This window comes from Pseudomonas sp. R45(2017), assembly GCF_002112305.1.
Taxonomy (GTDB): domain Bacteria; phylum Pseudomonadota; class Gammaproteobacteria; order Pseudomonadales; family Pseudomonadaceae; genus Aquipseudomonas; species Aquipseudomonas paraglycinae.
Map to the genome: position 1 here is coordinate 341,266 of NZ_NEHH01000004.1, position 57,671 is coordinate 398,936.

The following is a 57,671-nucleotide window of genomic DNA, read 5'->3' on the forward strand; positions in this document are numbered from 1 at the left end:
AAGGATCAGCGTGCGCTGCGTCGTTTCTATCAGGATCTGGCCGGCACCGGTGCGCCGAAACTGCTGCGGGTCGAGCTGCTCGTGCATCCACTGGACACGCCGAACAGCCTGAACGGCTCTGGCCTGGCGATTGCCAATCCGCCGTGGGGGCTGGAGGAAGAATTGCGTGAGCTACTGCCGTGGCTGTCCAAAAAGCTTGGGCAAACCCAGGGTGGGTGGCAGATGGATTGGTTGATCGCCGAGAGCTGATCACTGACCGATCGTTCCCACGCGGAGCGTGGGAACGATCAGTGGTCGCGGTCAGTTCCCCGCCAGACTCGGCGGCATGCAAACGCCCGTGCCGCCAATCCCGCAATAGCCTTCCGGGTTTTTCGCCAGATACTGCTGGTGATAGGCCTCGGCGAAGTAAACGGTCGGCGCCTGTTCAATCTCGGTGCTGATTTCACCCAGACCCGCCTTCGACAGTTCGGCCTGATAAACAGCTTTGCTCTTCAACGCTGCCTCCAGTTGCTCCGGATGGGTCGCGTAGATCACCGAACGGTACTGGGTGCCGATGTCATTGCCCTGGCGCATGCCCTGCGTCGGGTTGTGCAATTCCCAGAACATCGCCAGCAGCTCTTCGTAGCTGACCTTGGCCTTGTCGAACACCACCAGCACCACTTCGGCGTGGCCGGTCAGGCCCGAGCAGACTTCTTCGTAGGTCGGGTTCGGCGTGTAACCGCCGGCGTAACCGACCACGGTGCTGACCACGCCTTCACGCTGCCAGAAGCGGCGCTCGGCACCCCAGAAGCAGCCCAGGCCGAAAATCGCGAAGTCGACGTCCTGAAAGAACGGGCCCAGCAACGGCGTTTCGGTGAAAACAAAGTGTTTTTCAGGCAGGGCCATCGGGGTTTCGCGGCCAGGCAGAGCTTGTTCTTTAGTCGGTAGCACGTTTTTGTTCACCAGAATTTCCGAGCGCAGAACCATGATCGTTCCTCTCAGTCAGGATGGGATGTAAAAAGTCTGACCGCCAGTGTGCCCAATGATGCCCCGTTAATCACTAGGCAAAATGTGCGGGTACTGTCTTGGGATTTACAGGCAGAGCGGGCCGCGCGGGTAGCGCTTGAGCGCCTGGATCAGCTCGGCGCCCGGAATCGGCCGGTCGAACAGGTAGCCCTGGCCGACGTCGCAGCGGTGGCGACGCAGGAACGCCAGTTGCTCGGCGGTCTCGATGCCTTCGGCGACGACCTTGAGTTTCAGGTTGTGGGCCATGGCGATCACGGCGGAGGTGATTTCCATGTCGTCCTGGTTGTCCGGGATCTCATGGATGAAGCTGCGATCGATCTTGATGATGTCGATCGGGAATTTTTTCAGGTAGCTGAGCGACGAGTAACCGGTGCCGAAGTCGTCCATCGCCAGGGTCAGGCCCAGGCGCTTGAGCTGGTCGAGCTGCAAGTGGGTGTCTTCGGTCGCTTCCAGCAGCAGGCCTTCGGTCAGTTCCAGTTCCAGCAGATTGGCCGGCAGCGCTTCCTCCTTGAGGATGTTGGCGATCGAGGCCACCAGGTCCGGGTCGGAGAACTGCTTGGGCGACAGGTTGATCGCCACCTGCAGATTGCCCATGCCGGCGGCGGTCAGCGCCTTGCTCATGCGGCAGGCCTGGCGGGCGATCCATTTGCCGATCGGAATGATCAGGCCGGTTTCCTCGGCGACGCTGATGAACTGGTCCGGGCGGATCATGCCGCGTTCCGGGTGGTTCCAGCGCAGCAGCGCTTCCATGCCCAGCAGACGACCGCTGCGCAGGCACAGCTTCGGCTGATAGAACACGTCCAGCTCGTTCTGGGTCAGGGCCCGGCGCAGGTTGTTCTCGACGAACAGTTTGTAGCTGGCCTCGGCGTTCAGTGCTTCAGTGAACACCTGGACCTGATGTTTGCCGTTGGCCTTGGCCTTGTGCAGAGCGAGGCCGGCGTTGCGCATCAGGGTCTGCGGGTCGCGACCGTGCAGCGGCGCGCAGGCCAGGCCCACGGAGCCGGTGACGCTGATCAACTGGTTGTCGACGAACATCGGTTTATCCAGAGTCGCCAGCAATTGGTTGGCGATCTGCTGCCCGGTGGCAAGGTCTGTGTCGTCGAGCAACACTGCGAACTCGTTACTGGCGAACCGCGCCAGACTGCCGCTCGGGCTCAGGCTGTTACGCAGGCGCCGGGCCAGGCTGATCAACAGTTTGTCGCCGGTCTGGTGGCCGAGGCTGTCGTTGATCCGCTTGAAGTTGTCGATGTCCACCAGCAGCAGGCTGATCGGGGTATCGCTATCCCGGGCGAAGCGTTCATCCAGATTGCGGATAAATGCAGGCCGGTTGCCGAGGTTGGTCAGGTTGTCGGTGTAGGCCAGGCGCTCGATGCGCTGCTGCGCCAGTTTGGTCTGGGTGATGTCTTCGTAGATGCCGATGTAGTGCGTCAGCTCACGGTTGTCGCCGTAGACCTTGGAGATCGACAACTGGCCCCAGTAGGGTTCGAGGTTCTTGCGGCGGCTCTTGAATTCGCCCTGCCAACTGTTGCTCTTGGCCAGTGCCGACGGCGCGTCGAACAGCAGCTCGCTGAGGTTTTCCAGGGCCGGCAGCTCCGACAGGCGCTGGCCGTGGACTTCCTCGGTGGTGTACTGGGTGATCGCGGTGAAGCTCGGGTTGACGTACTCGACCACGCCGTCGCAGTTGACCAGCAAAAAGGCGTTGGCGCTTTGCTCGACCGCACGCTGGAACAGGTGCAGCGCGCTGGTGGCGGTGCGGCGGTTGTGATTGTTGATGACCTGGGCGAACTGGTCGGCCAGTTCACCGGCAAAAGCGATTTCGTCGGACTGCCAGGCGCGGGTGACGCCGGTCTGCTCCAGGCACAGCACGCCGACCACTTGGCCGTCGACGCGGATGCTGGCGTCGAGCATGGCGTTGACGTCACGCGGGCGCAGGGCTTCGGCCATTTCCCGGGTACGCGGGTCGCGCATCGCGTTGTGCGCGTCGATGGCGCGGCTGCCGTGCAACGCGTCCATGTAATCGGGGAAGCCGCTGACGTCGATGACCTCCGGCAGGATGTATTCCTGGGTGGCGCGGTGGTACGCCGAGATCGGCACCAGCTTCTGGCCTTCAAGGTTCCACAGACTGGCGCAGTCGATTTCGTAGATATCGCAGGCGCAGCGGGTAATCAGTTCGGCGGCTTCTTGCAGGGAGTTCTGGCTGCTGTAACGCTGGCGGGCCAGCAGCAGGATCAGGTCCTGCTGGGCGCGCACCCGCTCCAGATGTTGCAGCTGTTCCTGCTGGGCACGCTGGTTGAGTTCAAGGGCGATTTGCAGGCGTGAATTCTGGGTTTCCAGGTCGACGGACGGCAGCGCTGGTGCTTCGTCGAACACATTGTCGACCGCCAGCAGGTAACCACGCAGCAAGTGGCGGTTGTGCTGTCTGTAGGCTTCGCCGAGTTCGAGAATGCTCAGCGCGCCGGCGGCGGTGTGCAGGGTGTAGCGCACCAGATAATGCGGGCTGTCGCCGAGTTGCTGCTGGATCGCATCGTGCAGTTGATAGCGCGCTTCGGGCTCCATCAGGCTGGCGTAGGGCGAGCCGACCAGGGCGCAGAGTTCAACGGCGGGCTGGCCGAACTGGCGTTCGCAGTTGGGATCGAGAAACAGCATCGCCCAGCTGGCTTCATTCAGGCGCTCGAAACGCAGCATGCCGAGCCGCGAGGGCACAGGCAACTGCGTCACTACCTCGGCCACCATACGGCTGGCGGCATCGGGTTGGCTCTTCATGAAGGGAACTCGCTTGGAAATTTGCTGAACGCGCCGGGCTCTCGCCCTCTTTACTGTTGCCTGCGGCAAGGTTGCATCATTGCGGCACCGACTGACAAGAGACATGAAGGCCAAGTGCTATAAGAATATGTCGGCTGCAGTGAACATTTCTCCAGCACTTGCCGGAAACTAATGCTATTAAGCGCGGAGATGGCCGTTCCAGAGCCTTCGGCCATCCGGAACGGTCGTGCCGCTGGATTTCATCGCAGCGGAATATCGATGGATTGCAGGTGCCTGCCATCCCGGTCGTGATAGTTGACCTGGATCCGTCCGGCCTCGACCACCATGTGCGCAAAGTTGTCCTGGCTGATGACTTGGCTGGTCAGTTCGTGCCGGTATTCGCCTGCCTCGGTCTGCGCCAGCGGCTGGTCGAGCATGAAGGTCGCGGCGGTGGCGTAGGGCAGCAATTTGCTGTTGCTCAGCGGCGAAGATACGACGGTGTGTACCTCGAAGTCCGGGTCTTCGCTGTGGCTCAGGCGACTGGTCAGCGAGCCATGCACATCGCCGGAAATGAACACGACGTTCCTGAGCCGATGCCAGCGGATGGTTTCCAGCAGGCGCAGGCGCTGTTCGGGGAAGCCTGCCCAGGCATCATCGCCGTTCATTTTGCGGTCGGGGTAGAACATGACACTGGTGACCACGAACTTGACCCTCGCCGGACTCTTCACCAGCCAATTGCACAAGGCTTGTTCCTGTTCTTCATCGAGGATGCGGCGGTTCTCGGCCGACAAGTTGCGGCGAGTTCGACTGTCCGTTACAAACCATTCGATATCGCCGTCGCTGAATTGATACCAGTAGTGTTTCAGTGAAGTACGGTCGATTGTGCCGTTAGTTGTTGCGGAGTAAGCCGGGCTATGACTGACTTGATAGAGTTCGTAAGCCTTCATCGCATTGCTGAACAGTATTTCATCGGACTCGTTGGCGTTCATTGGCCAGTTATCTTCTATTTCATGATCATCTAGAATCATGTAAGTCGAAGTCTCCGACATCAGTCGTCGAATATTGGGCAGGGAAAACGCCGTACGATACTTTGCGATGAACTCTTCATAGTCGCGATCCGGTGCGAACAGGTTCAAATCATCAGCGTAGATTTGATCGCCACACATCATGATGGCGCTGATCGCCGGTTGTGCGCCTTCGATCAATTGACTGATCGACGCGAAAATCCGGTCGCCCAGATGCGGAAGAACCGGGATGCCGGCGGTCATGCGCAAGTAGCGGCAGGAACCGAGGATATAAGCGCGCGGCTGCAAGGGCTGATGGCTGCGGGTGCGCAGGCGATACGTTTCCCGTGGCCATTGCAGCGGTAACTCCGCCACGCTATCCACACTGTGAACGGGACTCATCGGGCTGAACCAGCCGGTCTGGTATTCGTAGTCGGTGTCGGCCTGCAAATGATCGAGCACCAGCACTTCAGTCATGTCGCGGGTTGAATCCAGTTTTACAAACTGGCCCGTCTGCCATTGTTTCGAATCCAATATCCGATAGCGAATACCGGCAAATACGGCAGCGTTATGCTGCAGTCCGCCGCGAATAAAGATCCGCACCTGATTAGTTGTCGTGTAGCCAATGATCGGGCCGACAGTAGGTTTCAGCATGTTCGAGTCCATTCGAATAAATGTTGGTGATTGATAAAGTTACCCGGCTGGTTGGTGCAACTTTGATGCGCCAAGGTTAGTTGCCTGTTGCTGAAAAATATCGACAGGAAGTGGACTCGAGTCGTGGCTTATATCAGCGCAAGTTGTGGGAAAAGTTCGGGCGACAGTTATTTCAGGCAAAAAAAAGCCCCGCCAAACTGACGGGGTTGAGGTACGAGCGTGTGGCGCTCGAAAACGTGGAGCACGATCGGCCCTCCGTTGCCGGAGGGCCGAGCGCTTTACAGCAGGATGGTGCGGATGTCCGCCAGCAGGTCGCTCAGACGCTTGGTGAAGCGTGCAGCAGCGGCGCCGTTGATCACACGGTGATCGTAGGACAGCGACAGTGGCAGCATCAGTTTCGGCTGGAAGGCTTTGCCGTCCCAGACTGGCTGGATGGTTGCCTTGGAAACACCGAGGATCGCCACTTCCGGCGCGTTGACGATTGGCGTGAAGCCGGTGCCGCCAATGTGGCCGAGGCTGGAAATGGTGAAGCAGGCGCCTTGCATCTCGTCCGACGAGAGCTTCTTGGTCCGGGCTTTTTCAGCCAGGGAAGCGGCCTCGGCGGCCAGTTGCAGCAGGCTCTTCTGGTCGACGTTCTTGATGACCGGTACGAGCAGGCCATCCGGGGTGTCGACGGCGAAGCCGATGTTCACGTATTTCTTGCGGATGATCGCCTTGCCGCTTGGTGCCAGCGAGCTGTTGAAGTCCGGCAGTTCCTTGAGCAGGTGCGCGCAGGACTTGAGCAGCAGCGGCAGGATGGTCAGCTTGACGCCGGCCTTCTCTGCGACAGCTTTCTGTGCGGTGCGGAACGCTTCCAGCTCGGTGATATCCGCCGAGTCGAATTGCGTTACGTGCGGCACGTTCAGCCAGCTGCGGTGCAGGTTGGCAGCACCGACCTGCATCAGGCGGGTCATCGGCACTTCTTCGATTTCGCCGAAACGGCTGAAGTCGACGACCGGAATCGGCGGGATGCCCGCGCCACCGGTTGCGCCAGCGGCAGCGGCCGGTGCTTCCTTGGCCTTCTGCATCATGGCTTTGACGTAAACCTGCACGTCTTCTTTCAGGATGCGACCGTGCGGACCGCTGGCGCCGACAGCGCTCAGCTCGACGCCGAATTCGCGAGCCAATTGACGCACGGCAGGGCCGGCGTGAACTTTGGCGCCTGGCTTGGCTGGCGCAGCAACCGGAGCGGCAGCAGCAGGTGCAGCGGCAGCCGGAGCAGCAGCAGCGGCCGGCGCCGGAGCGCTCGGAGCAGCAGCGGCAGCTGGAGCCGGGGCAGGAGCAGGAGCAGGAGCAGCGCCTTTGACTTTCAGCTTGAGGATCAGGTCGCCGGTGCCGACTTCATCGTCCAGCTTGATGGAAACGCTTTCCACCACGCCAGCGGCAGGCGACGGGATTTCCATGCTCGCCTTGTCGGATTCCAGGGTGATCAGCGACTGGTCGGCTTCAACGCTGTCGCCAGCCTTGACCAGCACTTCGATGATCTTGGCCTTGCCGGCCGAACCGATGTCCGGAACGTGGATGTCCTGAACGCTGTCGGCAACCGGTGCAGCTGGCGCGGCGGCCGGTGCTGGTGCAGCCGCAGCGGCCGGAGCAGCAGCCTGGGCCGGAGCGGCAGCAGCAGGGGCCGCAGCACCCGCCACTTCCAGATCCAGGATCAGGTCGCCGGTGCCGACTTCGTCGTTCAACTTGACGCTGATGGCCTTGACCACGCCAGCGGCAGGCGACGGGATTTCCATGCTCGCCTTGTCGGATTCCAGGGTGATCAGCGACTGATCAGCCTCGACGGTGTCGCCGACCTTGACCTGGATCTCGATGATCTGGGCCTTGCCCGACGAACCGATGTCCGGCACGTGCACTTGCTGAACCGAAGCGGCAGCAGGGGCAGCAGCTGGAGCAGCCGGTGCAGGAGCGGCTGCCGGTGCAGCTTCAGCCTTGGCGGCAGGCGCAGCAGCCGGAGCAGGGGCCGCAGCTGCGGCACCCTCGACTTCCAGTTCCAGCAGTTCGTCGCCTTCTTTCAGGCGATCGCCCAGCTTCACTTTCAGGCTCTTGATGACGCCGGCTTTCGGGGCCGGCACTTCCATGCTGGCCTTGTCCGATTCCAGGGTCAGGATGCTCTGGTCGGCTTCGATACGGTCGCCGACCTTCACAAACAGTTCGATTACTTCACCTTCACCGCTGCCGATGTCAGGTACGCGAATGAGTTCGCTCACAGAGTTTCTCCTCAGCAGTCCAGTGGGTTGCGTTTTTCCGGGTCGATGCCGAACTTGGTAATGGCCTCGGCCACGACTTTAGGTTCGATATCACCACGGTCAGCCAGTGCTTCCAGGGCTGCCAACACCACGAAATGACGGTCGACTTCGAAGAAATGACGCAGTTTCTTGCGGCTGTCGCTGCGGCCGAAACCGTCGGTGCCCAGGACTTTGAATTCCTTGGACGGTACCCACTGACGGATCTGCTCGGCGAACAGTTTCATGTAGTCGGTAGACGCGATGACCGGACCCTTACGGCCGCTCAGGCATTCTTCGACGTAGCTGCGCTTAGGCTTCTGGCCAGGTTTCAGACGGTTGCTGCGCTCTACGGCCAGGCCGTCGCGACGCAGTTCGTTGAAGCTGGTGACGCTCCACACATCGGCGCCGATGTTGAACTCTTCACGCAGGATCTTCGCCGCTTCACGGACTTCACGCAGGATGGTGCCGGAGCCCATCAGCTGTACGTGGTGCGCCGCGTCGCGGGTGTCTTCTTCGAGCAGGTACATGCCTTTCTTGATGCCTTCTTCGGCACCGGCCGGCATGGCTGGCTGCTGGTAGGACTCGTTCATCACGGTGATGTAATAGAAGATGTCCTGTTGCTCTTCGGTCATCTTCTTCATGCCGTCCTGAATGATCACCGCCAGCTCGTAGCCGTAGGTCGGATCGTAGGTGCGGCAGTTCGGGATGGTGGCAGCCAGCAGGTGGCTGTGACCGTCTTCGTGCTGCAGGCCTTCACCGTTCAGGGTGGTACGGCCGGCGGTGCCGCCGATCAGGAAGCCACGGGTACGGCTGTCGCCAGCGGCCCATGCCAGATCGCCGATACGCTGGAAGCCGAACATCGAGTAGAAGATGTAGAACGGCAGCATTGGCTGGTTGTGGCTGGAGTACGAAGTACCGGCCGCGATGAAGGAGCTCATGGCGCCTGCTTCGTTGATGCCTTCTTCAAGGATCTGACCTTTCTGGTCTTCCTTGTAGAACATCACCTGGTCTTTATCGACTGGCTCGTAGAGCTGGCCGACGGACGAGTAGATGCCCAGCTGACGGAACATGCCTTCCATACCGAAGGTACGGGCTTCGTCCGGGATGATCGGAACGATGCGCGGGCCGATTTCCTTGTCCTTGACCAGTTGCGCGAGGATCCGCACGAACGCCATGGTGGTGGAAATTTCACGGTCGCCGGAACCGTCGAGGATCGCCTTGAGGGTGTCCAGATCCGGAGTCGGTACGCTGAAGCTCTGTGCACGACGCTGAGGCACGAAACCGCCCAGTGCGGCACGACGCTCGGCCAGGTAACGGGCTTCGGCGCTGTTTGGCTCCGGCTTGAAGAACGGCAGGTTTTCCAGCTCTTCGTCTTTCACCGGGATGTCGAAGCGGTCGCGGAACAGCTTCAGGCTGTCGACGTCGACTTTCTTGGTGTTGTGCGCGGTGTTCTTCGCTTCGCCCGCACCGGTACCGTAACCCTTGATGGTCTTGGCCAGGATGACGGTCGGTTGTTCTTTGTGGTTGACCGCTTCGTGGTACGCCGCGTAGACCTTGTACGGGTCGTGGCCGCCACGGTTGAGTTTCCAGATCTCGTCGTCGGACAGATCAGCAACCATCGCCTTGAGTTCTGGCGTGTTGAAGAAGTGTTCACGAACGAACGCGCCGTCTTTGGCTTTGTAGTTCTGGTACTCGCCGTCGATGACTTCGTCCATGCGACGTTGCAGGATGCCGTCGACGTCTTTTGCCAGCAGTGGATCCCAGAAACGGCCCCAGATAACTTTGGTCACGTTCCACTGAGCACCGCGGAACACGCCTTCGAGTTCCTGGATGATCTTGCCGTTGCCGCGAACCGGGCCGTCGAGGCGCTGCAGGTTGCAGTTGATGACGAAGATCAGGTTGTCCAGCTTCTCGCGGCCGGCCAGGGAAATGGCGCCCAGGGATTCCGGTTCGTCGCACTCGCCGTCGCCCAGGAAGCACCAGACTTTCTGTTTGCCCGGCTGGATGAAACCGCGGTGTTCCAGGTACTTCATGAAGCGAGCCTGGTAGATCGCCTGGATCGGGCCCAGACCCATCGAAACGGTCGGGAACTGCCAGAAGTCAGGCATCAGCCAAGGGTGCGGGTAGGACGACAGGCCCTGACCGTCGACTTCCTGGCGGAAGTTGTTCATCTGGTCTTCGGTGATGCGGCCTTCCATGAATGCACGGGCGTAAACGCCTGGCGAGGTGTGGCCCTGGAAGTAGATCAGGTCGCCGCCGTGTTCGTCGGTCGGGGCCTGGAAGAAGTAGTTGAAGCCGATATCGTAAAGGGTCGCACTGGAAGCGAAGCTGGAGATGTGACCACCCAGGTCAGAATCTTTCAGGTTCGTACGCATTACCATGGCCATCGCGTTCCAGCGTACCAGCGAGCGAATGCGGCGTTCCATGAACAGGTCGCCAGGCATGCGTGCTTCGTGGGTAACGGGGATCGTGTTGCGGTAAGGCGTGGTGATGGCGTAAGGGAGCTGCGAACCGCTGCGGGTCGCCAGTTCACCCATACGGGTCATCAGATAGTGAGCACGGTCTTCGCCTTCTTTGTCGAGAACCGATTCCAGGGCGTCCAGCCATTCCTGGGTTTCGACGGGATCGAGGTCTTGCATGGCTTGCTCCAGGGCGGAAAGGCTTCCAGAATCGGTTGCCTGAGTTTGCGACTGGCCTTGTGGGCAGACGATTTAAAATTCTTGGATTGCCGACAGGTTGTTCCGGCGGCGTGTAGTTTTACTACAAATCATCCGGCATTTCAGCCTTTCGAATGTATAGACGAGTAGTAAAACTACAGATGAAAGGCTTGTGGCCTCCGACTGCGTTGTGAGAATAATCGTTAAGGTTGGTCTTTAGCCATCCGAAAAAGGTGAAAGTTTGATGCTGGCTGCCAAAGAAAAAGAAATTTCAGCTATTTCTCACTTTTGTTCGACAGTCCTTCGCGTAGCGGTTTTTCAATCATCACTACAAGCGGCCATTTACACGCCGATCAAGGATAGACCATGACCCTGCCCGCGCTTGCCGAACTGCCCGCCATTCTCTTGCCGTTGGTCAGCCGATCGGAGCAGTCGTTCCGTGCGGCCGTCGCCGGACTTGAAGATGATCTTGGCTTCTCCACCTGGACGCCGGAACGCTGGGCGCAGTTCGCCCGCGTCAGCGCCGCCAGCGATTTCGTCATTGAACAGAGCGTTCGTGACCCTTTGATGTTGTTGTCGCTGGTGCAGTCCGGTGAGCTGGACCGGCCGTTCGCCAAAGGTGAGTTGTGCGCGCAGATCGCCGCCGCCGTCAGCCTCGCCCAGACCGAAGATGAACTGGGCCGAGCCCTGCGTCGCCAGCGCACCCGGCATCAGGTGCGGATCATCTGGCGCGACCTCAACCGCCAGGCCGATCTGGTGCAGACCTGCCGCGATCTCTCGGACATGGCCGACGCCAGCATCGATCAGGCCTATCAATGGTTGTACCGCCGCCATTGCGACCAGTTCGGCACACCGACCGGCCGGCGCAGCGGCGAACCGCAGCAGATGGTCATCCTCGGCATGGGCAAGCTCGGCGCGGTCGAGCTGAACCTGTCTTCGGACATCGACCTGATCTTCGCTTACCCCGAGGGCGGCGAAACCGTCGGCGTGAAGCGCCCGCTGGACAACCAGGAATTTTTCATCCGCCTCGGCCAGCGTCTGATCAAGGCACTCGACCCGATCACCGTCGACGGTTTTGTATTCCGCGTCGACATGCGCCTGCGCCCGTACGGCTCGTCCGGCGCGCTGGTGCTGAGCTTCAATGCGCTGGAGCAGTATTACCAGGATCAGGGCCGCGACTGGGAACGCTACGCGATGATCAAGTCGCGGGTGGTGGCCGGCGATCAGGTGGCGGGCGAGCAGTTGCAGGAAATGCTGCGACCGTTCGTTTACCGGCGCTATCTGGACTTCTCGGCGATCGAAGCGCTGCGCACCATGAAGCAACTGATCCAGCAGGAAGTGCGGCGCAAGGGCATGGCCGACAACATCAAGCTGGGCTCCGGCGGTATCCGCGAAGTCGAGTTCATCGCCCAGGCCTTTCAACTGATTCACGGCGGCCGCGACCTGAGTCTGCAGCAGCGCCCTCTATTAAAGGTGTTGAGCACGCTTGAAGGGCAGGGCTATCTGCCGCCAGCGGTGATCAGCGAACTGCGAGAAGGTTACGAATTCCTGCGTTACACCGAACACGCGATCCAGGCGATTGCTGACCGTCAGACCCAGATGCTGCCGGACAGCGCTCAGGATCAGGCGCGAATCGCGTTCATGCTCGGTTTCGCCGACTGGGAGGCGTTCCACGAGAAGCTGATGTTCTGGCGCGGCCGGGTGGCTTGGCACTTTGCGCAAGTGATCGCCGATCCGGATGAGGACGAAGGCGTCGAGAGCGAAGTGGTGGTCGGCGGTGAATGGCTGCCGCTGTGGGAGGAGGCTCAAGACGAAGAAGCGGCCTGTCGCCAGCTGGAGGAGGGCGGTTTCGCCGACGCGACCAAGGCCCTGAAGGCACTGGCGAGCCTGCGCGCCAGTCCGCAGTTGCGGGCGATGCAGCGTCTGGGGCGCGAGCGTCTCGATGCCTTTATTCCGCGCCTGCTCGCCCAGGCGGTGGAGCATGAAAATCCCGATCTGGTGCTCGAGCGGGTGTTGCCGCTGGTCGAAGCGGTAGCCCGGCGCTCGGCTTATTTGGTGCTGCTGACGGAAAACCCCGGCGCGCTGCGGCGTTTGCTGACGCTGTGCGCCGCCAGTCCGTGGATCGCCGAGCAGATCACCCGCTTCCCGTTGCTGCTTGATGAATTGCTCAACGAAGGCCGGCTGTTCAAGCCGCCGCTGGCGCCGGAACTGGCCGCCGAGTTGCGCGAGCGCCTGACGCGGATCCCGGAAGACGACCTCGAACAACAGATGGAAGCGCTGCGCCATTTCAAACTGGCGCACCGCTTGCGTGTTGCCGCCTCGGAAATCGCCGGCAGCCTGCCGTTGATGAAAGTCAGCGATTACCTGACCTGGCTGGCCGAAGCGATTCTTGAGCAAGTGCTGGCCCTGGCCTGGCGCCAGACCGTGGCCAAGTACGGCACGCCGCTGCGCACCGATGGCACGCTGTGCGATCCCGGCTTCATCATTGTCGGTTACGGGAAAGTCGGCGGGATCGAGTTGGGGCATGGTTCGGATCTGGATCTGGTGTTCATCCACGATGGCGATCAGCAGGCCGAAACCGATGGCCCGAAACCCATCGATGGCACGCAGTTCTTCACCCGGCTCGGCCAGCGGATCATTCACTTGCTGACGGCACAGACCAACTCCGGTCAGCTGTACGAAGTGGACATGCGCCTGCGTCCTTCCGGAGCATCCGGGCTGCTGGTCAGTTCGCTCGGCGCGTTTGCGCGCTATCAGGAAAATGAAGCCTGGACCTGGGAACATCAGGCGCTGGTGCGGGCGCGGGTGCTGGTGGGCAGCAAGGATGTCGGCCAGGCGTTCGAGAACGTCCGGGCCCAAGTGCTGGGCAAAGTGCGGGATCTGGCGAAACTGCAACAGGAAGTGAGCGAGATGCGCGCCAAGATGCGCGACAACCTCGGCAGCAAGAGCACTGCCGCCGGTACCGGGGCGAATGCCTTCGAGGCCACGGCGCCGTTCGACCTCAAGCAGGACGCCGGAGGTATCGTCGATATTGAATTTATGGTGCAATACGCGGCTCTGGCGTGGTCGCAGACCCACCCGCCGTTGCTGCGCTGGACGGACAATATCCGCATTCTGGAAGAGCTGGAGCACGAAGGGCTGATGCCGGCCGAAGACGCCAGCCTGTTGCGCGAGGCCTACAAGGCCTATCGTTCCGCCGCCCACCGGCAGGCCTTGCAGAAGGACGCCGGGGTGATACCGGGCGATCAGTTCGCAGACGAACGGCGGCAGGTGATGCGGATCTGGCGTGAGCTGGGGCTAAGCTGATTCTCGAGCGGGGAGGCGTAAAGCCTCCCCGGTTCGTTTATGGAAACCACATGAATATTCTGATCGTTGGGCCCAGTTGGGTCGGTGACATGGTGATGGCGCAGACACTGTTTCAGTGTCTCAAGCAGCGCCACCCGCAGTGCGAAATCGACGTGCTGGCCCCCGAGTGGAGCCGGCCGATCCTCGAACGCATGCCCGAAGTGCGCAAGGCCTTGAGCTTCCCGCTCGGCCACGGCGCGCTGGAGCTGGCGACCCGTCGGCGGATCGGCAAATCCCTGGCCGGCCAGTACGACCAGGCGATCCTGTTGCCGAACTCGCTGAAGTCGGCGCTGGTGCCGTTCTTCGCCGGCATCCCGAAACGCACCGGCTGGCGCGGCGAATTCCGCTACGGCCTGCTCAATGACGTGCGCACGCTGGATAAAGAACGTTATCCGCTGATGATCGAGCGTTTCATGGCGCTGGCCTACGAGCCGAACGCCGAGTTGCCGAAACCTTATCCGCGCCCGAGCCTGCAAATCGATCCGGTGACCCGCGAGGCCGCATTGGCCAAGTTCGGTCTGACCCTCGACCGCCCGGTGCTGGTGTTGTGCCCTGGCGCCGAATTCGGTGAAGCCAAACGCTGGCCGTCCGAGCATTACGCCAAGGTCGCCGAGGCGCGTATCCGCGAAGGCTGGCAGGTCTGGCTGTTCGGTTCGAAGAACGATCACGCGGTCGGCGAAGACATTCGTGCGCGGCTGATTCCGGGCCTGCGTGAAGAGTCGGTGAACCTCAGCGGCGGCACCTCGCTGGCCGAGGCCATCGACCTGATGTCCTGCGCCGACTCGGTGGTCTCCAACGATTCCGGCCTGATGCACGTGGCCGCTGCGCTGAATCGCCCGTTGGTGGCGGTCTACGGTTCGACCTCGCCGGGTTTCACCCCGCCGTTGGCCGAGCACGTGGAAATCGTCCGTCTGGGCCTCGATTGCAGCCCTTGCTTCGACCGCACCTGCCGTTTTGGCCATTACAACTGCCTGCGCCAGCTGATGCCGGACGCGGTCAACGATGCCTTGCAGCGCTTGCAGGGCTCTGTGGTCGAGGTTCATTAACTTGCGGGTATTGCTGATCAAGACTTCATCGCTGGGCGACGTGATTCACGCGTTGCCGGCGCTGACCGACGCCGCCCGGGCGATTCCCGGGATCAAGTTCGACTGGGTGGTGGAAGAAGGCTTCGCCGAGATTCCGACCTGGCACCCGGCCATAGGCAAAGTGATTCCGGTGGCGATCCGCCGCTGGCGCAAGAACATCTGGAAAACCATCACCAGCGGCGAGTGGAAACGCTTCAAGCAATCCGTTCGGGCGAACAAATATGACCTGGTGATCGACGCTCAAGGCCTGCTGAAAAGCGCCTGGCTGACCCGCTACGTCAAAGCGCCGGTGGCCGGTCTTGACAAGGGCTCGGCCCGCGAGCCGATCGCCGCGCGCTTTTATGACCGCAAACTGGCGGTGGCCCGTGGGCAGCACGCTGTCGAGCGTGTGCGCCAGTTGTTCGCTATCGCCTTGGGCTATGACTTGCCCAAAGGTCTGGGCGATTACGGCCTCAATGTCGAGCGTCTGGTCGAGTTGCCGCGCAAGAATGCCTACGTGGTGTTCCTCCACGGCACCACTTGGGACACCAAACACTGGCCGGAAGCCTACTGGCGCGAGCTGACCGAGCGGGTCGGTTACCTCGGCGTCGGGATCAAGCTGCCGTGGGGCAACCCGCTGGAGAAGGCCCGGGCCGAGCGCATCGCCGCCGGTTTCAAGCACGCCGAAGTGCTGCCGAAGCTGAACCTGGCCGGGGTCGGCAAGGTGCTCGCCGGCGCCCAGGCCTGCGTCGCGGTGGACACCGGTCTCGGCCATCTGGCTGCGGCACTGGATGTGCCGACGATTTCCCTGTTCGGCCCGACCAATCCGGGCCTGACCGGCGCCTACGGCAAGCTGCAGATTCACCTCGGCAGCGATTTCCCTTGCGCGCCGTGCCTGCAAAAGAAATGTACCTATCAACCGACCGCGCAGGATGCCCGTCAGTTTGACCTGAAACGCGAGTGGCCCCTGTGCTTCACGCGTCTGAATCCCGAGCGTGTTGCCAGCCGACTGAGCACGTTGTTGATGGCTGAGGAGCTGCGCTGATGCAATTGGCTTTTGTCCTGTACAAATATTTTCCGTTCGGCGGTTTGCAGCGCGACTTCATGCGCATCGCCCTCGAATGCCAGAAGCGCGGGCACCAGATCCGCGTCTACACCCTGATCTGGGAAGGCGACGTGCCGCCCGGTTTCGAAGTGCTGGTGGCGCCGGTCAAGGCGTTCTTCAATCACCGGCGCAACGAAAAGCTCAGCGCGTGGATGGAAGCGGACCTGGCCAGGCGCCCGGTGGATCGCCTGATCGGCTTCAACAAGATGCCGGGGCTGGACGTCTACTACGCCGCCGACGGTTGCTTCGAAGACAAGGCGCAGAACCTGCGCCATTCGCTGTATCGCCGCTGGGGCCGCTACCGCCACTTCGCCGAATACGAGCGTGCGGTGTTCGCCAAAGACGCGAAGACCGAAGTGCTGATGATTTCCGAAGTGCAGCAGCCGCTGTTCATCAAGTATTACGACACACCACTTGAGCGCTTCCACCTGCTGCCGCCTGGCATCGCCCAGGATCGCCGCCGTCCTGCGGATGCCGACCAGATTCGCGCCGGTTTCCGCGCCGAATTCAACCTCAAGGACGACGAACTGCTGCTGGTGCAGATCGGTTCCGGGTTCAAGACCAAGGGTGTCGATCGCAGCCTGAAAGCGCTGGCCGCATTGCCCGCCGAGCTGAAGAAACGCACCCGGCTGTTTGTAATCGGCCAGGATGACCCCAAATTGTTCCAGATGCAGAGTGCGACGCTGGGCCTGGGCGACAACGTGACGTTCCTCAAGGGGCGTAGCGATATCCCGCGTTTCCTGCTCGGCGCCGATCTGTTGATCCACCCGGCGTACAACGAAAACACCGGCACGGTGCTGCTTGAGGCGCTGGTCGCCGGGTTGCCGGTGCTGGTCAGCGCGGTCTGCGGTTACGCCCATTACATCGCCGAGGCGGACGCCGGGCGAGTGTTGGACGAACCGTTCGATCAGGCGCAACTGGCGCAATACCTGACTGACATGTTGAACGACGACGCTGCACGGGCGGCCTGGAGCCGCAACGGTCTGGCCTTCGCCGAGACGGCCGACCTCTACAGCATGCCGCAGCACGCGGCCGATGTGATTCTGGCGGAGCACGCTTAAATGAAGTTGATGCTGGCTGAACCGTTCAAGAGCCTGTGGGCTGGCCGCGATGCGTTCGTGGAAGTCGAAGGCTTGCAGGGCGAGGTGTACCGCGAGCTGGAAGCCCGCCGGACGTTGCGCACGGAAGTCGACGGCAATGGCTTTTTCGTCAAGATCCACCGGGGCATCGGTTGGGGCGAGATCTTCAAGAACCTGCTGACCGCCAAGCTGCCGGTGCTCGGCGCGGGTCAGGAATGGAAAGCCATCCAGCGCTTGCAGGAAGTCGGCGTGCCGACCATGACCGCCGTTGCGTACGGCGAGAAGGGCAGCAACCCGGCGGATCAGCATTCGTTCATCGTCACCGAAGAGCTGGCACCGACCATCAGTCTGGAAGACTTCAGCATCGACTGGGTCAAGCAACCGCCGCAGCCAAGACTCAAGCGGGCGCTGATCGCCGAGGTCGCGCGCATGACCGGCATGATGCACCGCGCCGGGGTCAATCACCGCGACTGCTACATCTGCCATTTCCTGCTGCACACCGACAAACCGGTCACTCCCGAAGATTTCAAACTTTCGGTGATCGACCTGCACCGTGCCCAGACTCGCCCGGCGATCACCCAGCGCTGGCGCAACAAGGATCTGGCGGCGCTGTACTTTTCCGCGCTGGATATCGGCCTGACCCGCCGCGACAAGCTGCGTTTCCTCAAAGGCTACTTCCAGCAACCGCTGCGCCAGATCCTGGCCGAAGAAGCGCCGTTGCTGAGCTGGCTCGAAGGCAAGGCCAACAAACTCTATGCGCGCAAACAGCGTTACGGGGATGCGCTCTGATGGCGGGTTGGAATCTGGAGCCTGAGTACAGTGAACTTGCGCAGCATTTCGGTAGCCTCGAAGCGGTATTTGCCCTTCAGGGCGAGCGCCTGACTCGCGATCCATTGTCCGAAGTCATTCGCGTGCAGCTCAATGGCGTCAACTATTACGTCAAGCGCTACAGCGGTGCCGGCAAGGGTCTGCGGCGTTATCTGGGCAAACCCCGGGTGAAGATGGAATGGCAGAACCTCAAGCGCTTCGCCAAGTGGGGCATTCCCACCGCTGAAGTGGTGGCGTGGGGTCTGGAGCGCAACGGCATGGCCTACGATCGCGGGGCGATGATTACCCGTGAACTGCCGCGCACCGAAGATCTGTCGGCACTGGCCGAGCGCAACGATCCCAAGCTCAAGGATCGTGCCTGGGTCGACGGCGTCAGCCGGCAACTGGCCGGTTACACGCGTGTCATGCACGACCACCGCTTCACTCATAACGATCTGAAGTGGCGCAACCTGCTGATCGACGATCAGGCGCAGCTGTTTCTGATCGATTGCCCGAACGGCGATTTCTGGCGCGGCTTCTGGCTCAAGTACCGGATCACCAAGGATCTGGCCTGTCTCGACAAGGTGGCCAAGTATCACCTGTCGAACACCCAGCGCCTGCGCTTTTACCTGCAATATCGCCGACGTGAACGGCTCAATGCCGCCGACAAGCAACGGATTCGCCACGTGGTGAGATTTTTCGAGGGACGCGAATGACTGATTTTCTGGCCGCTGAAGATCGTGCGCTGCTGGAGCGCCACGGTCTCGGCACGTTCGATGCGCTGTGGTCCAAGCAACTCGACGCCGTGGATGAGCCCAACACCGATGGCGGCGGCTGGAGCAGCGTGTTTCGTCTGGAGCTGGAAGGGCATGGCTATTACCTCAAGCGCCAGTGCAATTACCTGACTCGCACCTTGCATGCGCCATTCGGCGAGCCGACCTTCGCCCGGGAATTTCGCAATATCAGTCGTTACAACAAACTGGGCATTCCGGCGTTGCAGGCGGCGTTCTTCGGTGAGCGCAAGGTCAACGGTGAAGTCCGTGCGATCCTGCTGACCCGCGCGCTGGAGGGCTGGGACGATCTCGATTCGCTGTTGCAGCGCTGGTCGGATCTCGATGCCACGCAGCAGTCGGCGATTCTCAAGGCTTGCGGCCTGTTGGCGCGTCATCTGCACGGTATGCGTCAGGTGCACGGCTGCTTTTATCCAAAACACATTTTCCTGCGCGCCGAAAGCAATGGCTATCAGGCGCAGTTGATCGACCTGGAAAAGACCCGCCCGTTGCTGTTCGGCATGCGTGACCGGGTCAAGGATCTGGAACCGCTGCTGCGCCGTGCGCCGGAGTGGAGCGAGGCGCAATTGCGTGAGCTGCTGGCGGCGTATCTCGATCAATCGACGGAGAGTTCGCTGGTCGACAGCTGGATCACGCGGCTGACCGCGCGGCGCAGTCGCAAGGAGACCCGCTGATGCAGTTGTCCGACTTGAAAAATGCCGGGCGCACGCCGAGTCTGCCGTTGACGGTTTCGCTCGCGGATGCGGCGGGCGTTGCCGATTTGCAGTTGCTCAGTCTGCTGCGGGTGTTGCCGGGGCAGCGTTACGTCGGTGCCGGTGTGTGGCGCGGGCGTCCGGTGCTGGCCAAATTGCTGGTCGGCAACAAGGCTGCGCGGCATTTTCAGCGTGAACTGGAAGGTGTGAAACTGCTCGCCGCCCAGGGCATGACCACGCCGTTGCTGCTGGCCGATGGCTTGAGGGACGGCGAGGGCGGCTGGCTGCTGTTCGAGCTCCTCGAAGGCGCCGAAAGCCTCGGCGATGCCTGGAACAAGGTTGAATCCTTGCCGGTGCTGGCCGACGAACGATCGGCGGTGCTGGCCGAAGCGCTTGGCGCCATCGGTCAATTGCACGGCAAAGGCCTGTGGCAGGAAGACCTGCACCTGGACAACCTGCTGCGCCACGGCGGTCAGCTGTATCTGATCGATGGCGCAGGTATCTGTGCGGAAAACGCCGGCCAGCCGTTGTCCCGGCAGAAAGTGTTGGAAAACCTCGGAGTGTTCTTCGCCCAGTTGCCCAAGTCGCTCGAGCCGTTCACCGAAGAGTTGTTGGTGTATTACCTGCTGAGCAACAGCGAACACGCGCTGCCGCTGGAAGCCTTGCAAAAGCAGATCGACAAGGTGCGCGCCTGGCGCTTGAAGGATTACCTGATCAAGGTCGGTCGTGAGTGCACGCTGTTCAGCGTCAAGCGCGGCGCGTTCGGTCTGCGCTCGATTCGTCGTGAGGAAGAGCCCGCGATGTTGCCGGTGCTGGAGCAGGCCGATGCCTTGCTCGATCAGGGCCATCTGTACAAGACCGGCGGCGCGGCCAGTGTCGGCAAGGTCGAGGTTGCCGGGCGTGCGCTGGTGATCAAGCGTTACAACATCAAGAATTTTGCCCATTGGCTCAAGCGCTTCTGGCGTCCAAGCCGCGCCTGGCATTCCTGGCGCGAAGGCAATCGTCTGGCCTTCCTCGGCATCGCCACGCCAAAACCGTTGGCGGTGCTGGAAACCCGTTTTCTCTGGCTGCGCAGCAAGGCCTATCTGATCACCGAACATCTGGCCGGGCCGGACATCATCGAGCGCTTTGCGCCGTACGTTGAAAGCGGTGCGGCGCCGGAAAGCGAGTTGCAGGCGCTGGATCAGCTGTTTGCGCGGTTGATCGCCGAACGCATCAGCCATGGCGACTTCAAGGGGCATAACCTGTTCTGGCAGGAAGATCGCTGGGCGCTGATAGATCTGGATTCGATGTGTCAGCACGGCTCGTTGGGCAGCTTCGCTCCGGCCTATGCCCGGGATCGTGCGCGCTTCATGCGCAACTGGCCTGAGAGCAGCGCGCTGTATCAGGTGATTGATCAGCGGTTGCCCAAAGATGTAGCGGGCACCGCGTGATTGTTTTCGCCAGCGCGTAAGACATTTCTGCAGTTGGATCCGGGTGAGGCATGTGGCGACAAATCCTTGTGACTTGTCCTACGGCCTTCCCGGAACCCATGAACTGCCCCTCGCAAAACCCCGATGCTAGTTTGCCCCGACGTTCCCGGAGGGCAAATCTTGAGCATCAAAAACGCTATCACTATCGGCGCATTTTCCCTGGCACTGTCCGGCTGCGGCACCGCCGTTACGGTGCTGCAGGACGATGAAGACGCCACGCGCGGCCTGCGTAAACAGAAGACCTACTGTCAGTCGATTCCGCGTATCTACAGCGGACTCGCCCACGATTTCTGCCTGCTGCACGCGCCGCCCGATCCTACCGGCATTCTGGTGCCGGTTGTCCTGCTCGATCTGACCCTGTCCGGTGTGTTCGATACGGCTTTTCTGCCGTACACGATCTATCGCCAGACGGTGGACGGGAATATCAGTGTTTATTGGCGACCAGGCCGTGGATAGGCCGATGGACAAGGGTTCAGTAGGTTGAACGACATGGGGCAATTCGCACAGGGTCATTCCCGCCACGTTTACGCTATAATCCCGCCCTTTAGCTGTCTCTCGCCCGGTGCGAGGGCACATCATTTTTCAAGGCGCATCGCGCCTGAATGCAGACTAAAGAGGCTAGACCCCTGTGGCATTGACGATTCTTGGCCTGTCCGGCGCCCTTAGCCATGATCCTTCCGCAGCCCTGTACATCGACGGCAAGCTGGTCGCGGCGGCTGAGGAAGAGCGCTTCGTACGCGATAAACATGCAAAGAACCGCATGCCCTACGAATCGGCGAAGTTCTGCCTGGAGCAGGCAGGCATCAAGCCTTCCGACGTTGACGTGGTCGCGATTCCGTTCGCCCCGATCAGCATTTTCGGCAAGGCTCGCTGGCAGTACGCCAAGCGTTACTGGTACGCCCCGGACCGCGCACTCGACGCGATCCTGATGGGCAACCGTCGCTACAAGCGCTATCGCAACAAGATTGTCTGGTGCCTGGAGCAACTGGGCTTCGATCCGAAGAAAATCAAGATCGAACCGGTTGAACACCACCTGGCCCACGCTTCCAGCGCCTATCACTGCTCGGGTTTCAAAGAGAAAACCGCGATCCTCGGCATCGACGGCAAGGGCGAGTACGCCACGACCTTCTTCGGTTACGGCGAAAACGGCAAGATCCACAAGATCAAGGAATTCTTCGATCCGGACTCCCTCGGCGGCCTGTACGGTGCGATCACCGAGTTCCTCGGTTTCGACATGCTGGACGGCGAGTTCAAGGTCATGGGCATGGCGCCGTACGGCGACGCCAGCAAATACGATTTCTCGCGCCTGGCTTCGTTCGAGAACGGCGAGCTGGTGATCAACACCGACTACGCCAACGTGATCGGCTTGCGTCGCTATAAAGAGAAGGGCAAGGGTTACTACTTCTCGCCGAAGCTGATCGAGTGGCTGGGTCCGAAGCGCGAAGGCGACATCGCCGACGAGCCGTACATCCACTACGCCGCCAGCATCCAGGCACTGTTCGAAAAAATCGCGCTGCAGATGATCGACTACTACCTGGGCGACGTGCTCAAGGAAACCGGCAAGCTGGCCTACGCCGGCGGCTGTGCGTTGAACGTCAAGCTCAACCAGAAAATCATCGCCCGCGACGACGTCAAGGAACTGTTCGTACAGCCTGCCTCCGGCGATGCCGGCACTGCAGTCGGCGCAGCGGCCTATGTGTCCAACGCCCGTGGCGTGCCGGTCGAGAAGATGGAACACGTCTACCTCGGCCCGTCGTACAGCAATGAAGACGTGATCGCCGCGTGCGCCCGTCACGAGAACAAGCCGACCTGGCGCAAGCTCGACAACATGCCGGAGCAGATCGCCAAAATCATGGTCGATGGCAACCCGGTGGCCTGGTTCCAGGGCCGCATGGAGTTCGGTCCGCGCGCACTGGGTGGTCGTTCGATCATCGGTTGCCCGAGCGTGGCTGGCGTGGCTGACCGCATCAACCACCAGATCAAGTTCCGCGAGCGCTGGAGGCCTTTCTGCCCGTCGATGCTCGACACCGTTGCGCCACAGATGATCAAGATCGATCACCCGGCGCCGTTCATGACCTTCACCTTCGAAGTGGCTGAAGAGTGGAAGACACGCGTGCCGGAAGTCGTCCACGAAGACGGTACTTCCCGGGCCCAGGTGCTCAAGCGCGAATACAACCCGCGCTACTACGACATGATGAAGGCGCTGGAAGTGCTGACCGGCAACGGCGTGTCCCTGAACACTTCGCTCAACCGCCGTGGTGAACCGATGATCTGCTCGCCGACCGACGCCCTGAACATGTTCTTCGGCTCGGATCTGCAATACCTGATCATGGAAGACATCCTGGTGGTCAAAGAAGGCGCAAACGCTTATGACACGCTCGGCTGAACGCCATGTGCTGCAGTTCTGTCACGGCTATGACGGGCCGTTCCTCGACTGCGCACGGCAATACGCCAGCCTGTTTGCGGGCACCGGTTATCGGGTCACCACGGTCTTTCTGACCGGGGCCGCCGATAGCGAGGTGGCCGCAGCCTGCGCCTCCGATGAAGTGTTGTTCATGGAATACAGCTCCAAGGCCATTCGTGGCCTGAAGCTGGGCGCCATCGGCGATCTGCGCAAGATCGCCGCTTCACGCAATTTCAGTTTCTGCATCGCCCATCGCTTCAAGCCGATCTACATCGCCTTGCTCGGCACTTCGCTGCCGGTGATTGGCGTGCATCACGCGTTTGGCGATTACAAACGCGGCTCGCGCAAACTCTTTGCGCAGATTTTCCGCAAGCGTCTGAGCCTGCTCGGCGTGTCCGATGCAGTGCGCGACGACATGCGCCGTTGCCTGCCGAAATGGCCGGCGGCGCGCATCCAGACCCTCTACAACCGCATCGATGTCTCGGCGTTGCAGATGAGTCAGGTGTCGGCCCGTGAAGCCCGCGAGACCCTCGGTCTGTCAGCGGATGCGTTCATTGTCGGCAACGTCGGTCGTCTGCACCCGGACAAGGATCAGGCCACGCTGCTGCACGGTTTTGCTGCGGCATTGCCCGGTCTGCCGGCCAACAGCCAACTGGTGATTCTCGGCAAAGGGCGTCTGGAACAAGACCTCAAGGAACTGGCCCGTGAACTGGGCATCGGTGATCGCGTGTTGTTCCTCGGCCAGGTGCCGGACGCGCGCAATTATTTCCGCGCATTCGATGTGTTTGCCTTGAGCTCCGACCACGAACCGTTTGGCATGGTGCTGCTGGAGGCCATGGCCGCCGGCGTGCCGTTGCTGGCCACGGCGTGTGGCGGGGCGAAGGAAGTGGTCGAAGGCGTGGGCATTCTGTTCCCGCTGGGTGACGCCGAGCATCTGGCCCAGGGTCTGAAACATCTGGCCGGCATGGACGAGCAGCAGCGTCGTCAATGCGCCGAAATGATGGTCGATCGTCTGCGCGAGCGCTTCTCCGACCGAGCTGTACGCGACACCTTCTGGCATTTGCCGCAAGTTACCGATCTGGCACCGAGGGGCTGATGCTCAACCGATTTCAAGGCTGGCGCGAACGTGGCTGGTCGCCCGTTGACGCCTCAACTTATGCACAGGCCTGGCAGCGTTTCGGCGGCAGCGTCGCGACTCATCCCATGGTGGTCGAGCGTCTGGCGGATCTGGCCGGCATCCCGGTGCGTTATCTGGCCTGGGAGCAGCGGGGCGACGTCAAAGCCGCGATCCCGACCTGGGGCCGCGACTTGGCCTTGTCCAAGGACGTGCTCAAGCGCAGCGGCAAGAAAGGCTTGTTCGACCTCGGCAACGCCGAGCTGATCCTGCCGGCCGCCGTCGATGCCCAGGCCCCGCTGCGCCATCGCGGACGCTACTTGTCGGCGCTCAACGAAAACCGCTTCAGCGGCCTCAAGTTGCAGACCGAACAACTGGCCATGGCCCGTACCCCCGAAGAACTGTCGAAGAAGTTTCGCTACAACCAGCGCCGTGAACTGCGCCTGCTGGAAGAGGCGGGCGGTGTGGTGCGGCCGGTCAGCGACTTCTCGAGTGCGGAACTGGCAGCAATCTACTGCGACTTGTTTCAGCGTCGCTGGGGTTTTCCGGCCACTGGCGCGGCACGCATGGCCGAAGTCATCGAATTGCTGCGCGAATTGTTGATCGGCTCGGTGATCTTCCTCAACGACGCGCCGATTGCCATTCAACTGGTGTATCGCGTTGAAGCCCCGGAGTGGATCAGCGTCGAATACATCAACGGCGGCGTCGACCCTGAAACCCGCGAATTCAGCCCTGGCAGCGTCCTGAGTTTCCTCAATACGCACAGTGCCTGGGAGCATGCGCGGGCACTGGACAAGCCGCTGCGCTTTTCCTTCGGTCGTGCCGACCGTGAATACAAGGATCGCTGGTGCAATCCTGTGCCGGTCTTCACCGTATGAGTCAGCCCATGAGCCGCAAACAGCAATTGCTCAAGCGCCACCGGCGCAATAAACGCATCGGCCTGTTGATCGCACTGGTCGTGTTGATCGCTCTCGGTGTGCTGGTGGCCTGGTGGTTGCCGCTGGTGCTGGCAGTGGTTGGCTGGATCGCTCACGAAGCGTGGTTCGCCGATCACCTGTTCTATTCGCCGAAAGACGATTACCAATACAGCTTTCCGCCGTTTACCCCGCAGCCAAAAGTGCATTTGAACGGCGAGCAATTGCGCCTCGACGAAGGCGTGATGCTGATGGACGACGCTACGCTGATCCTCGCGGTGAATGTCAAAAGCAGCTTTCTGGGACGCTTCTTCGATCCTCGGGTCGAGTTGGCCGGGGGCACCCATCCCGATGCGCAGACGTTCGAACGTGGCGTCAACGGTCTGCGTTATCTGAACCTCAGCGGGCAGGCGCAGGCCTTGTCGCAAGGCCAGTTGCGTCTGCGCGGGCGCTTTTGCCGGGTCTCCGGCGAGCCGGTGCTGTGGGCACTGGAGCAGCCGGACTACCGCCAGCAGCGGGTGATGGTCATCGCCCCTCACGCCGACGATGCGGAACTCGCCGCCTACGGTCTGTACAGCCAGGCCAGTGAAGCCTGGATCGTGACGCTGACCGCCGGCGAGATCGAAGCCGAACATTATCAACAGATGGGCCTGAACAAGGTCGAGGCGGCGCGGCTAAAGGGGCGCCTGCGTGCCTGGGACAGTCTTGCCGTACCGCGCTGGGCCGGCGTACCGCAGGAGCACTGCGTGCAGCTCGGGTATTTCTGCCTGCAACTGGCGGCGATGCAGGCTGCGCCGAATCAGCCGGTGGGTTCGCGGGAAGCTGATTTGAGTGATACACGGATGTTTCGTCAGCTGAATCCGTTTGCCTTGCCCGGTGATGCCGATGGCGCGCCGACCTGGAACAATCTGCTGGCCGACCTGCGTGACGTGCTGTCCCGCGCGCGCCCGGATGTGATCGTGCTGCCGCATCCGACGCTCGATCCGCATCCCGATCACATCTGCGCCCAGGAAGCCGTGCTGGAAGTCTTGCGTGGTCTTGACTGGCAACCGGTCCTGCTCGGCTACGCCAACCACCTGCACGATAACGATCGCTGGCCGATGGGTGATAGCGGGCAAGGTATCGCCCTGCCGCCGACATTCGACTCGTCGCAACCGATGCAGCCATTGTGCGTGCCGTTGACGCTCTCGCAGCAACGTGACAAAGCCATGGCCTTGGGCATGATGCACGACCTGCAACCACCGGCTCCGTTCAAGCGTCGCCTGCGGCGCGGCCTGCAGCGCCTGCTTGCGGGGCGTGCGGGCTCGCCCTACGGTGAAAACGAATTTTTCCGCAAGGCTGTACGACGCCATGAACTGTTCTGGCGTTTATAGATGGTACGGGCCTGAAGTACGTCCGCTTTCGAGCGGAAAGACCTTCAGGCGTTGCTCTGTTTGCCTGTCGCGGCAAGGAAGACGATGAAAGTTTTATTTCTGGTGCAGAAAGATCAGCGGGCGATTCTGGATCGCTTGTACGAAGGTGTTGCGGCACATTGCGAGTGCGATCTGCGGTGGCTGAGCAGCGATGAACAGCGCAATCTGCGTCGCTATTTCCGGCGCGAAGTCGACGTTACGCAATATGACCGCATCGTGTTTTTCCTTCGTTTCAAGCAGGAAATCCGTCAGGTCGGATTTATCCGCACGATCCCCAATCTGGTGATTCTGGAACACGATGCCTACCAGAATTACATTCCGTGCAAATACACCGGTAAGTTCAGCGCGCATTACCGCCGCTTGCCGTGGGCGCGGGTGATCAGCTCCGGCTTCGTGGTCACCGAGCGCCTTCGTCAGGAGGGCTTCGACGCCGTCTTCGTGCCCAAGGGCTACGACCAGTCACAACTTGAAGATCAGGGGCGCGAGCGGGATATCGAGCTGGCTTTCGTGGGTAGCACCAACAGTGTTGCCTACAGCGGTCGCAAAGCCTTGCTCGACGAGTTGGGGCGCGTCGAGCCTCTGGTGGTCACTCGTACAAAATCCGGAGAGGAATACCGCGACACGCTCAACCGAATCCGCTTTTTTGTCAGCGCCGACGTTGGCATGGGCGAATTCATGATCAAGAATTTCGAAGCGATGGCCTGCGGTTGTGTATTGCTGGCGTTTGATCAGGGGGCAGAGGAAAGTCAGGCCCTGGGGTTGAAGGACATGCACAACGTGGTGTTCTACAGGGACATCGCACAGCTTCAGGAGAAGCTGGCCGTATTGCGCAGCGATCCGGAACTGGCGCCGCGAATTGCGCGCAACGGTCGGGAGCTCGCGGTCAGTCAGTTCAGCTTTGCACGAATCGGCCAACGTATCGTCGAGGAACTTAAGCCAGAACTGCGGGCTCGTGCGCCGCTGAGCCTTCTGGAAAAGGTGCGTCTGAAGCTGGGCATTTGACAAGCACTACCCGGCAATCGATATTGCTGGCGACTTTTACCTAATTGAGATTCCGGTGCAATTTACTCAAGAAAGTGACATCACCCTGGTGGTCACCAGCTGTGGTCGAATGGATCTGCTCAAGATAACGCTTGAGAGCTTCGACCGGTTCAATACCGCTCCCATCCGTGAAGTGTTCATCACGGAGGATGCGGGGGATGAAGGTGTGCACGCTGTGATTCCTGCTCATTGGAAGGAGCATTGCACCGTATTCATCAATCGCCCGAAGCTGGGGCAGCTGGCATCAATCGACTTGGCTTACGCACATGTCACCACACCCTATGTCTTCCATTGCGAAGACGACTGGGAATTCTATCGCCCGGGATTTGTGGAAGACTCCAGGACCATTCTCGACCTGCGCCCGGAAATTCTGCAGGTCTGGCTGCGTAGCTATAATCATGACTTGCGGGTGCACAGTCCTTACATTCGGCTGGAGACGCGGGAGATCGTCGGCGGGGTAGCTTGTTACCCGTTGGTGTCCGACAAGCCTGAGTGGCAGGGCTTTTCGCTGAATCCTGGCTTGCGCCGGATGAAGGAATACCGCTTGTGCGCACCTTTTGCCGGATTCAGTGGGGAGAAGGCGCTGTCCATTCGCTACGCAGACTTGAATCTGACGGCCATGACGCTGGAAGCGGACGCCGTCATGCACACGGGTTTCGGTCTGCATGTGCAAACGGCTGTCGAGCGTCAGCGCAAGGCGCGCCGCAGTCGTCGCGAACAGATAAAGTTCGTATTGTCTTTGCTGTTGGGAGTCTGTATTGGCTGGTTCATCAATTAAATGCACCGCAGCTTTTTTCCAGAAACCCAGGTATTGGCTTCGTTCCCTATGAGTATTCTCAACGTCATGTGGGCCGGGGGTGCTCCGTTTGCCTCAACTCATAAGGTGCATCAACAGATCCTGTCTCAGGCCGCTTCGTCGGAGCCGGTTCAAACCTGGTTGCTTCAAGGCCGCGCCTGCGAAGGTGGGCTGAGCGTTGGCGAAGTGACGGAGTGGGGGCTGTCCTCCGCCCGGTTGAAAGGGCGGCATTTCTGGCGGCTGACGAGGCCCTGGATGCGTTCCAGATTTCACAAAGCCCTCAAAAACAGCGGTGCACGCGTGGTGCTCCTCGATGGCCTTGGCGTAGCACGTACATTGCTGCCTGTCATCGAAGCCATGCCCGACGTTCGTGCGGTGGTGGTCTTTCATGGTTCGACGCGGCTTCATCCTGCGGATCGCGCGCTCTTCAAACGAATTCCCTCCTCGCAACTGACGCTGGTTGCAGTCTCGAACACCCTCGCGGCGTCGTTGTGTCAGGACTTGCAGATTCAGGTCATGACGTTGCGCAGCGCTTTCGATCCTCTGGCGTTTCGTGCCGACCTTCTCCCTCGGGAGCAGGCGCGAGCGCGATTGGGTCTTGCGCTGGACAAACCGGTATTGGGAGCTGTTGGGCGACTGGTCGCGGGCAAGGGGTTTGGTTGCCTGCTCGACGCTTTCGCCGAAGCCTTGCTTCAGCGACCTGATCTGCAGTTGGTGATTCTCGGTGAAGGCACGGGGCGCGCTGTGCTGGAGGCGCGGATCGATGAGTTGCAATTGCGTGGCAAGGTCTTGCTGCCGGGGCATCTGGATGATGCGGCTCAGCTTTACCGGGCATTCGATTGGGTTGCCATGCCGTCGCTGAATGAAGGCCTGGGGCTGATCATGCAGGAAGCCGTCATGGCGGGTGTTCCGGTTTTATCCAGTGAGCTGGAGGTGTTTCGCGAACAGTTGGCCGATACCGGCTGGTATGCCCCCGTTCAGGATGTGGCCGCCTGGCGTGACGCGATCCTGAGGGCGTTCAGCGCATCGGCCGAAACAGTCGCCGCCGAGCAATATCAGGCGCTGGCGCCTGACCAGGCCTGGCTCGATTTCAGCCAGGCTGCCCACGACCTGCTTTCATGAAGGCATTACGGCCTTTTCCAGTGCGTGCATCGGAAAGGTTTCGTTCAGCTTCTCGCGTTCAATATAGCGAGCGAAATGCTGCAGGTTGCGCTTGACCAGATACCGGGGCAACGGCGCCCGCAAAAAACGCAAGTCTGCTACATCGATCAGGCCCATGCAGTTGTCGGGCGTCACCACAATGTTGCCCAGGTGCAGCGAACGAAAATAGATCCCCGATTCATGAAGATTGCGGATCAGACCGGCCAGGTCTGGCAATGCCTGCTGCCACGAAAAACCTTCCTTGCTGGCAATCTGGCGCAAGGTCTCTCCCGGCAATGGCTGGTAGAGCACAGCTGTCATGCCAGGAGCTTGCAGTTTATAAAGCTGCAGGACCTGAAGGGTTGGAACGCCCAGTTTTTGCAGTCCGACGGCGTTATCGATGAAGCGTTTCGAGTAGGGGCGCCACAGTGCGGATGAAAAAAACCGTTTGCGGCGGAACAGTTTCAGAATATTCCCATCCTGCAACAGGTAGACTTTCGGCCCGTAGCTATCGGCCTCCAGGATTCTGGCACCGTCAATCATTTGATTCAAAGTGGCCTCTGGCAGCCGGGAAAATTGCATCGTGAAAAGCCTTGTGGGAAGAACGGGGCGCTGTGGCGGGCAATGATGCCGAAAAGTTTCAGCTTTAACCATGCCGGGCTGGGTGGGTGAACTCTATCAGGAGCAGTTTGATGCAAGAAACACGTTGGGCGAAAGCATGGATGTCGACAGGTCTGTTGTGGTTTCTGTTAGCCATTGCCATTGCGCCTACCAACAAAGCCTATCAGCAAGGCCTGGTCGTATTGCTCTGGATACCTGCGCTGGTCTTTTCCTGGTCTGCACGGGCCCGGCTCAGGGAGATGTTTCATGAACAGCGCTGGATCTGGCTGCCGATGCTCGGGCTTCTGGCCTGGTCTTTGATCAGTCTTTCATGGACGAACGCCGCGGACAGCGGGCGCGAGGCCAAGCGGTTGCTGTATATCGTGGTTTTTCTTCTGTTCTTTCCGGTTTTTGCCAATGGCAGACCCGACCGTGTGATTCGCATCATGCAATGGGGTGGCATCGGGCTGGCGGCCACGGCAATCGCGGCTATCGTCAAATTCTACCTTCTCGATGGCAATGTCCTGATGGCGCGCGTGGAAGGCCTGGGCGAGCTGGCCCACCCGATCCTCGGGGGCTATGTCATCGGCCTGGCGGCGGTATGGCTTGTTCTGTGGCCACCACAAACCGGGCGGATGCAGATTGTCTGGGTCATCGCGATGACGTTTCTGGGTATGTTCGTACTGCTCAGCCAGAGTCGCGGCGCCGCATTGGCATTGTTTCTCACGCTGCTTGCCATGCCGATCTGGTGCGGTGACCGCCGCAGCCGTGCAATTGCGGCGTGCGCGTTGGTTGTCGCCATGCTGGCTTTCGTGTTGTTCGAGCCGTTGGTCATGGCGCGCGGCGTTTCCTACCGACCGCAGATTCTGATGGCCTGCCTGCAAATGATCGCCGAGCACCCCCTGCGTGGGCTGGGTCTTGGTGGCGACTACAAAGTGTTTGCTTCGGGCATGTATTTTGACCATGCCCATAATCTGTTCACCCATGTCGCTATCGAGCTGGGCCTGCCAGGCTTGCTGTTGTGGTGTGCAATCTGGATTGCCGTCTTGTGCCAGGCATGGAAAGCCCGGGAAACCCTCTACGGGCGGGGCATCATTGGCATTTGGCTGTTCTCGAGCCTGGCCATGCAATTCGACGCCGCCAGCCTGACCGGAACCCCAAGGGCCGAGTGGTTTGTAAGCTGGTTGCCTATTGGTCTGGCCAGTGTTTTGGTATGGGCTCGGGCCAATCCCGGTGCCTGTGATAAAATTTCGCGTTCTTCCTAATCAGTGAGCCCTACGATGAGTGACGTACCGCCCAAAGCGGAACAGGATTCCAGCCTGAAGATCTACTTTCGGCTGTTGGGGTACGTAAAGCCCTATATCGGCCTTTTCCTTCTGAGTATCGTGGGCTTCGTGATTTTTGCCTCCACCCAGCCAATGCTGGCGGGAATACTCAAATATTTTGTCGATGGCCTGAGCAATCCCGAAGCGGTGCTCTTTCCCAATGTTCCTTATCTCAAGGACCTGCAGTTGTTGATGGCCGTGCCGTTGCTGATCATTCTGATCGCTGCCTGGCAGGGTCTGGGGTCGTTTCTCGGCAACTTTTATCTGGCGAAAGTATCGCTGGGACTGGTGCATGACCTGCGCATCGAGTTGTTCAACAAACTGCTGGTGCTGCCCAATCGTTATTTCGACACCCATAATTCAGGGCATCTGATTTCGCGCATCACGTTCAACGTGACCATGGTGACCGGTGCCGCCACCGATGCCATCAAGGTGGTTATCCGTGAAGGCCTGACGGTGGTGTTTCTGTTCGCCTATCTGCTCTGGATGAACTGGAAGCTGACCCTCGTCATGCTGGCGATCCTTCCGTTGATTGCCTTAATGGTGGGGAGTACCAGCAAGAAATTCCGCAAGCAGAGCAAGAAGATCCAGGTGGCCATGGGCGACGTGACTCACGTGGCTTCCGAAACCATCCAGGGCTATCGCGTGGTGCGCAGTTTTGGTGGCGAGAGCTATGAAGAGCGCCGCTTTGCCGCTGCCAGCCAGAGCAACACCGACAAGCAATTGCGCATGACCAAGACCGGAGCGGTCTATACGCCCATGCTGCAGCTGGTGATCTACAGCGCCATGGCCGTGCTGATGTTCCTGGTGCTGTTCCTGCGTGGCGATGCCACGGCCGGTGATCTGGTGGCGTACATCACGGCCGCGGGTCTGCTGCCCAAGCCGATCCGGCAGTTGTCGGAGGTCAGTTCGACCATCCAGAAAGGGGTTGCCGGTGCCGAAAGCATTTTCGAGCAACTGGACGTAGAACCTGAAGTGGATAACGGTACGGTGGAGCGTGACCGGGTCAGCGGCCATCTGCAGGTACGCAACCTCAGTTTCACTTACCCGGGCACCGAGCGCGAAGTGCTGAAGAACATCAACTTCAGTGCGGCGCCAGGCCAGATGATCGCACTGGTGGGTCGCTCCGGTAGCGGCAAGTCGACTCTCGCCAGCCTGATTCCGCGTTTCTATCATCACGATATCGGGGAGATTCTGCTCGATGACGTCGAGATCGAAGATTACCGATTGCGCAACCTGCGTCGCCACGTTGCACAGGTCACCCAGCATGTGACCCTGTTCAACGACACGATTGCCAACAACATCGCCTACGGCGACCTGGCCGGTGCCCCCCGGGCCGATATCGAAAAGGCCGCTACCGACGCCTACGCAATGGACTTCATCTCGCAAATGCCCGAAGGCCTGGACACCCAGGTCGGGGAAAATGGCGTGTTGCTGTCTGGCGGTCAGCGTCAGCGCCTGGCGATAGCACGGGCGTTGTTGAAGAATGCACCGCTGCTGATTCTCGATGAGGCGACATCGGCACTGGATACCGAATCCGAGCGGCACATTCAGGCAGCGCTGGATCACGTCATGAAGGGCCGCACCACGCTGGTCATCGCTCATCGCCTCTCGACGATCGAGAAGGCCGATCTGATTCTGGTGATGGATCAGGGCCAGATTGTCGAACGTGGCACCCACGCACAGTTGCTGGCGCAGAACGGCTACTACTCGCGTCTGCATGCGATGGGCCTGGATGCTCCGGCTGAAGACATCGCCTGATCCCGACGACAGGATGGGACTGCCCCATCCTGTCGCCCTTCGGGGCGTGCAATGCGCTTCCGAGATATGTATCCGTTTCTTTACGCTTCTTGACCAAACTTGAATAAATCCCGGTAACACGCTTGTTAAGGTTCTCGAACGAACTTTGACTTCAATCGAGAGGGCCATCCCTTTCGCGTGGGTACTGCGATGCTGCAACGTTATCTCTGGAAGCTGTTGCCCAAGGCACAGCGGCAATTTCTGCTGGATCGACTGTCAGTCGTGGACCGTCAGGTCGTGAACAAGTCGATGTCTGCGAATCGGCACTACCCCCCATCGTTCGCGCAGCGTTCCTGTCTGTTTATCCACGTGCCCAAATGCGCCGGCAGCAGTATCTGTACGGCGATGTTCAACGGCAGGACTCCGGGTCACCTGCCGCTGTACTGGTACGAGCAGCAGTTTCCCGAGCAGTATGCCGCTGCGTACAAGTTTGCTTTCGTACGAGATCCTCTGGAGCGGGCGTATTCGGCTTATGCGTTTCTCCACGGCAATACGTTGAGCGGGCGTGATCATGCCGCGCAGCAACTGGTTCGGCAGTACCGGGACTTCGACGATTTCATTGCCCGCTGGCTGCATACGGAGACGATCTCGCGACAACTGCATTTTGCCGCACAGAGCGATTTTTTGACCGACTCGCTGGGCCATCTGGCCATGGATTTCATCGGCTATCAGGAGCACCTGGAGCGGGATTTTCAGATTGTCTGCGAGCAGTTGGGGATGGTGTGTCAGCTGCCACACGTCAACGTTTCCGTGCTGCGCCAGCCGACCAAGGCGCGAGAGTTCTGTACCTTGCGAACCCGGCGTCTGGTACGTCGGGTCTATCAACGTGACTATGAGTTGCTCGGTTATGAATGAAGTGTTGCCCGGTCTGGCGACCGCATCGGCCATTCGCCCATACAGCTTCACGCTGTCTGCTCGGGACAGAGCCGCGCTCAAGGCCCAGCATCCTCGCTGCCTGTGGCTGACCGGATTGTCCGGTGCCGGCAAATCGACGTTGGCCAACACCCTGGAAGTGCATTTGCATGAATTCGGCCTGCACACGTTTTTGCTCGACGGCGATAACGTGCGCAACGGTTTGTGCCGGGACCTGGGAATGGACGATGCGAGTCGTCGGGAAAATATCCGGCGCATGGCTGAAGTGGCCCGGCTGATGGTTGACGCCGGCCTGATCGTCATCGTCGCGGCGATCTCGCCGTTTCGGGCCGAGCGGGACGCTGCGCGGCAACTGTTTGCCGAGGGCGACTTTATCGAAGTGCATGTGAGCACGTCGCTGAAGGTGTGTGAGCGCCGGGACCCGAAAGGTCTGTACCAGGCCGTGCGAGAGGGCCGGATCAAGCAGTTCACGGGTATCGACAGCCCTTACGAAGAACCCTCGGCGGCGGAATGCCGGATCGATACGGAAACGGTCGAGCCGAGAGAAGCCTGCGAGCTGCTGGCGGCTTTTCTGCTTAAAAAATGAGCAAAAAAGCCAGCTGTTTCATCCTGTTGCAGCCGCCGCACAAGCCTTCGCCAACCCTGTGTTAATATCGCGCCCCTGTTCATTTTGTATGTGGGTTGCTCCATGAAGTTGTCCATGCCGCGATTCGATCAAGCCCCTGTCTTGGTGGTCGGCGATGTCATGCTCGACCGTTACTGGCATGGTGGTACCTCACGGATTTCCCCTGAGGCGCCGGTTCCTGTCGTTAAAGTCGAGCAAATCGAAGACCGCCCGGGCGGTGCCGCTAACGTTGCCTTGAACATTGCCGCGCTGGGTGCGCCGGCGTCGCTGGTCGGTGTGACCGGTGACGACGAAGCCGCCGACAGCCTGAGCAACAGCCTCAAGGGTGCGGGCGTGAGAGCCTTGTTCCAGCGCATCGCGCACCAGCCGACCATCGTCAAGCTGCGGGTCATGAGCCGGCACCAGCAATTGCTGCGTATCGACTTCGAAGAACCGTTCGCCACCGACGCACTGGCCCTCGGCGCGCAGGTCGACGATCTGCTCGAAGGCATCAAGGTGCTGGTGCTGTCCGACTACGGCAAGGGCGCCCTGAAAAACCATCATGCGCTGATCCAGGCCGCCCGTGCCAAAGGCATTCCGGTGCTGGCCGACCCGAAGGGCAAGGATTTCTCGATTTACCGTGGCGCGAGCCTGATCACCCCGAACCTCAGCGAGTTCGAAGCCATCGTCGGCGGTTGCGCCGATGAGCACGAGCTGGTGACCAAGGGCGCAACGCTGATGCACGACCTGGATCTCGGCGCGCTGCTGGTGACCCGTGGCGAACACGGCATGACCCTGTTGCGTCCGGATCATCCGGCGCTGCATTTGCCTGCACGGGCCCGTGAAGTGTTCGACGTGACCGGCGCCGGCGACACGGTGATTTCCACCCTGGCAGCCGCAATTGCCGCTGGCGAAGAACTGCCGCACGCGGTGGCGCTGGCCAATCTGGCGGCGGGCATCGTCGTCGGCAAGCTGGGTACCGCGGCGATCAGCGCCCCTGAGCTGCGTCGCGCCATCCAGCGTGAAGAAGGTTCCGAGCGCGGCGTGCTGGGTCTGGAGCAACTGCTGCTGGCAGTCGCCGATGCCCGTGCGCACAACGAGAAGATCGTGTTCACCAACGGCTGCTTCGACATCCTGCACGCCGGCCACGTGACCTACCTCGAGCAGGCGCGGGCCCAGGGCGATCGCCTGATCGTCGCGATCAACGACGATGCTTCGGTCAGCCGCCTGAAAGGGCCGGGCCGTCCGATCAACAGCGTTGACCGGCGCATGGCGGTTCTCGCCGGTCTCGGCGCGGTGGACTGGGTGATCAGCTTCGCTGAGGGCACCCCGGAAAACCTGCTGCGCGAGGTCAAGCCGGACGTGCTGGTGAAGGGCGGCGATTACGGCATCGACCAGGTTGTCGGCGCGGATATCGTCAAAGCCTACGGCGGCACCGTTAAAGTGCTGGGGCTGGTGGAAAACAGCTCGACCACGGCGATTGTGGAAAAAATCCGCAAATCCGAGTGATGCAAACATAAAGACCGCGCCTGTGATGACTCTCCGGAGTCACTCGCAGGCGCGGTCTTTTGCCGTTCAGGAGTTAACTTTCTTGCGTGGCACGATCTTCTTCAGCAGTTGCTTGGCCTTGCCGCGCAAGCGCGCCAGCCCGGTGTCCTTGGGCGGTGGGGTCAGACCCTGCTGGCGCAGCCAGTCCTTCCAGCGAATACGCTCGTCGCGCACCAGCCAGCCGTCCTGCCGGGCGAAACTTTCCGCCAGGTACAGACCGCGAGTGCCCGCCGGGTACAACTGACCTTTCTTCAGCGTGTACAGCTCGGGCAGCGGTTCGCCGTCCTGCAACGGCATCAAGTACAGATCGGGGCGCTTGCGGTCGAGTCGGGCGACCAGTTGATCGCCTTCCAGCCGTTCATCGACATGGAACAGGCTGAGGTTCTTGGCTTCCTTGGGCACGTCCAGCCGCAGGTCGTAGATCAATTGCAGGGACGCGGTCGGCAAATGCACGTAGGCCCGCGGCCGTTCAAGCAATTGCAGATTGGCGCAGCGCACCGGCCGTGCCGAACCGGACAGCGGCGTCAGGCGAAAGGGCAGAGCCTCGCGATAATGCAGCGCCGAGGCATACGGCGCCGGCAGCCAGGTGTCATTGAAGCGCCCGCCGAGCCAGCCTTCCGGGGTTTCCAGCAGGCATTCTTCGGCGATCTCCTGGATCGCTGTGTGCAGCGGAATGTTCAGCTCATGGGCCGGCACGTAACCGGAAATCAGCTTGAGCACCACATCGCCGCGATCCTGCCGACGCTGGCGCACCAGCACCCAGTAATCGCGATTCTGCCAGTGCAGGGTCAGACGCACCGAAACGCCTAGGTTGGCCAGCTCCAGCGCAAACCGCTCGGCGTCGGCCACGCTGACCGGTTTGCGTCGCTGCAGGGTCTGGGCAAAATTCAGCGGCATGCCGACGCTCTGGTAGGTCAGGCCTTCCGGCGTGGCTTCGACGAACAGCGGCAGCGTCTTGAAGTTGCTCGGGTTCTTTCTGATGAGCGTACGCGGCATGTCGGCTCCTGCTTAAGGCCGCGAGGCGGCGTCAGTGACCACGAAGGACCTGGGCAACGGTCGCAACGTTATGGGCGAGGTGCAGCGGATTGATTGTCCCGACAATGGCACTGGCCACGCCGGGCTGGGCGAACAGCAACTCGAAGCTGGCGCGCACCGGATCCACGCCGGGACTCAGGCACACATGACCGCTGGCCAGTGCCTTTTTCACCAGAATGGCTTTGCCGTGGGCAGCAGCATAGTCAATGACCGCCTTCTCGTTTTGTTCGTTCAGATTGTAGGTGACCATCGCACAGTCGCCTTGCTCCAGTGCTTTGAGGCCACCGTCGACGGTTTTGCCGGAAAAGCCGAAGCCGCGAATCTTGCCCTCGGCCTTGAGTGCCGCGAGGGTTGCGTAGACTTCGCTGTCGTTGAGGATCGCCAGATCGTTACCGTCGGAGTGCACCAGCACCAGGTCGATAAAATCGGTTTCAAGACGTTGCAGGCTGCGCTCCACCGACATCCGCGTGTGGGCGGCGCTGAAGTCGTGGGTCGACTGGCCGTCGACAAATTCTTCGCCGACCTTGCTGACGATCACCCAGTCCTGACGCTGACCGCGCAGCAGCGGGCCGAGACGTTCCTCGCTGCGGCCATAGGCCGGTGCGGTGTCGATCAGGTTGATGCCCAGCTCCCGCGCCTGTTTGAGCAACATGCGCGCAGCGTCATCGTCGGGGATCTGGAAGCCGTTGGGGTATTTCACGCCCTGGTCGCGGCCGAGTTTGACGGTGCCCAGGCCCAGTGGCGAAACCAGCAGGCCGGTGCTGCCCAGCGGGCGATGCAGATCGTGCAGGGTCGGCAGGCTCATGGCAGCAGTTGCTCCCAGGCGGGAACGCCCATCGGTGGTTTTGGCAGCTCGGGCAGCGGAGCCGGGTGGCTTGGCTGGATGCCGTCGCGTTCGAGGGACGCGATCACGCGGTCAGCGAAATCCGGAGCCAGGGCCAGTTTGGTTGGCCAGCCGACCAGCAGGCGACCTTCTTCAGCGAGGAAGGCGTTGTCTGGACGGGTAAGACCGGTTTGCAGCGGTTCGGCGCGATCGACGCGAAGGGTCGCCCATTGCACGGTGCTCAGGTCGATCCATGGCAACAACTGGCCAAGTTCTTTTTTAGCGGTGGCGATCTGTTCGGCCGGCTCACGGGCCACGCCTTCGGACTCGGCAATGTCGCCGCCCAGATACCAGACCCACTGGCCGTCAGCGGCCGGGTGGGTGGTCACGGTGATGCGCGGTTTGGTACCGCCACCCAGGCAGTGCGCGTACAGCGGCTTCAGGCCCGGGCCCTTGGCGATGATCATGTGCAGCGGCCGGCGTTGCATGGCCGGATGAGTCAGGCCCAAAGCAGTCAGCAGGTCGGCAGTACCGGCGCCGGCGCTGAGGACGATGCGCTGGGCGCGAATCTCGCGGCCATCGACTTTCAGGCCAACCAGTACGCCGCTTTCCAGCAGCGGCTCGATGGTCTGGCCGGCGAGCAGACCGTCGCCCGACAGGTCGGCCAGACGCTGGATCAGGCTCGGTACATCGATCACCAGTTCGGCGAGGCGGTAGACCTTGCCCTTGAAACGCTTGTCTTGCAGGGCCGCCGGCAGTTGATCGCCCTTGACCTGATCGACCCGGCCACGCACCGCTTTGCTGGCGAAGAAACTGGTGAGGTTGCCGGCCAGGGTGCCCGGCGACCACAGGTAATGGGCTTCGGACAGCAGGCGCACGCCGGTCAGGTCCAGTTCGCCGGTGCCGGCCAGGGCTTCACGCCAGCGGCGCGGCATGTCGGCGATGGCTTCCGAGGCGCCGGTCAGCGCACCGTGCAGCGCGTACTTGGCGCCGCCGTGGATGATACCCTGGGACTTCACACTCTGCCCGCCGCCGAGGCTGGCGTTTTCCACCAGCACGGTCGAGAAACCCTGGCGACGCAGGCGCGCGTTCAGCCAGAGACCGGCGACACCCGCGCCGACAATCAGCACGTCGGTGGAAATTGGAGATGGCATGCAACGACCTCAGTGTTCAAGACGAGGGCGCAGTATACAGACTCGGGGAAAAGGGGATTTGTCGATGATCAACAGAGGGAAGGCATGAGCCCTTGCAGGAGCGAGTACCTGCAAGGGCTCATGTCAGGATCAATGGCCGGCCGTTTTCGAGAACAGCTGAATCACCACCACGCCGAGCACGATCAGCGCCATCCCGAGCATCGCCGGGATATCCAGCTTTTGCCCGTAGATGAACAGCGCCGCGACGCTGACCATCACGATGCCCATGCCGGCCCACACCGCGTAGGCCACGCCCACCGGCACGCTGCGCACCACCAGGGTCAGCATCCAGAACGCGATGGCGTAGCCGACGATGACCAGCACCAGTGGCAAAGGCGTGCTGAAGCCTTTGACGGCTTTCATCGAAACGGTTGCGATCACTTCGGCACAGATGGCGATGGCCAGGTAGACGTAAGCGTTCATGTTCAAATCCTCGTGTGTAGCGTTGCTTTCTGAGGCGGCATTCTAGTGACTCCCCAGATGGGGTAAAGTCATTACCTATCTGTTTACAAGATGGGTTGGCCGATGAGCATGCAGTGGAATCTGGAGCAGTTGCGGGTGTTTGTTGCGGTCGCCGAACAACGCTCGTTTTCCGCCGTGGCGCGTCAGCAACGCAAGGCGCAGTCGGCGATCAGCAGCGCGATTGCCATGCTCGAGGACGACCTCGGCGTCAGTCTGTTCGAGCGTAGCAGCGGTCGCCAGCCGAGTCTCACCGAAACGGGTGAAGCCTTGCTTGAAGAGGCGCGTGAAGTGTTGCGTCAGTGCGAGCGCCTGAACGGTCGGGCCGTGGCCATGATGCGCGGGCAGGAAGCGCAATTGCGGGTTGCCCAGGATGAGGCGATGCCTTATCAGGCGCTGGTGGAAAGCTTCGGCGCGCTGGCCGAGCAGTTTCCCAGTCTTGAGGTGCAACTGACCAGCGCCGCCCAAGGCGAGGTTTCGCGCAAACTCGTGGAGCGCCGTGCCGATCTCGGGTTGCTGTTCTATCACGACGAAATCCCCGAAGCGCTGGAGCGCCGGGTGCTGGGCAGTGTGGAAATGGTCACCGTCTGCGGGGTCAATCATCCGCTGGCGGCGCAGTCACGGGTCAACTGCCAGCAGCTTGCTCAGCATCGGCAACTGCTGATGTCGACTCAGACCAGCGTCTACCCCGGCAGCGAACCGGCCAGTCCGCAGGTCTGGCGCGCCGACAGTTTCTACGTGATGGCCGAATGGCTGGTGCGCGATCTCGGTTGGGCCTGGCTGCCGCGTCACGTGGTGCAGTACTCGGCGTATCAGGGCCTGATGGTGGAACTCGACAGCGAATGGACGCCGCCGGCGCTGGTGGTGGAGCTGGTCTGGCGCCGCGACGAACCCCTCGGGCCAGCCGCCCGTTGGCTGGCGGAGCGATTTGCCATACACCTGCGGGCGATCGGCGGCAAAAGCCGATAAACTCCGCCGCCATGAATAGAACTCTCTACACCGCGCTGTTTTATCTGGGGCTGCCATTGGTGGCGATTCGGCTGTGGCTGCGCTCGCGCAAGGCGCCGGCGTATGCCAAGCGGATTGGCGAACGATTCTCCTATGGCATGCCGGCCCTGCAACCGGGCGGCATCTGGGTTCATGCCGTGTCGGTGGGCGAAAGCATCGCCGCCGCGCCGATGATTCGCGCGCTGCTGCAACGTTATCCACAGCTGCCGATTACCGTAACCTGTATGACCCCGACCGGCTCGGAGCGCATTCACGCGTTGTTCGCCAACGAGCCGCGCATCCAGCACTGCTATTTGCCGTATGACTTGCCCTGCGCGGCGGCGCGTTTTCTGGATCGCGTGCAGCCGAAACTGGCGGTGATCATGGAAACCGAACTGTGGCCCAACCACATTCACCAATGCGCCAAACGCAGGATTCCGGTGGCGCTGGCCAACGGGCGCCTGTCCGAACGTTCGGCCAAAGGCTATGGCCGATTCAGCAAACTGACCGCGCCGATGCTCGCCGAGATGAGCCTGTTCGCCGTGCAGACCGAGGCCGAAGCCCAGCGCTTCCGCGATCTCGGTGCGCGCCCGGAGACGGTCGAAGTAACCGGTTCGATCAAGTTCGACCTGACCATCGACCCGCAACTGCTGCAACGCGCTGCTGAACTGCGTGGCCAGTGGCAGGCGCTGGAGCGACCGGTATGGATCGCCGCCAGCACCCATGAAGGCGAAGATGAAGTGGTGCTGAATGCCCACCGTCGCTTGCTGGCCAACCATCCCGATGCGCTGCTGATTCTGGTGCCGCGCCATCCGGAGCGTTTCAACTCGGTGTTCGAGTTGTGCCAGCGTGAAGGCTTTGCCACGGTGCGTCGTTCGACCGGCGCGAGCGTCGATGCTGCAACGTCGGTGCTGCTCGGCGACACCATGGGCGAATTGCTGTTTCTCTATGCCCTGGCCGACAGCGCGTTCGTCGGCGGCAGCCTGGTGCCCAACGGCGGCCACAACCTGCTGGAACCGGCAGCGCTGGCGAAACCGGTGATCAGCGGCCCGCATCTGTTCAACTTCCTCGACATCGCCGCGCAACTGCGCAGCGCCGGAGCCTTGGCCGAAGTGGATGATGCCGAAGGTCTGGCGACAGAAGTGCAGCGCCTGTTCGAACTGCCCCGCGACGCACAGCGCATGGCCGACGCCGGGCTGAGCGTGATGCGCCGCAATCAGGGCGCGTTGCAACGTTTGCTCGATGGCCTGGGAAGGTTGATCGACCGCCCATAAAAAAACGCAGCCTCAGGGCTGCGTTTTTTGTTTAAGGCCGGGCCTTGAGCTGCGCTTCCGCAGCCTTGGCCAGATCCGGCGGCAGGAAGTCCTTGTCCGGGTTGTAGTCGGCTTTCAGATAACGCGTCAGATCCTGCAAATCACCCGGGTTCAACGTCCCCGCCGCCTGCTTCAGGCGCAGATTGTCGAGGATGTAGTCGTAGCGAGTGTTGTTGTAGTTGCGTACCGAGGTGTAGAGCTGACGCTGGGCGTCGAGCACGTCGACGATGTTGCGCGTACCTACCTGGTAACCGATTTCCGTGGCTTCCACTGCGCTCTGGTTGGAGATGATCGACTGGCGGCGCGCCTGCACCTGCTCGACGTCGGTGTTCACCGCGCGGTGCAGGTTGCGGGTGTTCTCCACCACTTGCCGGCGCAGGCCTTCACGCTGTTGTTCGGTCTGGTCCAGCCGCGAGTACGACTCGCGCACTTGCGAGCTGGTCAGTCCGCCGCTGTAGATCGGGATGTTCAGTTGTAAGCCCACGGTGCTCTGCTCGACGTTGCCACTGTACGGCGTACCGAACGCGTTCGGGTTGGAGAAGCCGAGGGCGTCGTTGTCGCCTTTCTCGTATTTGGCCACCGCGTCGAGGGTCGGCAGGTGGCCGGCCTTGCGCTGTTTCAGGGTCTGTTCGGCGGAGCTGACCGCGTAGTTGCTGGCCAGCAGATTGAGGTTCTGTTTCGCGGCGGTATCGACCCAGGCCTTGGCGTCGTTCGGCGCCGGCGGCAGGATCGGCAGCGTGTGGACGATGCCCTGGATCGAGTTGTACTGGCGGTTGGTCAGGGTGATCAGCGCTTCGAACGCATCATCGACCTGACGCTGGGCGACGATCCGGTTGGCGCGCGCGGTGTCGTAACTGGCTTGCGATTGCAGCACGTCGGTCTTGTCCGACAGGCCCACATCGAAGCGCTCATTGGACTGATCGAGCTGGCGCTTGAACGCGGCTTCCTCGGCTTTGGTCGAGGCCAGGTTGTCCTGGCTGCGCAGCACGTTGAAGTAGCTTTCGGCGGTTTGCAGGATCAGGTTCTGCTCGGTGGCCGAGAGTTGCAGCGCGGCCTGCTCGTTGACGTCCTTGGCGGCCTGGTACTGGAACCAGCGGTCGGCGCGGAACAGCGGTTGCGCCAGCGTCGCCTGATAGGAGTGCGCGCTGCGATTGGCGATGGCCGAGGGCTGGTCGATCGAAGTGCGCACGTTGGCGACTTCAGCGCCGCCGGACAGGTTCGGCAGTAGCCCGGCCCGGGCCTGGGGCACCACTTCTTTCTGCGCACCGTACTGGGCGCGGGCAGCGGCCAGGTCGGCGTTGTTGTCGACGGCTTCCTGATAGACGCTGACCAGATCGGTCCTGGTCGATAAAGGCGCTTCTGCTGCCCAGGCCGTTGCGGTGGACGCACAAGACACGGCGACAGCCAGTGAGAGTTTGCGCAGCATGAGGCGATCCCTAGCATGAATATTATGGAAGTAATCCGGGCGCCAAAGGTAAGGCGCGGCCCATGCAGCGTCAAGGCGCAGCATGGCGTAGCGAGTGTAGTAGCGCAGGCGGCAGGCAACAATCTGCCAATTGCGCCATTCATCATGGTGTTTACCGCGGTGTTGGCGTTCTTTGCCGGTTGTGTCTAGACTGGCCGGGTTCTTGTCGGGGTGCCTTGCTATGAGGCTGAGATCGAATAATTTCGGATCCCGTTGAACCTGATCAGGTTAGCGCCTGCGTAGGGAACAAGATTTCTCGTCACCCGGCGAGTCCTCTTGTGCTTCGTCCGGGATATTGTTCGACAATCGAACGCTCGACGACGATGCACAGCACCAGTCCTGGTGCGTCCGTGCCTTTCAGGTTCTGCTCCGACAATCCACTGCCTGGATGCTGTCTGGAGAGCCCGTGATGACTACAAAATCTAAAAACGCGATCAACCTGAGTGACTCGGCCAAGGTCGACGAGCAGTCGGTTCAACCGTTCACCCGTTCGCAAAAAGTCTACGTTCAGGGCTCCCGCCCGGACATCCGCGTGCCGATGCGCGAAATCACCCTCGATGTGACCCCGACCGACTTCGGCGGCGAAATCAATGCGCCGGTCACCGTCTACGACACCTCGGGCCCGTACACCGATCCGAACGTGGTGATCGACGTGCGCAAAGGTCTGGGCGACGTGCGTTCGGCGTGGATCGATGACCGTGGCGACACCGAGCGCCTGCCAGGCCTGAGTTCGAATTTCGGTCAGGAGCGCCTGGCCGATCCGGAGCTGACCAAACTGCGTTTCGCCCACGTCAACAACCCGCGCCGCGCCAAGGCCGGGGCCAACGTCAGCCAGATGCACTACGCCCGCAAAGGCATCATCACCGCCGAGATGGAATACGTCGCCATCCGCGAAAACATGAAGCTGCAAGAGGCCCGCGCTGCCGGTCTGTTGAAGCAGCAGCACGCCGGCCACAGCTTCGGCGCGAGCATCCCGAAAGAAATCACCCCTGAATTCGTCCGCGAAGAAATCGCCCGTGGCCGCGCGATCATTCCGGCCAACATCAACCACGTCGAACTGGAACCGATGATCATCGGCCGTAACTTCCTGGTGAAGATCAACGGCAACATCGGCAACAGCGCGCTGGGTTCGTCCATCGAAGAAGAAGTGGCGAAACTGACCTGGGGCATTCGCTGGGGCTCGGACACCGTGATGGACTTGTCCACCGGCAAACACATTCACGAAACCCGCGAGTGGATCATCCGCAACTCGCCGGTTCCGATCGGCACCGTGCCGATTTATCAGGCGCTGGAAAAAGTGAATGGCGTCGCCGAAGACCTGACTTGGGAGCTATTCCGCGACACGCTGATCGAACAGGCCGAGCAGGGCGTCGACTACTTCACCATCCACGCCGGCGTGTTGCTGCGCTACGTGCCGCTGACCGCCAAACGCGTGACCGGCATCGTGTCCCGTGGCGGTTCGATCATGGCCAAGTGGTGCCTGGCCCACCACAAAGAGAACTTCCTCTACACCCACTTCGACGAAATCTGCGAAATCATGAAGGCCTACGACGTCAGCTTCTCGCTGGGCGACGGCCTGCGTCCGGGCTCGATTGCCGACGCCAACGACGAAGCGCAGTTCGGCGAACTGGAAACCCTCGGCGAGCTGACCAAGATCGCCTGGAAGCACGACGTGCAATGCATGATCGAAGGCCCGGGCCACGTGCCGATGCAGTTGATCAAAGAGAACATGGACAAGCAGCTGGAATGCTGCGACGAGGCGCCGTTCTACACCCTCGGCCCGCTGACCACCGACATCGCACCGGGTTACGACCACATCACCTCCGGCATCGGTGCGGCGATGATCGGCTGGTTCGGTTGCGCGATGCTCTGCTACGTGACGCCGAAGGAGCACCTGGGTCTGCCGAACAAGGATGACGTGAAGACCGGGATCATCACCTACAAGATCGCCGCTCACGCCGCGGACCTGGCCAAGGGACATCCGGGCGCGCAGATTCGCGACAACGCCTTGAGCAAGGCGCGTTTCGAATTCCGTTGGGAAGACCAGTTCAACCTCGGTCTGGACCCGGACACCGCCCGTTCGTATCACGATGAAACCCTGCCGAAGGATTCGGCGAAGGTCGCGCATTTCTGTTCGATGTGCGGGCCGAAATTCTGCTCGATGAAGATCACTCAGGAAGTCCGCGAATACGCGGCCAACCAGCGGATCGACGCGGTCGACGTGGACGTCGCCCAGGGCCTGGCGGAACAGGCCGAGCGGTTCAAGAAGGAAGGCAGTCAGCTGTACAAGAAAGTCTAGCCACGAGCGGCAAGCTACAAGCTACAAGAGGAGAAGCAGTCCGCATATCGCTTCTGACTTGTAGCTTGCAGCTTGCAGCTTTTTTCTGCTTCTCTGTGAGAAACGTCCTTGAGCATTCAACCCGGTACTTATTCCCCCGACCTCGCCGTACCCGGCAACCAGCGTGTGTTCGGCGGTCGCGATCTGTTTTCCCTGTGGTTTTCCCTCGGCATCGGCCTGATGGTCTTGCAGACCGGTGCGCTGCTGGCGCCGGGGCTGGGCCTGTCGGGATCGCTGCTGGCGATCTTCCTCGGCACCCTGGTCGGCGTCCTGTTGCTGGCCGCCGTTGGCGTGATCGGCAGCGACACCGGCCTGTCGTCGATGGCCGCGCTGAAACTCAGCCTTGGCAGCAAAGGTGCGAGCCTGCCGGCGCTGCTCAACCTGCTGCAACTGATCGGATGGGGCTCGTTCGAAATTATCGTCATGCGCGACGCCGCCAGTCTGCTCGGCACCCGTGCGTTCAGCGAAGGTTCGCTGTGGGCCAGTCCGATGCTGTGGACGTTGTGCTTCGGTGCGCTGGCGACCTTGCTCGCGATCAGCGGGCCGTTGACGTTCGTGCGCAAGATCCTGCGCAAATGGGGCATCTGGCTGATTCTGGCCGCGTGCATCTGGCTGACCTGGAACCTGTTCGCCAAGGCCGATCTTGCCGCCTTGTGGGCAAGGGCCGGGGATGGCTCGATGTCGCTCGCCGTGGGCTTCGACATTGCGATTGCGATGCCGCTGTCGTGGCTGCCACTGATTGCCGACTACTCGCGTTTCGGCAAGAAGGCGAAGAACGTGTTCGGCGGTACGGCGATCGGTTTCTTCATCGGCAACTTCTGGCTGATGAGCCTCGGCGTCGCCTACACCCTGGCCTTCGCGCCGAGCGGTGAAGTCAACGCGCTGCTGTTGGCGCTGGCCGGTGCAGGCCTCGGGATTCCGCTGCTGCTGATTCTGCTGGACGAGTCGGAAAACGCTTTCGCCGACATTCACTCGGCAGCGGTTTCCAGCGGGATTCTGTTGCGTCTGAAAGTCGAGCATCTGGCGCTGGCCATCGGCGTGATCTGCACCTTGATTGCCTTGCTCGCGCCACTGGCGCAATACCAGAACTTCCTGCTGTTGATCGGTTCGGTGTTTGCGCCGCTGTTCGGCGTGGTGCTGGTGGATCACTTCATCCTGCGCAAGCGCAGTGCCCAGGTGGCGTCGGCCGCGTTGCGCTGGCCGGCACTATTGGCCTGGCTGGGTGGCATCAGCACCTATCACTTGCTGGCCAATCTGTATCCGGATGTCGGCGCAACCCTGCCGGCGCTGGTGCTGGCAGGACTGCTGCAACTGGTGCTCGGTCGGGCTTTCAGTTACGGCCGGGAAACAGCTCGGGCTTGAGAATGCCGTTCAGGCGCGGGTAAGGGATCTTCAGTTCGACGTGGCCCAGCGCATAAGGCGCGATGGTGGTCACGTCGTACTTGAGGATCACGCCGCCGTAGGTCAGCGCCACGTTCGGGGTTTTAACGAATGGCCAGCTCTTCACGAACTCCGGTTCCTGATCGAGCTTGGTGCTGATCAGCCAGCTGTTGTGCGCCACTTGCGCGGCTTTCCAGAACGCTTCTTCCTGACCCGGCAGAAGCATGTCCGCCAGGGTCAGCACCTTGTGCTGCTGACGCGAATAGTTGATGAAACCTCGGCCCGGCGTACCGTGGGCGCCGCCGGTGTCCAGGTAGCTCGAGGTTTCGATGATCACCAGACCGTCATGCTGCTCGCGTACTTTCGCCTGCAAATAGCTGCTGTTGCGCGGGCCGGCGGTGGCCAGGAACTGCTCGCGATACGCTGCCAGCGTCGGCGCTACCGGGGCGTTCGGTGCGGTGCGGGTCATCTGCAGCAGGCGTTTTTCGATGATGCCGTCCAGCGCCGGTTCTGCCGGGAAGCGCAACGTATCGATGTTCACCAGCGGGCAGTCCGGGTTGGAACAGCCCGGTTTCAGCGTTTCCGAGGCGTCGCGGGTGGTTTCCAGCGGCGTGCGGTAGTTGGGCTGGAACAGGCTGGCGCAGGCGCCCAGGGTCAGGGCGATGGCGGCCACGGAGGCGATTTTGAAAAGCGACATGGGCGTCCTTTCTGAAGCAGGGGAAGGCAAAAAGTTACCGCTTCGACTCTCAACGAAGCGGTCAGTTCGCCACTAAGCTAATTAGAGTGGGTTTCGCCTCCACCGTCCATCCCGCTGACAGTAAAGGGGCTGCATCAAACGTCACCGGCGCGTTAGGATGGCGCGAAGTCGAGGTCGCAGGTAAGGCGCCTCGTATTGGATTTGCAGTAAAGAGGATGCTCATGACCGATTTTGCCAAAGCCATTCCGTCCGCCGTCGATATCGTGCGACGCGAGCAGTGCTACGAGGGCTTCTACAAGCTCGACCGTCTGCACTTGCGCCACGAACTGTTCGCCGGTGGCATGAGCCGCGAAATCAATCGTGAAGTGTTCGTGCGCCACGATGCGGTGTGCATGCTGCCCTACGATCCGCAGCGCGATGAAGTGGTGCTGATCGAGCAGTTTCGCGTCGGCGCGATGGGCAAGGCCGATAACCCGTGGCTGGTGGAGCTGGTCGCCGGTCTGATCGACAAGGACGAACAGCCGGAAGAAGTTGCTCACCGCGAGGCACAGGAGGAAGCTGGGCTGGACATCAAGGCCCTGTGGCCGATGACCAAATACTTTCCATCGCCGGGCGGCAGCAACGAATTCGTGCATTTGTATCTGGGGCGTTGCAGCACCGAAGGCGCGGGCGGCCTGCATGGGCTGGAGGAAGAAGCTGAAGATATTCGCGTCACGGTCTGGGCTTTTGAAGATGCCCTGCAGGCCGTACGTGACGGACGGATTGCCAATGCGGCGAGCATCATCGCCTTGCAGTGGCTGGCGCTCAATCGCGCCGAAGTGAGGGGGCTATGGTCGTAAACAAGCTGCGCGATCGCTACCGCGTCGACCTCGTGGGCCTGCAAGCCGCCTGCGAGGCGAACTACGCGCGCCTGATGCGACTGTTGCCGGACATGCGCAGCGACCCCGAGGCACGGCGAATCGCCGTGACCCAGGGCGACCAGATGCTCGGCGTACTGACCCTGGAAGTGCTGCAGGCCTGTCCTTACACCACGACCCTGCAGGTGCGTCAGGAACACAGCCTGCCGTGGCTGCCGGTGCCGCAACTGGAAGTGCAGGTCTATCACGACGCGCGCATGGCCGAGGTGATCAGCGCCGAGCATGCGCGACGGTTTCGCGGCGTCTATCCTTACCCGAATGCGGCCATGCATCAGCCGGACGAGAAGGCCCAGCTCAATCTGTTCCTGGGCGAGTGGCTGAGTCATTGCCTGGCGTGCGGACACGAATACGCGGCGGTCCGATAACCACCGCAAGTTGTGAACTGCGTCCGGTTCGCCGGTTTCTCTTTGCGCTGTCCCCCCGCATAATTGCCGCACCTATCCAGTCCCGCGATCCCGGGGGAGAACGCCTTGCCGAGCGTATCGACTTTGACCACCGCCGACACGGCGTTGCTGGTGCAGCTCTCTGACAGTCATCTGTTCGCCGAGGCGGACGGAACGTTGCTTGGCATGAACACCCGCGAGAGCCTGCAGAAAGTCATCGAACTGGTGCTCGAACAGCAACCGCGGATCGACCTGATCGTTGCCAGCGGCGACCTGTCCCAGGACGGTACGCTGGAGTCCTACCAGCAATTCCGGCAGATGACGGCGCAGATCGACGCGCCGGCCCGCTGGATTCCCGGCAACCACGACGAGCCACAGATCATGGCTCAGGCGACTGTGAAGAGTGCGCTGCTGGAGTCCGTGGTGGACGTCGGCAACTGGCGCGTGACCCTGCTCGATTCGGCCGTGCCCGGATCGGTGCCGGGGTATTTGCAGGACGACCAGCTGCAATTGCTCGCCCGCTCCCTGAGCGAAGCGCCGGATCGCCATCATCTGGTGTGTTTCCACCACCATCCGGTGTCGATCGATTGCGCCTGGATGGAGCCGATCGGCTTGCGTAATCCGGAAGCGTTTTTCGAAGTGCTCGACCGTTTCCCGCAGGCCCGTGCCGTGCTGTGGGGGCATGTCCATCAGGAGATCGACCGCGAGCGCAACGGCGTACGGCTGATAGCCTCGCCGTCGACCTGCATCCAGTTCGAGCCAGGCAGCGCAGATTTCAAGGTCGGCGAACAGGCGCCGGGATATCGCTGGTTGCGGTTGTTGCCGGATGGTCGGATCGAGACCGGTGTGGAACGTGTCACGGGATTCGATTTTCAGGTTGATTACGGCTCTGACGGTTACTGATTTCTTCGTCCGTGCTGCTTCACCTCAGATGCGAATCAATCGAAGCACTTCCGTCACGAGACCGGCTGCATATCGTTGGGCTTGAATGCGCTGCTCTGAGACTTCCTCATCGTTGCCGTACATGAACTGGCCGTACAGCACCGGGCCTGTCAAAAGGTAACCTTCCACACCATTTCCCTCTGCAAATTTTCTTTGCAGAGCGCCCAGGCCTGCATCCAGAGCATCAGCATGTTTGCCGCTTTGGAGCTTGGTCAGGAACTGATCGGATATGTATTCCGGAGGGCCGGCGTATTGCATGACGTGAATCAGATCACCGGCGTCCTTGGGTTCTCCACGGCTGTCGAATGCAAGCGCCTTGAGGATGATGAACGCTACCAGATCCGCATACCGGATATCTTCAATTGCAATGCCTTTGCCATCCAGCAGCGTTGCGGTCACGCGTTTTTCTTCGAACCAGTCATGAGTGATTTCCGCATGCTCTATAGCGAGGGCGGAAACCTCTTCACCATCGATGGATATCGTCGAGAACGGTTTTTGTTCGATTGCGCCTCTCAGAAACTCGACGAGTACAACATGCCGGTCGGAAATACGGCGTTGCCAGCGCCAGGCGGATGCCCACCCATTGTCTTCCGTGAAGCGTTCAAAGCCCCGTCCGGCCAACTGTTGGGCCAATGATGCATAGCCTCCGCCCTCGGCGATCACTTGAAGATTGAGGACGACGTCTACATCCGATGTGCCTGCATGTGGCGGAACGTTCGGAGGCGCTTCGGGCGTGAGATAGCGCGGGACGAGGCCGCCAACCAGTCGAATCGTTGCTTTAAGTGTTCCGAATGCGCCCAGCAGTGTAACGAGAACCTGCTCGCAAGCATTGGTATGGTCGCTGGAGTAGCCGTCAGCGGTTTTAGGCTTGGGGGCCACAGCCATCATCAGATCCTTAGAATGTCTGCACGAAACCGGGCGGCCAGTTCCTTGTTTCTTCCGCGACCATCCAGCAGGTCGATGTATTGAATAAAGGGGCTGGCAAACCATGTTCCCTCATGCTTTTGGCGGAACAGCATTTCTGCGCCGCTGCGTTCAATCAGTACGATGTTCGAGCCTTTCTCGGCGGGTCTTAGTGCCAAGGCCGCCACAAAACCGCTGACGGACTCCGAAGGGATTGCGATCTCGGCGACATCGACTCCGGTCAAAAGAGGTGACAATGCGTTTGCAGCCGCCGCCCCCGTCACTGCCCAGTCGCCCGGGATGCCTGACTTCATCGCCGTCAGCGAGACTTGAGTGAGGAGATTTTCAGCGCTCGAGGAGAATAGATACCAGCGAGATTTCGTTTCTTTGGATTTCTGGCGGGCGGCAGCCCAGGCGTCGAGCAGCTTTCCGGGTTGGCTGAGTTTACGGCGCTGGTCCCGGCCGCGTCCGTCAGATGTAACCACCCATTCGAGTTTTTCGAGCTCCTTGAGCACAACGGAGACCGAGTAGACGGATGTTTCAGATGCCTCAGCAAGCTGATAGCCGGTGAACCAGTCTCCTTTCAGGTGGAGAAGAGCGTGTATCACTTTCTCTCTGGAGCGGCTGAAGAGAGAGAAGGTGCCCACCTCTTTTTTGCCTGCGTAAGGGCGCTCGATGTGGATCAGCCACCGATCATGGCGCAGATGCATGGAGCCGCTTGAGTCGTAGTAACCGATGTTTCTTACTTTCAACTCTTCGCGGGCACCTTTGCTCAGGTGTTTCGCGATGACCATGGGTATCACGTTTTTTTCATGAGCATTTGCGCGAAGCCGGGCGCGATAACCCTCTAATGTCCACGCCGCATCTCGAACATCGCGGGGATAGCCTTCGTTCAGAATCTCGATCGGGACATGCCACTGTTCTTCAGATGCAGCGGCTTCTACCACGGCATCCAGCACGCTTCCTTCGCTTTGAACCTGCTCGCAGATGCGTATGACCGAAACACCGGTCGCTTCCTCAAGCACCGAAACGAAACCGGCCAGCAGGCTTTTTTCGTGATGATCAGATACTTTGCTTTGCATGCTTGATCCCAATTTTTTCGGGGGTGATCAGCCAAGGTTATCGATGCAGAATAGGTTATCAGTACAGATAAACAACGAAAGTTCCTTATTTGTTATCAAATTTTGCTTTGTTATCTGATCAGCTAACAAGGCTATTTTTGATAACGAATGGACAGCTGGCCCAACCCACCAAGACTCCCTGTAAACTCCGCTATCTTCAGCCGACGCCCAGGGAGCTCAAATGTCCGGTTCGATTCTCTATATCCATGGTTTCAACAGTGCGCCGGCCTCGAAAAAGGCCTGTCAGCTGGTCGAGGTGATGGAGCGGCTGGGTTTGAGCGATCAACTGCGTGTGCCGGCGCTGCATCACCACCCGCGCGAAGCCATCGGTCAGCTGGAACAGGCAATCGCCGAACTCGGCCGGCCATTGCTGGTGGGAAGCTCGCTCGGCGGCTACTATGCGACTCACCTGGCCGAGCGCCATGGCTTGAAAGCCTTGCTGGTCAACCCGGCCGTCAGTCCGCACCGGATGTTCGACGGATACCTGGGCACCCAGAAAAACCTGTACACCGACGAAACCTGGGAGCTGACCCACGACCACGTGACGGCCCTGGCCGAGCTGGAAGTGCCGGCGCCGCAGGATCCGCAGCGTTATCAGGTATGGTTGCAGACCGGGGATGAAACGCTGGATTATCGCCTTGCCCAGCAGTATTACCGGGCCTGCGCCTTGCGCATTCAGGCCGGCGGCGACCACAGTTTCCAGGGATTTGTTACACAATTGCCGGCATTGCTCAGCTTTGCCGGGATTGGTGCCGATACCTATCAGGCAATCGATTTCACCGCACTGTGAAGTCTTGCCCCATTTTCATTGATTCACTGACGACGAGACCCTATGGCCACTCCCAGCGCTAGCTCCTATAACGCCGACGCCATCGAAGTCCTCTCGGGCCTCGACCCGGTGCGCAAGCGCCCCGGCATGTACACCGACACCAGTCGGCCGAACCACCTTGCCCAGGAAGTCATCGACAACAGCGTCGACGAAGCCTTGGCCGGCCACGCCAAATCGATCCAGGTCATCCTCCATGCCGATCATTCGCTGGAAGTCTGCGACGACGGCCGTGGCATGCCGGTCGACATCCATCCGGAAGAGGGTGTGTCGGGCGTCGAGCTGATCCTCACCAAGCTCCATGCGGGCGGCAAGTTTTCCAACAAGAACTACCAGTTCTCCGGTGGTCTGCACGGGGTGGGTATTTCGGTGGTCAACGCCTTGTCGACCCAGGTACGGGTGCGGGTCAAGCGTGACGGCAACGAATATGAAATGACCTTTGCCGACGGCTTCAAGGCCACCGATCTGCAAGTCATCGGCACCGTCGGCAAGCGCAATACCGGGACCAGCGTGTACTTCGCGCCGGATCCGAAATACTTCGATTCGCCGAAATTCTCCATCAGCCGCCTCAAGCACGTGCTCAAGGCCAAGGCCGTTCTGTGCCCGGGGCTGCTGATCAGTTTCGAAGACAAAGGCACTGGCGAGAAGGTCGAGTGGCATTACGAAGACGGCCTGCGTTCCTACCTGGTGGACGCGGTCAGCGAATTCGAGCGCCTGCCGGACGCGCCGTTCTGCGGCAACCTGGCCGGTACCAAGGAAGCGGTCGAGTGGGCCTTGCTGTGGCTGCCGGAAGGTGGCACCTCGGTCACTGAAAGCTACGTCAACCTGATCCCGACGGAGCAGGGCGGCACCCACGTCAACGGTCTGCGTCAGGGCCTGCTTGATGCGATGCGCGAGTTCTGCGAATTCCGCAGTCTGCTGCCGCGTGGCGTGAAGCTGGCGCCGGAAGACGTTTGGGAGCGCATTGCTTTCGTCCTGTCGATGAAGATGCAGGAGCCGCAATTCTCCGGCCAGACCAAGGAGCGTCTGTCGTCTCGTGAAGCAGCGGCTTTCGTTTCCGGTGTGGTCAAGGACGCGTTCAGCCTGTGGCTCAATGCCAACCCGGAAACCGGTCTGGCGCTGGCCGAACTGGCAATCAGCAACGCCGGCCGTCGCCTGAAGGCCAGCAAGAAAGTCGAGCGCAAGCGCATCACCCAGGGGCCGGCGTTGCCGGGCAAACTGGCCGATTGCGCCGGGCAGGATCCGATGCGTTCCGAGCTGTTCCTGGTGGAAGGTGATTCCGCCGGCGGTTCTGCCAAGCAGGCGCGGGACAAGGAATTCCAGGCGATCCTGCCGTTGCGCGGCAAGATCCTCAACACTTGGGAAGTCGACGGCAGCGAAGTGCTGGCCAGCCAGGAAGTGCACAACATCGCCGTAGCCATCGGTGTCGATCCGGGCGCCGAGGACATGAGCCAGCTGCGCTACGGCAAGATCTGCATCCTCGCCGACGCCGACTCCGACGGTCTGCACATCGCAACATTGTTGTGCGCCTTGTTCGTCCAGCATTTCCGCCCGCTGGTGGATGCCGGTCACGTCTACGTGGCGATGCCGCCGCTCTACCGCATCGATCTGGGCAAAGAGATTTACTACGCCCTCGACGAAGCCGAGCGCGACGGGATCCTCGACCGTCTGGTGGCCGAGAAGAAACGCGGCAAGCCACAGGTCACCCGATTCAAAGGCCTGGGTGAAATGAACCCGCCGCAACTGCGCGAAACCACCATGGACCCGAACACCCGGCGTCTGGTGCAGTTGACCCTCGGGGACGACTTCGCCCAGACCTCGGAAATGATGGACATGCTGCTGGCGAAGAAACGCGCCGGCGACCGCAAGACCTGGCTCGAATCCAAGGGCAACCTTGCCGAGGTTCTGGCCTGATGCGGTTTGGCTGGACCTTGGCGGGTGCGTTGCTGCTGGGTTCGATGACGGTGTCGGCAGAGCCTGTGCAAGAATTGCGCGTGCTCGCCGAACACCCGGTCGAAGGCATGCGCGGCGGCAATCTGTCGGGGCTGGCCTTGTGCGGTAATGACCTGTGGACGGTTTCGGACCGCGACGATGATCAGATCTACCGTCTCGATATCCGCGACCGGGTCTGGCAGGCCACGGCCGTGCGCATCGATCCGCCGAAAGTGCCGGACAGCGGCTTGCCGTGGGGCATCAGTTCGCGCACCTGGGCGGCGTCGTTCATTCGTGGCGGCGATCTGGATTTCGAAGGCATCAGCTGTGATAGCGCCGGTAACCGCTACATCGTCAGCGAAGCCCACGCGGCCGTGCTGCAAGTACCGCCGCAGGGGCCGTCGTCGTGGCTGAAAATCTCGCCGATGATGGTGCGCGAGGCGCGGGCCAGCGGGATGTTGCTGCAATTCAATGCGATATTCGAAGGCCTGGCAATCAACCCGGCGGGCGATCAGATGTGGCTGGCCGCCGAGCGGCAAAGCCGTGGCTTGTTGCTGATCAAGCGCCAGCAGACAGTGTGGGATTGTGACGGTCGCTGCGTGTTGCTCAGCGAGGGCGGCATGGAAATGCAACCGCCGCAGTTCCCGAAAGCCCGTCCGGTCAATCGGGATTTTTCCGATATCTCCCTGTTCAACGGCAAGCTGTTTACCCTTGAGCGCAACGCGTACCAGATCTGTCGACGGGATGCGCAGACGGCCAAGGTCGAGCTCTGCTGGTCGTATGCGGCCGAGCTGTTGCAGGCCAATCGGCGTTATTCACAGAACTTCGGCCTGGAAGAGGCGCTGGTCGTCGATGCACAGGGTGCCTGGATCGGCGTCGACAACAATTTCGGCCCGCGCGCCGATGGCGAGGTTCGCCCGATCATCTGGCGTTTCGCCGCGCCCGAGGGTGGCTGGAGCGCCAAGCCATGAGCCAGCAACCGCCGGGCAAACGCGCCGGTCGGGTGCTGATGATTCTGGCGTGGTGCGCGGCGCTGTTTCTGGCCACGCGGTTTTTCGGCCAGTGGGAAGAACGCCAGCGTAATCCCAACGTGGAAGTGGCTTCGCTGCAGGGCAACGGCTTTATCGAAGTGAAATTGATCGGCAACGCCCAGGGACATTTTGTCGCCAGCGGCCTGATCAACGGTCGGCCGGTGGAGTTCATGCTCGACACCGGCGCGACCGACGTGGCAATCCCGGCCGAGGTGGCGAAAAACCTTCGGCTGGAAGAAGGTTTCGGTGTGACCCTGAGCACGGCCAATGGCCTGAGCCAGGGCTATCGCACCCGTATCGACCGCCTGCAACTGGGCGACATCGTGCTGCGGGACGTCCGCGCACTGGTGGCGCCGGGGCTGCATGGCGATCAGGTGCTGCTCGGCATGAGCGCCCTGAACAAACTTGAATTTACTCAGCGCGGCGGCACCATGCTGCTGCGCCAGACAACGAACCGATGAGGCCCGCATGAGCGATAACCTTGCAGACAGCTTAGATGGCGTAGAACGCCGGTCGCTGGCTGACTTCACCGAAAATGCCTACCTCAACTACTCCATGTACGTGATCATGGACCGTGCCCTGCCGCATATCGGCGACGGTCTGAAACCAGTACAGCGGCGTATCGTCTATGCCATGAGCGAGCTGGGGCTGGATGCCGATTCCAAGCACAAGAAGTCGGCGCGTACCGTCGGCGACGTGCTCGGCAAGTTCCACCCGCACGGCGACTCGGCGTGCTATGAAGCGATGGTGCTGATGGCCCAGCCGTTCAGCTATCGCTACACGCTGGTGGACGGCCAGGGTAACTGGGGTGCGCCGGACGATCCGAAATCCTTCGCCGCCATGCGTTACACCGAAGCGCGGCTGTCGCGTTATTCCGAAGTGCTGCTCAGCGAACTGGGCCAGGGCACCGCAGACTGGGGCCCGAACTTCGACGGCACCCTGCAGGAACCGCTGGTGTTGCCGGCACGTTTGCCGAATATCCTGCTCAACGGCACCACCGGCATCGCCGTGGGTATGGCCACCGACGTACCGCCGCACAACCTGCGCGAAGTCGCGACCGCGTGCGTGCGCCTGCTCGATGAGCCGAAAGCCACGGTCGAACAGCTCTGCGAGCACATTCAGGGCCCGGACTACCCGACCGAAGCGGAAATCATCACCCCACGCGCCGACCTGTTGAAAATGTACGAAACCGGCAAGGGCTCGGTGCGCATGCGCGCCGTGTACCACGTCGAGGACGGTGACATCATCGTCACCGCGCTGCCGCATCAGGTCTCCGGGGCCAAGGTGCTGGAACAGATCGCTGCGCTGATGCAGGCCAAACCGTCGAAAGCGCCGCAGATCGCCGATCTTCGCGACGAATCCGACCACGAGAACCCGTGCCGCATCGTGATCATTCCGGTCAACAGCCGCGTCGATCACGAAGCGCTGATGCAGCACCTGTTCGCCAGCACCGAGCTGGAGTCGACCTATCGGGTCAACGTCAACATCATCGGTCTGGACGGCAAGCCGCAGCTGAAAAACCTCCGTGCGCTGCTGGTGGAGTGGCTGGAATTCCGCGTGCTGACCGTGCGTCGCCGCCTGCAATTCCGCCTCGACAAGGTCGAGCGTCGCCTGCACCTGTTGGAAGGTTTGCTGATCGCCTACCTCAACCTGGATGAAGTGATCCAC

At 61.0% G+C, this 57,671-nt stretch carries 49 protein-coding genes and 1 riboswitch (2 of these 50 only partly in view); of the genes, 35 read left to right on the forward strand and 14 right to left on the reverse strand.

Going from position 1 to position 57,671, the window contains the following annotated elements; all coding sequences use genetic code 11:
• A protein-coding gene (locus CAF74_RS11655) for a 23S rRNA (adenine(2030)-N(6))-methyltransferase RlmJ (RefSeq protein ID WP_085746455.1) crosses the window boundary here: on the forward strand, positions 1-249 show its final stretch. Its footprint begins 591 nt before the window's first position; the window shows 249 of its 840 coding nt (coding positions 592-840); its start codon lies off the left edge, out of view; the stop codon is at positions 247-249.
• Between the two features lie 51 nt (positions 250-300).
• Here CAF74_RS11655 and msrA read toward each other — a convergent pair whose 3' ends face one another.
• From msrA to aceE, 5 genes are all read right to left on the reverse strand, one after another.
• Positions 301-966, reverse strand: coding sequence for a peptide-methionine (S)-S-oxide reductase MsrA (gene msrA, locus CAF74_RS11660; RefSeq protein WP_074689601.1), 666 nt, complete (start codon positions 964-966; stop codon positions 301-303).
• 105 nt (positions 967-1,071) lie between these two features.
• On the reverse strand, positions 1,072-3,768 hold the full coding sequence (locus tag CAF74_RS11665; RefSeq protein ID WP_085746456.1) for a bifunctional diguanylate cyclase/phosphodiesterase: 2,697 nt from the start codon (positions 3,766-3,768) through the stop codon (positions 1,072-1,074).
• A gap of 239 nt (positions 3,769-4,007) precedes the next feature.
• Entirely contained in the window at positions 4,008-5,405 is a 1,398-nt protein-coding gene (locus CAF74_RS11670; RefSeq protein ID WP_085746457.1) for an alkaline phosphatase D family protein, read from the reverse strand.
• 278 nt (positions 5,406-5,683) lie between these two features.
• Positions 5,684-7,657: a dihydrolipoyllysine-residue acetyltransferase gene (gene aceF / locus CAF74_RS11675; RefSeq protein ID WP_085746458.1), complete on the reverse strand. Its 1,974-nt coding sequence runs from the start codon at positions 7,655-7,657 to the stop codon at positions 5,684-5,686.
• A gap of 11 nt (positions 7,658-7,668) precedes the next feature.
• Positions 7,669-10,314, reverse strand: coding sequence for a pyruvate dehydrogenase (acetyl-transferring), homodimeric type (gene aceE / locus CAF74_RS11680; RefSeq protein WP_011332129.1), 2,646 nt, complete (start codon positions 10,312-10,314; stop codon positions 7,669-7,671).
• Between the two features lie 262 nt (positions 10,315-10,576).
• On the opposite strand from aceE, the gene CAF74_RS29385 reads away from it, so the two are divergent.
• The 17 genes from CAF74_RS29385 (at position 10,577) to CAF74_RS11760 (ending at position 29,490) form a co-directional block, all read left to right on the forward strand.
• On the forward strand, positions 10,577-10,702 hold the full coding sequence (locus tag CAF74_RS29385; protein ID WP_255261909.1) for a hypothetical protein: 126 nt from the start codon (positions 10,577-10,579) through the stop codon (positions 10,700-10,702).
• Complete coding sequence (gene glnE, locus CAF74_RS11685) at positions 10,699-13,638, forward strand: bifunctional [glutamate--ammonia ligase]-adenylyl-L-tyrosine phosphorylase/[glutamate--ammonia-ligase] adenylyltransferase (RefSeq protein WP_085746459.1); 2,940 nt, start codon at positions 10,699-10,701, stop codon at positions 13,636-13,638. The genes CAF74_RS29385 and glnE overlap by 4 nt, the downstream gene beginning before the upstream one ends.
• A gap of 50 nt (positions 13,639-13,688) precedes the next feature.
• On the forward strand, positions 13,689-14,723 hold the full coding sequence (gene waaF / locus CAF74_RS11690; protein WP_039766536.1) for a lipopolysaccharide heptosyltransferase II: 1,035 nt from the start codon (positions 13,689-13,691) through the stop codon (positions 14,721-14,723).
• A gap of 1 nt (position 14,724) precedes the next feature.
• On the forward strand, positions 14,725-15,786 hold the full coding sequence (gene waaC, locus CAF74_RS11695; RefSeq protein ID WP_085746460.1) for a lipopolysaccharide heptosyltransferase I: 1,062 nt from the start codon (positions 14,725-14,727) through the stop codon (positions 15,784-15,786).
• Positions 15,786-16,907, forward strand: a complete 1,122-nt coding sequence (locus CAF74_RS11700; protein WP_085746461.1) for a glycosyltransferase family 4 protein — start codon at positions 15,786-15,788, stop codon at positions 16,905-16,907. Before waaC ends, CAF74_RS11700 begins: the two co-directional genes overlap by 1 nt.
• On the forward strand, positions 16,908-17,714 hold the full coding sequence (gene rfaP, locus CAF74_RS11705) for a lipopolysaccharide core heptose(I) kinase RfaP (protein WP_085746462.1): 807 nt from the start codon (positions 16,908-16,910) through the stop codon (positions 17,712-17,714).
• The gene (locus CAF74_RS11710; protein WP_085746463.1) at positions 17,714-18,448 is read left to right on the forward strand and encodes a lipopolysaccharide kinase InaA family protein; all 735 of its coding nucleotides are present in this window, start codon (positions 17,714-17,716) and stop codon (positions 18,446-18,448) included. The genes rfaP and CAF74_RS11710 overlap by 1 nt, the downstream gene beginning before the upstream one ends.
• A complete protein-coding gene (locus CAF74_RS11715) occupies positions 18,445-19,197 on the forward strand; it encodes a lipopolysaccharide kinase InaA family protein (RefSeq protein ID WP_085746464.1) in 753 nt (250 codons plus the stop codon). Before CAF74_RS11710 ends, CAF74_RS11715 begins: the two co-directional genes overlap by 4 nt.
• The gene (locus CAF74_RS11720; protein ID WP_085746465.1) at positions 19,197-20,648 is read left to right on the forward strand and encodes a lipopolysaccharide kinase InaA family protein; all 1,452 of its coding nucleotides are present in this window, start codon (positions 19,197-19,199) and stop codon (positions 20,646-20,648) included. The genes CAF74_RS11715 and CAF74_RS11720 overlap by 1 nt, the downstream gene beginning before the upstream one ends.
• Positions 20,649-20,807: 159 nt before the next feature.
• Entirely contained in the window at positions 20,808-21,143 is a 336-nt protein-coding gene (locus tag CAF74_RS11725) for a YceK/YidQ family lipoprotein (protein ID WP_085746466.1), read from the forward strand.
• 172 nt (positions 21,144-21,315) lie between these two features.
• Positions 21,316-23,073, forward strand: coding sequence for a carbamoyltransferase (locus CAF74_RS11730; RefSeq protein ID WP_007952261.1), 1,758 nt, complete (start codon positions 21,316-21,318; stop codon positions 23,071-23,073).
• On the forward strand, positions 23,057-24,187 hold the full coding sequence (locus tag CAF74_RS11735) for a glycosyltransferase (protein ID WP_085746467.1): 1,131 nt from the start codon (positions 23,057-23,059) through the stop codon (positions 24,185-24,187). The genes CAF74_RS11730 and CAF74_RS11735 overlap by 17 nt, the downstream gene beginning before the upstream one ends.
• Positions 24,187-25,083: an antimicrobial resistance protein Mig-14 gene (locus tag CAF74_RS11740; protein WP_085746468.1), complete on the forward strand. Its 897-nt coding sequence runs from the start codon at positions 24,187-24,189 to the stop codon at positions 25,081-25,083. Before CAF74_RS11735 ends, CAF74_RS11740 begins: the two co-directional genes overlap by 1 nt.
• 8 nt (positions 25,084-25,091) lie before the next feature.
• Positions 25,092-26,492, forward strand: coding sequence for a PIG-L family deacetylase (locus CAF74_RS11745; protein ID WP_085746469.1), 1,401 nt, complete (start codon positions 25,092-25,094; stop codon positions 26,490-26,492).
• 84 nt (positions 26,493-26,576) lie between these two features.
• The gene (locus CAF74_RS11750) at positions 26,577-27,533 is read left to right on the forward strand and encodes a glycosyltransferase (RefSeq protein WP_085746470.1); all 957 of its coding nucleotides are present in this window, start codon (positions 26,577-26,579) and stop codon (positions 27,531-27,533) included.
• 55 nt (positions 27,534-27,588) lie between these two features.
• The gene (locus CAF74_RS11755) at positions 27,589-28,350 is read left to right on the forward strand and encodes a hypothetical protein (protein WP_085746471.1); all 762 of its coding nucleotides are present in this window, start codon (positions 27,589-27,591) and stop codon (positions 28,348-28,350) included.
• Between the two features lie 48 nt (positions 28,351-28,398).
• Complete coding sequence (locus tag CAF74_RS11760) at positions 28,399-29,490, forward strand: glycosyltransferase (protein WP_085746472.1); 1,092 nt, start codon at positions 28,399-28,401, stop codon at positions 29,488-29,490.
• On the opposite strand, the gene CAF74_RS11765 is transcribed toward CAF74_RS11760, so the two are convergent.
• Positions 29,485-30,090: a toluene tolerance protein gene (locus CAF74_RS11765; protein WP_085746473.1), complete on the reverse strand. Its 606-nt coding sequence runs from the start codon at positions 30,088-30,090 to the stop codon at positions 29,485-29,487. The two genes, CAF74_RS11760 and CAF74_RS11765, sit on opposite strands and share 6 nt — an antisense overlap.
• A gap of 110 nt (positions 30,091-30,200) precedes the next feature.
• On the opposite strand from CAF74_RS11765, the gene CAF74_RS11770 reads away from it, so the two are divergent.
• The 5 genes from CAF74_RS11770 (at position 30,201) to hldE (ending at position 36,219) form a co-directional block, all read left to right on the forward strand.
• The gene (locus CAF74_RS11770; RefSeq protein WP_085746474.1) at positions 30,201-31,373 is read left to right on the forward strand and encodes an O-antigen ligase; all 1,173 of its coding nucleotides are present in this window, start codon (positions 30,201-30,203) and stop codon (positions 31,371-31,373) included.
• 15 nt (positions 31,374-31,388) lie between these two features.
• Positions 31,389-33,194: a lipid A export permease/ATP-binding protein MsbA gene (gene msbA, locus CAF74_RS11775; protein WP_085746475.1), complete on the forward strand. Its 1,806-nt coding sequence runs from the start codon at positions 31,389-31,391 to the stop codon at positions 33,192-33,194.
• 189 nt (positions 33,195-33,383) lie between these two features.
• Positions 33,384-34,088, forward strand: a complete 705-nt coding sequence (locus tag CAF74_RS11780; protein ID WP_085746476.1) for a sulfotransferase family 2 domain-containing protein — start codon at positions 33,384-33,386, stop codon at positions 34,086-34,088.
• Positions 34,081-34,692: an adenylyl-sulfate kinase gene (cysC, locus tag CAF74_RS11785; RefSeq protein ID WP_085746477.1), complete on the forward strand. Its 612-nt coding sequence runs from the start codon at positions 34,081-34,083 to the stop codon at positions 34,690-34,692. Before CAF74_RS11780 ends, cysC begins: the two co-directional genes overlap by 8 nt.
• Positions 34,693-34,794: 102 nt before the next feature.
• A complete protein-coding gene (gene hldE, locus CAF74_RS11790; protein WP_085746478.1) occupies positions 34,795-36,219 on the forward strand; it encodes a bifunctional D-glycero-beta-D-manno-heptose-7-phosphate kinase/D-glycero-beta-D-manno-heptose 1-phosphate adenylyltransferase HldE in 1,425 nt (474 codons plus the stop codon).
• Between the two features lie 66 nt (positions 36,220-36,285).
• Here hldE and CAF74_RS11795 read toward each other — a convergent pair whose 3' ends face one another.
• From CAF74_RS11795 to CAF74_RS11810, 4 genes are all read right to left on the reverse strand, one after another.
• Complete coding sequence (locus tag CAF74_RS11795) at positions 36,286-37,254, reverse strand: hypothetical protein (protein WP_007952240.1); 969 nt, start codon at positions 37,252-37,254, stop codon at positions 36,286-36,288.
• A 31-nt stretch (positions 37,255-37,285) separates the two neighbouring features.
• Positions 37,286-38,098: an aldo/keto reductase gene (locus tag CAF74_RS11800; RefSeq protein WP_011332151.1), complete on the reverse strand. Its 813-nt coding sequence runs from the start codon at positions 38,096-38,098 to the stop codon at positions 37,286-37,288.
• A complete protein-coding gene (locus tag CAF74_RS11805) occupies positions 38,095-39,270 on the reverse strand; it encodes an FAD-binding oxidoreductase (protein ID WP_085746479.1) in 1,176 nt (391 codons plus the stop codon). The genes CAF74_RS11800 and CAF74_RS11805 overlap by 4 nt, the downstream gene beginning before the upstream one ends.
• Positions 39,271-39,399: 129 nt before the next feature.
• The gene (locus CAF74_RS11810) at positions 39,400-39,732 is read right to left on the reverse strand and encodes a multidrug efflux SMR transporter (RefSeq protein WP_007952237.1); all 333 of its coding nucleotides are present in this window, start codon (positions 39,730-39,732) and stop codon (positions 39,400-39,402) included.
• Between the two features lie 102 nt (positions 39,733-39,834).
• On the opposite strand from CAF74_RS11810, the gene CAF74_RS11815 reads away from it, so the two are divergent.
• Positions 39,835-40,737 (forward strand): LysR family transcriptional regulator, encoded by a 903-nt coding sequence (locus CAF74_RS11815; protein WP_007952236.1) that lies wholly within the window; start codon positions 39,835-39,837, stop codon positions 40,735-40,737.
• An 11-nt stretch (positions 40,738-40,748) separates the two neighbouring features.
• Entirely contained in the window at positions 40,749-42,029 is a 1,281-nt protein-coding gene (gene waaA / locus CAF74_RS11820; protein ID WP_085746480.1) for a lipid IV(A) 3-deoxy-D-manno-octulosonic acid transferase, read from the forward strand.
• Between the two features lie 31 nt (positions 42,030-42,060).
• Here waaA and CAF74_RS11825 read toward each other — a convergent pair whose 3' ends face one another.
• A complete protein-coding gene (locus CAF74_RS11825) occupies positions 42,061-43,494 on the reverse strand; it encodes a TolC family outer membrane protein (RefSeq protein WP_085746481.1) in 1,434 nt (477 codons plus the stop codon).
• Positions 43,495-43,690: 196 nt separating this feature from the next.
• A riboswitch (TPP riboswitch) is annotated at positions 43,691-43,796 on the forward strand.
• Between the two features lie 146 nt (positions 43,797-43,942).
• On the opposite strand from CAF74_RS11825, the gene thiC reads away from it, so the two are divergent.
• A complete protein-coding gene (thiC, locus tag CAF74_RS11830; protein ID WP_011332157.1) occupies positions 43,943-45,832 on the forward strand; it encodes a phosphomethylpyrimidine synthase ThiC in 1,890 nt (629 codons plus the stop codon).
• A gap of 108 nt (positions 45,833-45,940) precedes the next feature.
• Positions 45,941-47,233 (forward strand): putative hydroxymethylpyrimidine transporter CytX, encoded by a 1,293-nt coding sequence (gene cytX / locus CAF74_RS11835; RefSeq protein WP_085746482.1) that lies wholly within the window; start codon positions 45,941-45,943, stop codon positions 47,231-47,233.
• Here cytX and CAF74_RS11840 read toward each other — a convergent pair.
• A complete protein-coding gene (locus CAF74_RS11840; protein ID WP_085746483.1) occupies positions 47,202-47,948 on the reverse strand; it encodes an RsiV family protein in 747 nt (248 codons plus the stop codon). The genes cytX and CAF74_RS11840 overlap by 32 nt on opposite strands.
• Before the next feature lie 221 nt (positions 47,949-48,169).
• On the opposite strand from CAF74_RS11840, the gene CAF74_RS11845 reads away from it, so the two are divergent.
• The 3 genes from CAF74_RS11845 (at position 48,170) to cpdA (ending at position 50,151) form a co-directional block, all read left to right on the forward strand.
• On the forward strand, positions 48,170-48,787 hold the full coding sequence (locus tag CAF74_RS11845; protein ID WP_085746484.1) for an NUDIX domain-containing protein: 618 nt from the start codon (positions 48,170-48,172) through the stop codon (positions 48,785-48,787).
• A complete protein-coding gene (locus CAF74_RS11850; RefSeq protein ID WP_007952222.1) occupies positions 48,778-49,230 on the forward strand; it encodes a DUF1249 domain-containing protein in 453 nt (150 codons plus the stop codon). Before CAF74_RS11845 ends, CAF74_RS11850 begins: the two co-directional genes overlap by 10 nt.
• A 105-nt stretch (positions 49,231-49,335) precedes the next feature.
• Positions 49,336-50,151: a 3',5'-cyclic-AMP phosphodiesterase gene (gene cpdA, locus CAF74_RS11855; RefSeq protein ID WP_085746485.1), complete on the forward strand. Its 816-nt coding sequence runs from the start codon at positions 49,336-49,338 to the stop codon at positions 50,149-50,151.
• A gap of 24 nt (positions 50,152-50,175) precedes the next feature.
• Here cpdA and CAF74_RS11860 read toward each other — a convergent pair whose 3' ends face one another.
• Complete coding sequence (locus CAF74_RS11860; RefSeq protein ID WP_085746486.1) at positions 50,176-51,075, reverse strand: hypothetical protein; 900 nt, start codon at positions 51,073-51,075, stop codon at positions 50,176-50,178.
• A gap of 2 nt (positions 51,076-51,077) precedes the next feature.
• Positions 51,078-52,175, reverse strand: a complete 1,098-nt coding sequence (locus CAF74_RS11865) for a type IV toxin-antitoxin system AbiEi family antitoxin (protein ID WP_085746487.1) — start codon at positions 52,173-52,175, stop codon at positions 51,078-51,080.
• A gap of 220 nt (positions 52,176-52,395) precedes the next feature.
• Here CAF74_RS11865 and CAF74_RS11870 point away from each other — a divergent pair, with 220 nt between their 5' ends.
• The 5 genes in view from CAF74_RS11870 to parC are tightly spaced (at most 42 nt apart) and all read left to right on the forward strand, a layout consistent with a single transcriptional unit that may run on beyond the window.
• Complete coding sequence (locus CAF74_RS11870) at positions 52,396-53,004, forward strand: YqiA/YcfP family alpha/beta fold hydrolase (protein ID WP_064382909.1); 609 nt, start codon at positions 52,396-52,398, stop codon at positions 53,002-53,004.
• A gap of 42 nt (positions 53,005-53,046) precedes the next feature.
• On the forward strand, positions 53,047-54,954 hold the full coding sequence (parE, locus tag CAF74_RS11875; protein ID WP_039766602.1) for a DNA topoisomerase IV subunit B: 1,908 nt from the start codon (positions 53,047-53,049) through the stop codon (positions 54,952-54,954).
• Positions 54,954-55,943: an esterase-like activity of phytase family protein gene (locus CAF74_RS11880; RefSeq protein ID WP_085746488.1), complete on the forward strand. Its 990-nt coding sequence runs from the start codon at positions 54,954-54,956 to the stop codon at positions 55,941-55,943. The genes parE and CAF74_RS11880 overlap by 1 nt, the downstream gene beginning before the upstream one ends.
• Positions 55,940-56,464 (forward strand): TIGR02281 family clan AA aspartic protease, encoded by a 525-nt coding sequence (locus CAF74_RS11885; RefSeq protein WP_085746489.1) that lies wholly within the window; start codon positions 55,940-55,942, stop codon positions 56,462-56,464. The genes CAF74_RS11880 and CAF74_RS11885 overlap by 4 nt, the downstream gene beginning before the upstream one ends.
• Positions 56,465-56,471: 7 nt before the next feature.
• Positions 56,472-57,671, forward strand: partial view of a DNA topoisomerase IV subunit A gene (gene parC / locus CAF74_RS11890; RefSeq protein ID WP_085746490.1) — the 5' portion only. The gene runs 1,065 nt beyond the window's last position; the window shows 1,200 of its 2,265 coding nt (coding positions 1-1,200); it begins with the start codon at positions 56,472-56,474; its stop codon lies beyond the right edge, outside the window.

Excerpts from the sequence above, each read along its gene's own strand:
- CAF74_RS11740 (WP_085746468.1), top strand. The coding sequence starts at position 24,187 with ATGCTCAACCGATTTCAAGGCTGGCGCGAACGTGGCTGGTCGCCCGTT.
- CAF74_RS11700 (WP_085746461.1), top strand. The coding sequence starts at position 15,786 with ATGCAATTGGCTTTTGTCCTGTACAAATATTTTCCGTTCGGCGGTTTG.
- CAF74_RS11845 (WP_085746484.1), top strand. The coding sequence starts at position 48,170 with ATGACCGATTTTGCCAAAGCCATTCCGTCCGCCGTCGATATCGTGCGA.
- hldE (WP_085746478.1), top strand. The coding sequence starts at position 34,795 with ATGAAGTTGTCCATGCCGCGATTCGATCAAGCCCCTGTCTTGGTGGTC.
- aceE (WP_011332129.1), bottom strand. The coding sequence starts at position 10,314 with ATGCAAGACCTCGATCCCGTCGAAACCCAGGAATGGCTGGACGCCCTG.
- CAF74_RS11865 (WP_085746487.1), bottom strand. The coding sequence starts at position 52,175 with ATGCAAAGCAAAGTATCTGATCATCACGAAAAAAGCCTGCTGGCCGGT.
- waaA (WP_085746480.1), top strand. The coding sequence starts at position 40,749 with ATGAATAGAACTCTCTACACCGCGCTGTTTTATCTGGGGCTGCCATTG.
- msbA (WP_085746475.1), top strand. The coding sequence starts at position 31,389 with ATGAGTGACGTACCGCCCAAAGCGGAACAGGATTCCAGCCTGAAGATC.
- CAF74_RS11670 (WP_085746457.1), bottom strand. The coding sequence starts at position 5,405 with ATGCTGAAACCTACTGTCGGCCCGATCATTGGCTACACGACAACTAAT.
- CAF74_RS11750 (WP_085746470.1), top strand. The coding sequence starts at position 26,577 with ATGAAAGTTTTATTTCTGGTGCAGAAAGATCAGCGGGCGATTCTGGAT.
- CAF74_RS11860 (WP_085746486.1), bottom strand. The coding sequence starts at position 51,075 with ATGGCTGTGGCCCCCAAGCCTAAAACCGCTGACGGCTACTCCAGCGAC.
- CAF74_RS11735 (WP_085746467.1), top strand. The coding sequence starts at position 23,057 with ATGACACGCTCGGCTGAACGCCATGTGCTGCAGTTCTGTCACGGCTAT.
- CAF74_RS11780 (WP_085746476.1), top strand. The coding sequence starts at position 33,384 with ATGCTGCAACGTTATCTCTGGAAGCTGTTGCCCAAGGCACAGCGGCAA.
- parE (WP_039766602.1), top strand. The coding sequence starts at position 53,047 with ATGGCCACTCCCAGCGCTAGCTCCTATAACGCCGACGCCATCGAAGTC.
- CAF74_RS11745 (WP_085746469.1), top strand. The coding sequence starts at position 25,092 with ATGAGCCGCAAACAGCAATTGCTCAAGCGCCACCGGCGCAATAAACGC.
- waaF (WP_039766536.1), top strand. The coding sequence starts at position 13,689 with ATGAATATTCTGATCGTTGGGCCCAGTTGGGTCGGTGACATGGTGATG.
- CAF74_RS11715 (WP_085746464.1), top strand. The coding sequence starts at position 18,445 with ATGACTGATTTTCTGGCCGCTGAAGATCGTGCGCTGCTGGAGCGCCAC.
- CAF74_RS11760 (WP_085746472.1), top strand. The coding sequence starts at position 28,399 with ATGAGTATTCTCAACGTCATGTGGGCCGGGGGTGCTCCGTTTGCCTCA.
- rfaP (WP_085746462.1), top strand. The coding sequence starts at position 16,908 with ATGAAGTTGATGCTGGCTGAACCGTTCAAGAGCCTGTGGGCTGGCCGC.
- CAF74_RS11765 (WP_085746473.1), bottom strand. The coding sequence starts at position 30,090 with ATGCAATTTTCCCGGCTGCCAGAGGCCACTTTGAATCAAATGATTGAC.
- CAF74_RS11710 (WP_085746463.1), top strand. The coding sequence starts at position 17,714 with ATGGCGGGTTGGAATCTGGAGCCTGAGTACAGTGAACTTGCGCAGCAT.
- CAF74_RS29385 (WP_255261909.1), top strand. The coding sequence starts at position 10,577 with ATGCTGGCTGCCAAAGAAAAAGAAATTTCAGCTATTTCTCACTTTTGT.
- CAF74_RS11870 (WP_064382909.1), top strand. The coding sequence starts at position 52,396 with ATGTCCGGTTCGATTCTCTATATCCATGGTTTCAACAGTGCGCCGGCC.
- CAF74_RS11885 (WP_085746489.1), top strand. The coding sequence starts at position 55,940 with ATGAGCCAGCAACCGCCGGGCAAACGCGCCGGTCGGGTGCTGATGATT.
- msrA (WP_074689601.1), bottom strand. The coding sequence starts at position 966 with ATGGTTCTGCGCTCGGAAATTCTGGTGAACAAAAACGTGCTACCGACT.
- CAF74_RS11805 (WP_085746479.1), bottom strand. The coding sequence starts at position 39,270 with ATGCCATCTCCAATTTCCACCGACGTGCTGATTGTCGGCGCGGGTGTC.
- CAF74_RS11880 (WP_085746488.1), top strand. The coding sequence starts at position 54,954 with ATGCGGTTTGGCTGGACCTTGGCGGGTGCGTTGCTGCTGGGTTCGATG.
- thiC (WP_011332157.1), top strand. The coding sequence starts at position 43,943 with ATGACTACAAAATCTAAAAACGCGATCAACCTGAGTGACTCGGCCAAG.
- CAF74_RS11795 (WP_007952240.1), bottom strand. The coding sequence starts at position 37,254 with ATGCCGCGTACGCTCATCAGAAAGAACCCGAGCAACTTCAAGACGCTG.
- CAF74_RS11665 (WP_085746456.1), bottom strand. The coding sequence starts at position 3,768 with ATGAAGAGCCAACCCGATGCCGCCAGCCGTATGGTGGCCGAGGTAGTG.
- CAF74_RS11800 (WP_011332151.1), bottom strand. The coding sequence starts at position 38,098 with ATGAGCCTGCCGACCCTGCACGATCTGCATCGCCCGCTGGGCAGCACC.
- CAF74_RS11825 (WP_085746481.1), bottom strand. The coding sequence starts at position 43,494 with ATGCTGCGCAAACTCTCACTGGCTGTCGCCGTGTCTTGTGCGTCCACC.
- CAF74_RS11840 (WP_085746483.1), bottom strand. The coding sequence starts at position 47,948 with ATGTCGCTTTTCAAAATCGCCTCCGTGGCCGCCATCGCCCTGACCCTG.
- cysC (WP_085746477.1), top strand. The coding sequence starts at position 34,081 with ATGAATGAAGTGTTGCCCGGTCTGGCGACCGCATCGGCCATTCGCCCA.
- CAF74_RS11815 (WP_007952236.1), top strand. The coding sequence starts at position 39,835 with ATGAGCATGCAGTGGAATCTGGAGCAGTTGCGGGTGTTTGTTGCGGTC.
- CAF74_RS11810 (WP_007952237.1), bottom strand. The coding sequence starts at position 39,732 with ATGAACGCTTACGTCTACCTGGCCATCGCCATCTGTGCCGAAGTGATC.
- glnE (WP_085746459.1), top strand. The coding sequence starts at position 10,699 with ATGACCCTGCCCGCGCTTGCCGAACTGCCCGCCATTCTCTTGCCGTTG.
- CAF74_RS11850 (WP_007952222.1), top strand. The coding sequence starts at position 48,778 with ATGGTCGTAAACAAGCTGCGCGATCGCTACCGCGTCGACCTCGTGGGC.
- CAF74_RS11720 (WP_085746465.1), top strand. The coding sequence starts at position 19,197 with ATGCAGTTGTCCGACTTGAAAAATGCCGGGCGCACGCCGAGTCTGCCG.
- CAF74_RS11770 (WP_085746474.1), top strand. The coding sequence starts at position 30,201 with ATGCAAGAAACACGTTGGGCGAAAGCATGGATGTCGACAGGTCTGTTG.